This is a genomic window from Ectobacillus ponti, assembly GCF_024294785.1.
Lineage (GTDB): Bacteria > Bacillota > Bacilli > Bacillales > Bacillaceae_G > Ectobacillus > Ectobacillus ponti.
The window spans coordinates 1-57,671 of record NZ_JANCLT010000016.1; the positions used below are offsets into that span (position 1 = coordinate 1).

A 57,671-nucleotide genomic window follows, 5' to 3' on the forward strand; every position below is an offset into this window, starting at 1 on the left:
CGAACACGGAAGTTAAGCTCTTCAGCGCCGATGGTAGTTGGGGGTCTCCCCCTGTGAGAGTAGGACGTCGCTAGGCAACAAAGAGGACCAGCCATCATGGCTGGTCTTTTTTCGTGTGGTCATGTGATGAAACAATACGCGGTGTGGTGGAACAAATCACATTTCAGCAATGGAACAAAAAAGTCAAAAAATGAAACAATCTTTTTCGAAAATGAAACAAAAAAATCGAAAAATGGAACAATCACTTCAAAAAGTGAAACAATTCCTGCCGTGGGGGGACAAGCTCTCGGCATTCCCCCCTAGAAACAAGGAAGAAAGGTGGCATTTTGCCGGGTTCTCCTCCTGTGAAAGCAGGAGGAATTGCTGTGTGATTGTGGAACTCGTCATGTACCGGCTTTTATTAGATGAAACTATAGCCGGAAAAGCTTACTCAGAGGATGTAGTCTATATGAAAGAGCATTATATTGATTCTATTCTTGACGGGTTTCTGCCCACGGGAGGCTGGACTGTAACAGCCGGGGCAACCGGACTCAATAACACGACGCGTTTTATTGAAGCAGGCGGAGAACGTTACGTGCTTCGCATTTATGAGACACATGGGGACGAAGAGAAGGTCCGCTATGAGTATAGTGTGCTGCAGGGCTTGCAGCAGAAGCAGCTTCCATTCCGTACACCGGAGCCTGTCCCAACATTGCAAGGTGGCACGTTGCTTCGCGCAGAGGACGGCAAGCTTGCGGCGCTGTTTCGCTTTATCCCGGGTGGGACTCCAGCCTTGGAGCGGGAGACAGAACTGCATTCCTACGGGCAGGTGGTCGCCAGGTTAACACAGGCACTGGCAGAGGTGAACGTGACGGAGCCTCCCGCCTACAGACCGTACTATGACATCTGGCATGCGCATTCGCGCTGCCGGCAGCCGGATGTGCTGTCATTTTGCATGTCTCCGCCGGCAGCCTTTGCGGACTTGAAGCAGGAGCTGCACAGCTTGGCTCGGGAGCTGCAGCGGTTGGAAGACCATGTGCCACAGCTGAAGCAGCTGCCGCACCAGCTCGTGCACGGCGACCTCAATGCCTCCAACATGTTGGCCTGTCAAGATGGAAGCATCTCTGCCATTTTGGATTTTGAATTTGTTACATACGACATCAGAGTGATGGAGCCGGCGGTGTGCCTGGCGGATTTTATTCGACCCGGCGCGGCGGATGAAGAAATCTGGAGGAGGATTCCTGCGTTTGCAAAAGGGTACAAGAGTGCGCTGCATCTGGCGAAGGAAGAAGCGGAGGTGCTGCCGGTGCTGATCCTGCTGCGCAGTCTGGATGTGTTTCTGCATTTTCTCGGCCGCTATTGGGACGGAAAGAATGAGGCGGAGAGAGTGAGGAACCAAATTGTGCAGGCCGCATGGCGGGCGGAATGGCTGCAGGGGAATGGAAACAGGATTGTAGAAGCGGTGCTGCAGTGAGATACAACTTAACATGCCCCGCACCCCCTTATTCAGATAAGGGGGGTTTTTCATCATTTGTATGTAAAATAAACTTGACATGATGAATGGTTCTTATTACATTTTGTATAGAATATATTACCATTAAAGGGGGGGAACCATGACATATCAAGAGAAAAAAAGCATTGTATCGTTGATGAGTGTCATCCTTATTTTTGTATCCTTTTGCTTTTACATGTACCCGCAGCACCCCACAGGCGGGCTGGAATCGGCTGAAACCTTCCGCTATTGGGGCGCATTTGTCCTCAAGCTGACCTTTGTTTCCATTGCCGCCCACATCATGATCAGCATCCTCTTCAACATCATCTTCCGCATCACAACGAAGGAAAAGGAGCCGGCATTTGCAGATGAACTGGATCAGTTTATCAGCTTAAAAGCAAACCGCAACGCGTTTTTCGTATTTATTCTCGGCTTTGTTGCAGCGATGGGGTCGCTCGTTCTCTACCAGCCGTCACAGATCATGTTCGTGATTCTGATTGCTTCCGGATTCATGTCCGATGTGACCGGCTCCATCACAAAGCTGTATCACTACCGGAAAGGAGTGTAGGATGGGCAAACATCTTGTCGGCAATCACATTCGGAAACTGCGATTCCACCATAATGAAATGACACAGCAGCAGCTGGCTGACAAGGCAGGCGTAACAAGACAAACGATTGTGGCTTTGGAAAAGGGAAACTACTCTCCTTCCCTGGAGCTGGCCTTTCGGATTGCACGGGCCTTCAGCTTGCCGCTTGAGGAAGTGTTTTTTTACGAAGACGACACACTGTAAGAAGGGGGCCTGAACATGAAGGTAAAAACTGCAGAAAAGACAGTGGGCATCCTGTTTATACTGGCAGCGGTTACCGCCATTGCCGGTCTTGCTTTGTATCAGCCGATCCTGGGGCCGGATTACCTGGTGGAAGGCTCGCGGCACGCCGGCCAGGTTGTGCTGGGAGCAGTCATGGAGCTGATCCTTGTGGCATCCGCCATCGGCACCGCAACCACAATGTTTCCGTTTCTAAGAAAATATAACGAAACGATAGCCCTTTGGCATGTATGCTTCAGGTTTCTGGAGGCGGTCCTGATTATCGTGGGTGTCATCAGCGTATTGTCCCTCTTGACGCTGAGCAGGGAACTTGCAGCTGCCGCAGCACCGGCTCCCGCCTCCTTTCAGGCCTCAGGAACGTTGCTGAAAGCCATGCATGACTGGACATTCCTGCTGGGCCCCAACTTTATGCTGGGCCTCAATACGATGATGTACAGCTATATCTTTTACAAGTCTAAGCTTCTCCCAAGGTTCATCCCCATCCTGGGAATGACAGGGGCGGTGCTTGTGTTCCTCTGCGCTTTGCTGGTGATGTTTGGCGTCATCCAGCAGCTGTCCGTTTGGGGAGCCATTTTGGCGCTGCCGGTCGCTGCCAATGAAATGATTTTGGCGGTATGGCTGCTTGTGAAAGGATTTCGTCCATCCGCGCTTGCGTCTTTGTCGGCAAAAAAATAGAGGCATGCAGCTGTGCAGGCTTCATGAAAAAATGATGTGCGTACAGATAAAGGAGCTGACCCAACATGTGAGGTCAGCTCCTTGTTTATAATTGGCTGTAGGCTTCATCATCAACAGGCTCCAGCCATTCCGGCGTGCCTGCAGTGATGGCAATGTGTGCAAACCAGCTGTCCTTGGCAGCTCCGTGCCAGTGCTTGACCCCATCATGGATGACGATGACATCGCCGGCTTTTAACGGCTGGGCGGGCTTGCCTTCCTCCTGGTACCAGCCTTCGCCGCCAGTTACCAATAACAGCTGAAATCCGCCGTGATGAATGTGCCAGTTATTTCGGCAGCCCGGCTCAAAGGTCACGTTCCCGACACCGACATTCACCTCAGGGTCGGCAACGAGTGATTGTAAATAGCTCTGTCCCGTAAAAAATTGTGCAAACGCCTCGTTTTTCTCACCTGCCGGGAAAATCACGCCGTGCTTGACTTCTTCATGCTTTGCCATTTGTCTTCCTCCATTCATGCTTCGTTTTCAGGAATGATTTCATTCACGCAAGCCAAGGCGTTCAGTGTTCTCGGAAAGCCCATATAGGGAAGGCAGTGGGTAATGGCAGCAATCATTGTTTCCTTGTTGTTGCCCACATTCAGGTTCCCCTGCACATGTGCCTTCACTTGGCCCTCAGCACCGCCCAAGCTGCTTACCATGCACAGCGTCAACAGCTCACGGGTTTTTAAATCAAGGCCGGTGCGGGTATAGAAGTCTCCGAAGCAAAAGGCCGAGAGATAATCCTGGATATGCTGCTGATTTGCCGGGGCATGCTTCCGCATGTTTGCAATGATTTCGCCGAATATTTCCATCTGCACGGCAAGTCCCTTATCCAAACGATTTGTCTCATCTACAGTTTGTTGGCTTTCAATCGGTAAGGCAATCCCTCTTGCCTGGAACACTTCGTTGACTTCGTGAAGAGCATTCAGTGTTTTGGGAAAGCCGATATACGGAGCACATTGATACACGGACTCCTTGATTTCCACCGGTGTCAGCCCAACGTTCAGTGCCGCACTGACATGCGCCCGAAGCTGGGGCAATGTCTGGTTGGCTGTAAGCACCACCAGCGTAATCAATTCCCGCTGCTTATCATCCAGGTTGCCTTGATGGAACACTTCCCCGAAAATGAAGCGGGTGAGGATGTCCTGAAAATCAGGATCGGCTGAGGGGACGCTATCACCAAACAGTTGTTTATATGTTTCCGCGCTTATTTCCACACGATTCATTGTAGAACCTCCTGTTTTTCAGGCTTAGTCACTAGCTGCATATTTGAGTATAATATAGGATGAACATAGTAAATCCACAATGATCAAATACATAGGATTCGTGCAATAAGGCACAAATCAGGGGGGATTGTGCCATTATTTCTCAGGAAAGCTTGGGGGCTCGTGCATGTCTATCGTAGATCGAAGAATACAAAAATCGCAAAAGGCAATAAAAGACGCGTTTGTCGAGCTGATGGCCGAGAAAGGATTTGACCAAATCACCATGCAAGACCTTTCGGAGCGGGCAAATGTCGGCCGCAGAACCATCTATCATCACTATATGGATAAATATGATCTGCTGGACAAGCTGATTGGAGAGCATCTGGACGAGCTCAGCACATTATGTGAAGCAACGGCTGAGCTGAATTATGCGGAAGGGACTGTCATTTGGTTCCAATACTTTGAACGGAACTACTCCTTTTTCTCCACGATGCTGGCGAGCAAGGGAGCGCCGGCTTTTCGCAGCCGCTTCCTCGCATTTGTCATCGAAGAGCTGAAGCATGAAATGGATGTGACAGAAGGAAAAAATCAGGGCTTGCATCAGAACATCATTCTCAGGTTTTTTGGGGCTGCCGTTGTCGAAATCGTAGAATCATGGTTTACCAGTGAGATTGCGGAGCCGGCTGCGGTCGTGGCCGAGCAAATGGGGAGGCTGTTGGACCGGAATGTATGAGAGATGGAAGGGACAGGGGATCAAAGAGGGATTTTGCTTCCCCGCGAGGAATACTGTAAAGAAATACAAGAAACAGGGGAGCAGAGAAGGTTATAATTCATAAAGTAGGGCAAATCATGTTATATGCAAATAACCAAGCCCCATGCTTCCCTGCGATGCGTGGGACCAGATTTGTTTGGCAGGGAAACAGGAGGACATTCAGCTTTTGCTTGTGTGCTGTGAATCTCTTTTACTTCAAAAAGAAGTGCTGAAGGCGGAATACATTTTCAGCTTGTTGACACATAAACTTCATGACGTGAACTTGGCAAATAGTGAAGAATTCCGGAAAGCATTAGAAGCTGTGTTGCTGCAAACCCTCCATATGAAGTCTGAACATACAGACGCAGTGGACCTTATATGGGGGCATGTGCTGCAAATTATGGACCAGCTGCAGGTTTCCCCTTACGGCACGTTTATACAAGGATATACGAAACAGAACTTCTCCCAGCTCGCTGATAGTATTTTTGAAACAAACGAACCGAAGTTGATCCTGTTGTTCCTCCATCTTCTGCGGTCATGCCGGCTTGATACGGAAATGAAGGAAGTGCTGGAGTACATGCTGAAAGCGGAGTGGGAGTTTCTTGAAGCAAATCTCTCAGCACAGGAATTCATCTTTTTCTTCTGGTACAGTTACTTGTTCGACTTGGATCAAGTATTGCTTTCCGCCTCGGCTGAGGCTGCAGCATGGCTGGCAAAAGCAACGAAAGAGCTCTCCCTGTATCATGCCATGAAAAGGCCTGTATACGACAAACAGCTGTTACAAGCTGAAGTGGAACAGTTTAGAGCAAGCAGCCCTTTCAGCCAAGCGGATACGGAAGCCATCATTCAAAAGGTCCAAAAGGATGCTGTAGACCGAAAGAACAGGCCAAAGATACAGGAATTTAAAAATGCACTATATGTTATGGATGAGAGTATCTTAAAGAGTTACTGCAATGCATATGGACTTACTCGACAAACAAGGGGCATTGCCCTTTGCGAGCCGGGAGAAAGCGAGCGGATAACGGGCTATGTTGAAGCAGAAAATTTTCTGGCACCCAGCGGAAAGCTGGCTTTTATCATGGAGCAAACGGTTAGAGAATTGGAGGGCATGCACAAACCGCAAGTTATAAAAGCATACAAACCTAAGGAACTTGCTCAGGATAAATCGGCAAAATCAGAAAGGAAAGGTAAGAGTAGAGAGGACGACATACTTTCTTTTAACTGGCCCAGCACTGAGGCTTCAGAAACAACAGGACCTGCACAAAAAGGGCCTGCGCTGAATGAAAACAGCGATTTAAAAAAACTGGGCTATCAAATTACGGGTTTAACCAGGGGGAAGCGCTGGAACATTCTGCAGCAGGCAGTACCGCGGTTGGGCTTAAAGCGGGTGGCTCATCTGATTGCATATAACGTAAGGCTGCGAAAGGGACAGAAGAATAGCATAAGCAAATACCAATATGCCATTACGGAGTGGGAACATGATTTGGAGCGACTGAAGAAAACGTACTATAAGCGCGATTTTACTTGGCCGCAAACATAATGTGCAAGTATCCACAAAAAGTAGGGATGAAAGAAGCATGAGCAAATTAAGCAATTGCCTGCGGATGATTGAACTGCTGCAGGCACGCGGCAAAATGAAAATCAGTGAATTGGCAGGGGAGCTGGAAGTTAAAGAGCGGATGGTGCGGGTGTACCGGGACGAACTGGAGAAAGCCGGCATCTATATCGAGGGAGAGCAAGGGCGAGGCGGCGGCTACTCTTTGTCGCGGGCTTCCTTCTTTCCGACAAAAAATATGGCAGGAGGGGAACTGGAGGCCCTCATTTTTGCAGTAAAGCAGCTGAGCGCAAAAGACACCGTATATTCAGAAGCGGCACAGGTCGCACTGGACAAGCTGCGGGCGGTGCAGCGGACAGAGGAAGAGAAGGACAGATATATCCACTTTGTGCAGCGCTCCCGCCCCAACGACGAACAGTCCGATGACCACAAGAAGTATGTACAGCTGCAAAGCGCCTTGACCGGAAGATACAAGGTGAAGCTTGCCTATACGAGTGCAACCTCCAGCGAGGAACGGACTGTTCGCCCGTATGGCTTCGTCTACTATAACGAATTTTTCTACTGTGCCGCATTCTGTGAGCTCAGACAGCAGCTGCGCACCTTCAAGCTTTCCCGTATAGAGCGGCTGGAGCCCCTGCAAGAACGGTACGAAATTCCCCAATCGTTTGATATCCGCGAGGAATGGTCCGGGCTTGGCATCATGCGGGATGAGCCGATGAGGGTGAAGCTGCTGATTTCTCCGCCTTTTGCCCGCTCCGTGCCGGAGTCGGTTTGGGGAGAAAACCAGAGTATCCAGCATCATAAGGACGGCAGCATTCTGTTTCAGGCCGCGATGAACGGCAAGCAGTCTATTAAGAAATGGATTCTCAGCATGGGGGCAGCCGTGCGTGTGCTGGAGCCGGCCGAGTTGCAAGCGGAGCTTGTGGAGGAATATAAAAATATGCTGGCATCATATTCTTTTTCGTAAAGTGACACGTATAGTGCCACATTATGTTCTACAATAAAAATAAACCAACACACAACAAGATGGAGGCTTATATGGAAACCATTCGCTTGCAGTATATTGTGGAAGGAACGCTCGATGACAAACGGAAAACCGAGTTCGCAAATGGTCTCGAAAGCAGCTATGACTTGGACAAGTTCCGGGAGAACCCAATGGAAACACATCAAGAAGGAACGAAAGAGACATTAAAGTCCATTGCCATGTACTATATGTGCAATATTGCCGAGGTGCAGCGTGTGGTCGTGCGGATGAACGGGGAGCGATACATCGACCTGACACGCCCGATGCTCTCATACATAAAAGAACAAGATTTGTTATCTTTCAATAATCTGCTATAAAAATAGACGCAAAAAGGGACGGGGAAACAATGAAACTACAAACAAGCTTGGACACATTTAACCTGTATGCTTTCCTGAAGCAAGCCATCCAAGACGGCACCGGCATCATGACGCCGCCGGTCTTTGCAGTCGAGCGCCTCGAGGATTGCTGGTCCGACGACGAGACACAATATTTTCCTGAAGTTCTGACTGAATGCCTGCTGCAGGATGGACAGTACGTATATGTAAATTTTTCTGACTGCGGGCTGGAGCGGGATATTCGCTGCATCGATGGGAATGAATACTACCTCATTCACCAGGACGACTATGAAGATGAGCTTGCTGAGCAGGAAGAGGATTGGAGCAAGTTTCCGGATGACGTGAAGCCGGTGCAAGGCTTTGACCTCAATGAAACGCGCTCGGTCGGCTATGTGCTGCAATATGAAAACAGCACTCTGACCATCCAGTCTTCTATCTTCCACGCCATGGGCAAACGACCTGTTGGCCCATGCGGCGCCGGCTACACGCAGGATATTGAGATGCTGGAGGATGCCGAGCTGTTTGAGGAGCCAATGAAGGAGTACGTGCGGCAGTTTGTGCAATAAAAAAATACTATGCAATAATCGACAGGGAAACAAAATTCGACAATTTTCTTATTTTGATTATGTTAATATACAAAAGTAGTTATAATTCATTTGGTTTAAATTTCTGGAGGTGATTGATATCTCTGGCTATGAGCAGATTTTTCAGTCAGCAGTCCGCTGTGAAAACAACAGCCAATGGGAGCAATGTGACAGGTATTACCGGCAGCTTCTGGCATTTGAGCGTCTGCCGCTGCGTGTGCTGCAGCGCATGTGCGGCTATTTCTCCGGCATAGGCGAGTTGGCGGCGGTAAAGGGCTTCATTCGGCAGGCCATTGAAGAGGGCGGGGATTTAGCTGTATTTGGCCCCCTCTTTCTTCAAAGTGTAGAAGACACATGCCGGCCGGATGACATTCATTGGCTCCTGCAGCAGGGGGCGGACAGCCATTTGGAGCTTTCGTTCGCCTGTATGGAATATTTGGAGAGGCACGGAATGGAGATTTACGCAGATTATATCTCCTTGTATGAAAGGATGACAAAGGCATTCATCCAGCATGGCGAAGCTTTGGCCGGGCTGTATGTCAAAGGCACGCTCCTGGCGGTAAGGCTGGAATGGAAGCGTAAGCATATTGCGCAGTCCCGCTTTCATTTGCGCAAGCTGCTGGATTTGAAGCGGGAGCACCTGGCGGAATGGGATGAAATTACTGCATGGGCTCTCGTGCTGGATCTTCTTCCGGAGCTGTTTCAGCGAAGAGATATCCTAAGCTTTCGGGAGCGGCTTGGGAATAGTATGAGCCTATTTCTAACCTATTATGAGGAGGCGGCTGCCCGCAGCTTAACGGTGGAAACATTGGAAGCACTGGATCGGCTGCAGGTGGAGGAGCCGCTGCAAGATCAGCGCATTCTCCTGTTCCTGCTGGGGAAAAAGCTGGAGCAGAAAGACTTTTCTCCGGCGGAGCTGGCGTGGCTGCGGCAGCAGCCGTACAGCTGGTCTGCCGTCCGGCTGTACGTGCTGGATCAGGGGCTGGACGGATTGCCGCATCTGAAGCAGTCCTTTTGCCACCATGCGGATCTTCCGGAGGCCGTTTCCTATTTGCAGCAGCTGACACAGGCGGCAGCTGCGAAGGAGAAGAAGGACCTGTCGCCGGTGCGGATCACGGTAGTCGGCGGAGGAGAAAAAATTGGGGGCACCTCCATTCTTGCTTCCGTGGGAGAGCACCATCTGCTGCTGGACGCCGGCATGCATTTGAACGATCCAAACCGCGTATTCCCGAATTACCAGGTGCTGCATCAGCAGGGAATTGACTTTGCCGATATTGATGCTCTCGTTGTGACACACGCACACTTGGACCATACGGGAGCTGTTCCTTATGTGCATCAGCTGCACAAAGGTCTGCCTATCTATGCGACAGAGGAGACAAGGGAGCTCATGGAGGTTTTGCTGAGGGATGTACAGCGCAACAACCGCACCACACCCGGGTTTTACAGTGAACAGGATTTACAGGCCGCCCTGCATCATATGCAAACGGTTTCTTTGGGGAGCACAATCTCCATTCCCTCAAAGGGGAAGGAATGGAAGGTGACCTTCTATCGGGCCGGCCATATTTTGGGGGCCGCTGCTATCCATCTTGTCATTGACGATTATTCCATTCTGTTCACGGGAGATTACTCTCTCGACCGGCAGCGGACGGTGTCCGGCTTACAGCTGCCGCCGGACTTGTCTGTCGATGTGCTGATTACAGAAAGCACCTATGGCTATTTGCCCTCCAATGCAGCGACGACAAGAGAGTGGCAGGAGAAGCAGCTTGTGCAGCTGCTGCTTGATGTGACGGAAAAGGGCGGATCTATCTTAATTCCAGCCTTTGCGCTCGGCCGGGCCCAGGAGCTGCTGCTTATTGTGAAGGAGCATTTCAAGCAGCAGCGCTTTCTGCCGTTTATCGTCTATTTGGACGGAATGGTGCCGGAGATCTGCCGCATTTATGAACACTATCTCAAAGACGATCCGCTCCGGAAAGAGAATGAAGCTTTATTTTTCGGCGGCGGTGTGCAGGCGGCTTCCCAGATATACCGCAGTTTTTCGTTTGATGAGCACTATGACCAAATCATGGCCGGTGGAAAGCGCGTCATCATTGCCAGCTCCGGCATGCTGCAGGAGGGGAGCGCATCGGCGCGGTACGCGGAACGTATGCTGCCCCGTCCTGAGCATGCGCTCGCCTTTACCGGCTATATAGATGAAGAAAGTCCGGGCTACAGTATCCATGCTTTGCGGGAGCAACAGCAGCGCACGATAGCCCTGCATGGCAAGGATGTGGATGTACGGGCCCGCGTTGCAAGCTTCCGTCTTTCGGCGCACGCGAGCCGGGAACAAATTGTCGAGACTGTCGTATCCCTGCAGCCTCAAATGGTGCTGCTTGTGCACGGGGAGCATGAACAGAGCTACAAGCCGCCCCGGGCGGAGGGGAGAATCGCGGTATATCCGACGGTCCGGCAGCTGTTGGGGCAGCTCCCTATGAAGGTAATTGCGGCCTATAACGGCCAAACATATTCGATGATATCGGAGGAGACACAATGAACAAAGTATTGGAACAGGTGATTAAGCACAACGGTTTTTTCAAAGCAATGAAGGAGGAACTGAAGCTGGGTGAGGACCGGCTGAACGGAATCCTGGAGCAGTACGGCTTGAAGGAAAACACACAGCGGCGTGTATTCTGCTGGAAACTGAAGCTGCTTTTGGAGCAGCTGGTGTATGAAGGGGAAGCTTCCGGAAATGGCGAGCTGCTGGACTTTTTGGTAAAGAAATGGAACAGGGAGAACACAATCCAGCTTCAAAAGGATGCCTTTTCCATTGTTTTGGACCAATCTGTTCTGGAGGATGACCGGCAAAAGCACGCGTTCCAAGCGATTTGCGCAGGCGATTTGAATGCATATACCGTATATTCCGAAACAAGCATTGAGCTGTTCAGCGAGCTGTTTTGCCGCTTTATCGTTTACATGACAAATGATAAATTGCTGCGCGTCCATGCCGTAACAATGGAGGATTTGTTCGGCAAAGAAAAAGCTTACTCTGTGAAGCACACGCTGTCCAAGCTGGATTTCATGAACCGCAGCCGGAGATTTCTGCGCTACAACATTGAAAGCTTGACGCAGCATATTCCGCTGCAGGAGGCTGTGTTTGCCAAGGGGATGGCGGCCATTGTCCTGCCGGTGCTGGAGAAGCGCCAGCATGAAGAGGGCTTCGCGGAGGCGTACCGCAATGTGAAGTCCTGGCTGTCACAGCAGGATGAGAAGCCGGTACAGGAGACAGCTGAAACGGTTGCACCGAAGCAGGAGGAAGCTGAGCCCATTGCGACGGCAACGGAGCAGGAAGCAGCTTCCGGAAATCCTGCGGACCAAATTCAACAATACGCACAGACCATTATCACTTTGTCCAAGCAGCTGGACAAGCAGCAGGAAGAGGCCGGGAAAATGGCGGCGTTGGAGCAGGAAAATGAGCGTCTGCGTTACCATTTAACACGCCTGGAGGAAGAGCGCGAAGAGCTGCAGTACACCAAGCTGCTGGAAGTATTCGAGTATATTGCCGGCCAGCGATCCCGCTATTTGCTTTCCGAGCTGTATAAGGGACAGGATCAGGTGCCGATGGCGAGAAATCTCTTTAACAGTCTGCAGATGGGCGGCATTGAGCCATTTACGAACACCTATGAGGTAGGGGAAGAAATTACGATGAAGCGGGAGAAGGTCAAGCAGCTGTTTGCCCTCCAAGCACCGTTGACTGCAGGGGAAGAGTACGTGACCATCCGGATCATGCAGCATGGCTGGGCAATGAATGGGCGTGTCCTGATTTATCCGTTGGCTGAGGAAGTTGTAAAGGCAGAGCAACAGGCTTAATAAGAGGAGGAAAATGACGATGACAAAGAGCAAACGCTATGTCGGAATTGACTTGGGAACTACGAACTCTACGGTATCCATTGCCGAGTTGACAGCAAGCCAGCAGGTGCAGGCGAAAACCCTGCAGGTGCAGCAATACGATGGACATAATATGACCTTTAACGAAATTTTGCCAAGCACTGTGTATTTCGACAGTGACTCTATCCCATATGTCGGCAGCTATGCCAAGCGGATGCAGTGTGTGGAACCGGAGCAGGTCATGTCGGAAGTAAAGCGCCATATTGGGGATGAGGTCGCATGGCCGATCAACAATGAAAACTATGCGCCGGAGCATATTTCCTCTTTCGTTTTGAAAAAGCTGAAGAAAACGGTGGAAGAGAAGTTCTTTGGCGAAGAAGTGGACGGGGCCGTCATTACAGTCCCGGCCAACTTCAACTTCCAGAAGCAGGCGAAGACAAAAATCGCAGCGGAGCTTGCCGGCTTCAATCCTGATAAAATTCATATGATTCCGGAACCAACGGCAGCTTTGATTGACTTTTTGCATGAGGAGAATGAGAAGGCGCCGGAGCATCGCGCGTTAAATCTGAGCACCGGGCCGAAAACCATCCTTGTATTTGACCTTGGCGGCGGCACATGCGATGTAACCATCCACCGTGTCACGCAGGGACAGGACAAAAGGCTGAGAATTGAAGATTTATCCATCTCTCAATATACAGAGCTCGGCGGCATGAATTTTGATAAGGAAGTGCACAACTACATGCTGCGAAAGCTGCTGAAGCAACAGGGCGTGTCCCCGAAAGACATGATGATTAAATACGGCAGCGAAATCAGCCAGGTGAAGGCGGTGCTGCTGGACTTTGCGGAAACGGCAAAAATGCAATTCTCACGGCAGGTGACTGCCCGCGAAGAAATGCTCGATATCAGCTACTATGACCAGCCGGGAAGCTTTGACCAGCTCAAGTTCAGCCAGACACTGTTTGGTGTGCCGGCCGAGCTGATGTGCGAGCTGTCCATCACCAAGCAGGAGATGGATCAGATTATTCAGCCGCTTTTATACAAGAAGCACGAAAATGACCATGAAAATATTGAGCACCCGATTTTGAATGCCCTATCGACAGCAGTCATGCCGCTGCAGGCAGCAGATATTGACCATGTCTTCCTCGTGGGAGGAATGACGGCCTTCCCTGCAGTGAGAGGCCGCATTTACGAGATTTTCGGCAAAAAACCGACAGTTGCAACAAATCCGATGTACTCTGTGTCACGCGGTGCAGCCATTTACCATTACTATCAGGACCAAGAGGGCATTCAGCTTGCACAGGTATCCGAAGAACGCATTTACCCGCAAAATGTGTATATTCGCGTATTGAAGGGCACGCCTGTCGCGCTGATCAAAAAAGGAGACAGCATTCCGTACGATAAGACATTCGAGCAAGGCTTTTTTGTAACAGGAAACGAGGAATATGTCAGCCGGATGGAGCTGAGCCTGTTTGCGGGCGAGAGCCCTGATGATTTGGCGCAGCAGCCTTTGAAGAATGCGGTGCTGGAATTCGAAAACCCGGTCCGCGTCGGTTCTCCGCTTGTGCTGCGCGTGGAGGTGGATAAGGAACGGAATTTGAGCGTAAAGGCATGGCTGAAGCATGATGAGTCTGAAATGATCCACGTGAATGTCGGAGTCCGCAAGTACACAGAGGAAGAGAAGGAACGCATTAATGGCAAGCACATGGCTATGACGAAATAAGGGAGAAGGGGGAGATTCACATGGTACAAATGAGTGATCTATTAAACTTGAAAATTAAAGAACAGCTTCAAGCGAAGGGAAGCGGTGCGGCCGAGCCGCCAGTCTTCCCGGAGCTGGAGCAGATGGAAATTCCGTCAGAGGAAGTGGTAAGGGCGGAGCTGGAAAAGCAGAAGCGGACACAGCAGGCGTTGTTTGAGGATGAAGCGGAGGTGGACGAGTGGGCTGAGCTGCTGGCGGATAAACAGCCGATTTACCAGGAGGAGTCCCCGAAGGTAAAGGTGGAGATTGGGCTTGCGGGAGGCTACGTCGGCTATGTGGATTTGACTTTTTCCGAGCTTGACAAGGCCTTGACGAATGACGCCTATCAGCAAGTTTCCAAAAACCTTGAGCTGATGAGCAGCAGCCAAAAGCGGACAGAGGTGCTCCGCGCCGCGCAGGAAATCGAGAAGATCGGTGACAAGGCGGTAGGAGCGATTTTTCGGAAAATCTACCTCTTCGATTTCAGCAGCAAAGAGGAGCGCTATAAGCTCGAAGCGCTGGTGCAAATGTGCACCCGTCTCATGGTGCTCAGCCTGAACGGCCGGATGATCCTGAAAGGGGTGCTGCAGGGCGCAAAAAATGAACAGCATCTTGAACTGGCGATCCGCGTTGCGGGACAAATCAACGACCGGGAAGTCGTTCCGGAGATTTTGGAGCATGCCAAGAAGCCGGCGCTGTTCATTCCTGCCATGGAGGCCTTGCTGCGCATGCGCAACACAGAGGCGGTGCGCGAGCTGCTGCCGGTCATTGATGCTTTGGATGCCGGCCGCAAGGATATTATCGGCGAAGCCATTTCCTTGGCGTACAGCTTCCGCGTGCTGCAGCCGTCCATTGTGAAGAGCCTGTTCTACACCTACATGGACACGGCTGTCAGAGCGCTGCGCCCGATCTATTCCGTGGCCATCAAGTCATTTGGCGATCTCATTGTGCCGGTACTCTATGACATTTTGGAGACTGAGGGCGATATTGTCAGAGCGCGTGAGGCAGCGAAAATGATTGGGGGCCTCCGCACAGCCACGGCCAGCGAGAAGCTGCAGGAAGCATACCGCCGTCTGCCGGCGAAGCGCACGGTTGTCATGGAAGGCATTGCGCATACACTTGACGCAAAGCTTGCGCCGTTTGTGGCAGAAGAGCTGCAAAAGGCGGATAACCAACGCCTGAAGGAAGCATGCATGAAGGCACTTGCAACGCTGGGGGATGAATCCTACATTCCGCAGGTGAAGCCTTACGCGCAGCAGCAGACAACGAAGCTGAGCGCTTTATATGCTCTTGTGCGCCTGGGCGATGCGGGAGCGTTCCGGGATTACCTGCACCTGCTGGTTGCCGGGACGAGCGAAGAGCAGCAGCAGCTGCGCAGCTACACATCGCTGCTGAGCTTCAAGCACCTTACAAAAATTGCGGAGCGCCTGCGCGACCTGCCGGATTCCCAGGCTGTGCAAATTCTGCTGACCCTGCAGCGCCCGAATGTGCTGCCAAAGGAAATCGGCCCGATTCTGCGCGATGTGCTGCATAAGCGTCCGAGCGCGCCGGTGCGCCTGGAGACATACCGGCTGATCGCCAAGTTCGCCCATACAAAGAACGAGCTGCTGCCGGCAAGTGTGTTCTATGAAGCACGCAAGACGGAGCAGGACCCGCTCATGAAGCGCCAGATGGAGCAGATCTATAAGGGCATGAGCAAGTCCGGCAAAGGCGCCTTTATCGGCTATGACGGTGAACGCGCATGAAGCTGAAAAAGAAGTATAAGTACGTCACTGTGGAAGGCATTGACAATATGTATTTGGACGCCTGCCTGCTGCTGCAAGTCGGGAAGGAGCAGTTGGTGAAGGCACTGGTGGATGAAAAGATGGTTTTGCTGAAGGCGAAGCTGACTCCATCGAAAATGAAGAAGCTGAGAAAGGAAGACATGATTCGGGAGGTCAGCCGCTTCGCCGCTGACTCCCATTCCTTGCACAGCTGGCTTACTGCCTTTGCCGAAAAAGCCTTCGAGTATATACAGGACACACACATGGACGGAGAAGCTGCCGGCTCCGATGAGTTCTTCGTGCGGGTGGAGGAATTGCTGGAAAGCGGGGAGCTTCCCTATTTCACGTACGTCGCTTGGCTGCGCATGCACGAAGAGCATCATGAGCGGATCAAGCCGGTGCTCGAGCAGTTCGGGCAGGAGTACGAGGCGGACACGGGCCTTCGTCTGCCTGAGGATTTCGGGACAGTGTATGAAAAAGAGGCGGATGAGCTGGAGGAACAGATTGCCGATGCAATCCTCATGCTGTCGAAGCTGAAAGAGCAGGTAAAGAAAAAAAGCTACAAGGCGCAGTATGAGGAGGAACAGCAGAAGCGCGTGCAGCTGGAGACTCAGCTTGCGAACTTGGAGCGTGAGCAAAAAAATCTGTCGGAGTCCTTGAAAACGAAGGAACAGGCAGCGGCGAAGAAGGACAAGGAAATCAATCAGCTGAAAAAAAGTCTGGAGACTGGAGCAAAACAGCTCGATCGGAGCAACAAGGAGGCGGGCCAGCTCAGCAAAGAGGTTGGCGCGATGCGGCCGAAGCTCGAAGCGCTGGAGCAGCAAAACCAGCAATACGAAAAGGAGCTGGCACGCGCCAAGGCTGCCAAAGAACAGGCGCTCCGCTCTCAGGAGGAGCGGTTGCTTAACCAATTCCGTTCTGAAAAGAGCCAGGCTCTCGAGGCTCGCGGGCAGCAGCTGGAGGAGCTCCAGCTGGAAAATGAAAAGCTTCATAAGCTGCTGGAGGAGCACCAATCCCTGCAGCGGAAGCTTGCCGAGACGGAGGACGAAAACGCGGCGCTGCAAAAGCAGCTTGCTTATTACACGGAAAGCCTGAAAAAGCAGGAGGAGTCCCCTAAGGCGGCTGAGGCAGAGAATCCGGCAGCGGTACAGCCGCCTGTCCAGCCGGCCGTATCCATGCCGGATTCGCATGAGGATGACTTTGACGAGCTGGAGCTTTTCATCAGCCGAATTGGCCGCAACGATCCGAAGCAGGTGTAGCCGGCGCGGCTGCGATACAGCTGAGCAGGAAAGTCTCTATGAAAAAAATCCCGGGCCTCGGGATTTTTTTCATAGGGCTCTTTTAGTTTGTCTTTTTTGCTTTCTTAGGCTGGAACAAATAGAAGAGTGGAAAGAATTTGCAGAGTTTCAGCATTTCGATGTCAACAGGAAATAAAAGATATAGGAACAAAAGCTTGTCCCAATATTTTCTTCGCCTCCATACCTCATAGGGATAAAGCAAAACAAGCCTTCTAAATCGAAATAATTCAGCCTTATCCTTGTTTATTTTTTGGGAATATTCTGTATAATTGTTATAACTTAAGAGAAAATGGAGTGTGTTGCTTTTGCAAAAGAAGTGGATATGGTTGGACGGCACAATTACGAAGAAGTACATTCTCCTATTCTTTTTTACCCTCATCATCCCCATCGTTGTGTTCTATCAATTAATTGTCAATTATGCCGAGAGTGTAGTGGAAAAGGAAATTTTAACAAATACGACTGCCCAGTCCGCAGCGCTCACAAAGCGGCTGAACCGGGAAGTGCAGGATGCTGTGCTGCAGCTGAGGCTGATCGTGGGATATGCCGAAAGTCCGGATATGAACGGTACAACATTGCAGGAAATGCTGAAGCAAGTTGTATCCGAGAGCGCATTCATTGTCTCCGCTTATACCGTAAGCCCCTCAGGTGTTGTTATGTCACAGGCGCCGTTTTCCGTATCAGGACAGCCGGTTTTCATGCATCCAGATTTAGAAAAGGTAAAGTGGAGCAAGAAATACAGTGTTTCGCCTGTTTACACTAACAGAATGGATCAGCCGGAAGTAAGTATTGCCGTTCCGATTTTGAATAAGGAGAAGGTATTCGTCGGCATGGTTGTTGCGGTGCTGAGTACAGACTATCTTGCTGATGTGCTGAGAAGCAACCGTCTCAGCGAAAAGTATTTTGGTGTCCTGCTGGACCAGAAGGGAACGATTATTTCCTCTACAAATGGAACGGCCTTAGGGGCTTCTTTTTCCGTACCGGAAATTCAGAACCAATTGCTGTACGAGTATGCCGGACATCTGGAAGCGAAGTATCAGGGCGAGCTTTCGCTTATGACTTACCGTTCGCTGCAGGATGGCTGGCGGATGGTATATGGTGTATCAAAGGACATTGCCTTTGCACCCATTACGAATTTATCCAGGGCACTTACTTTCATCTTCAGTTTGCTGATGATACTGGCGCTCATTCTAACAGCGGTCGGATTGAGAAAGATGCTGTATCCTATTTTACATGTCACCTCCTACGCAAAAAATTTTCCTCAGCAAACCTCTTTGTTTCAGCTGCAGTCTTTAGGAAGCTACACAGCCAAGGATGAAATAGGCATTCTTTTGAGAGCGGTTACAAGGATGGGGGAAAGCAATTTAAGGAAGCAGCGGGATATTGAACGGCATAAGCTGTACCTTCATGACGTCATCGAGGGAATTCCCTATGCGTTGATTACTCTCGATACAGAGGGCCGAATTGTTCATGTCAATGAGCGCTTTGAGCAAATGCTTTCTTTGTCCAGGAGCCACTTAATCGGTGCTTATGTAACAGACACTCCTATTTTTGATGTCTCTTTACAGCCGTTGCTGGAGCTGTTGTATTCTCCACAAACCTATCAGGATAAGGAAATGCAGCTGGCTGATACAACGGGAAAGACAAGGATTGTCAAGGTATATACCTCTAAGCTGTATACGGAACGATATGAGAACATCGGGGTACTGGCAGTATTACAGGATGTGACAGAAATGAAGCTTCTGGAAGCCCGGGTGAAGCAAAATGAAAAGCTGGCTCTAGCGGGACAGATTACGGCTGGATTGGCCCATGAAATCAAAAATCCGTTGGCTATTCTATCAAGTGCGGCTCAACTATTGCGGGAGGAGACGGAGGAAAGCACAGGAGACATAAGGGAGCTGGTAGATGATGTTTCCTCTGTCATTGCGCGGATGAATGGCATTGTAAATAACTTTCTCAGCTTTGCACGGGCGAATCCTGCTGTCAGGGAGCCAGTGGTCATTACTCAGGTAGTGAAGGAAGTCCTTCATTTGCTGCGGATTAAGGCAAATGAGCAGGGTGTTAAGCTTGAAAATAACATGTGCCATACACAATTTATGATTATGGGGCGCAAGGATCAGCTGATTCAGGCGCTTCTCAATATTATGTTGAATAGCTTGGATGCTATGCCGCATGGCGGGACGTTGTATGTTGGGCTGCAGGAGCTTGCGAACGGTGAAATTGTCTTAACTGTGCGGGATACAGGAAAGGGAATCTCGAAGGAGGAATATGAATGGCTCTTTGAACCATTCTTCACCACAAAAGCTGCAGGGACGGGGCTTGGTCTGACCATTGCACGCGATATCATCCAGGAGCATCAAGGGGAAATGAGGATTTACAGCCGGGAACAAGAAGGGACTACAGTCATTTGTACATTTTATGTTAAGGAGGCAATGGCATGATGTATCGTGTATTGCTGGTGGATGACGAGGCTATGCTTTGCAAATATATAGAGAAAAAATTGAAAAAGTCCAATCTGGCAGTGGAGATTGCCCATACAGTGCAGCAGGCTTTGGCTATTTTGCAGCGCACCCCGATTGATGCGGCTGTGATTGACTATATGCTTCCGGATGGTACAGGCATGGAGCTGCTAAAAGAGATGCAAGCGCGGCATATGCCAATAAAGGCTATCATGCTGACTGCCTTTGGCAACGTGGAAACAGCGGTGCAGGCTATGAAACTGGGAGCCTTCGATTATATGACAAAGCCCGCTGATTTAGATGTGCTGCGCGATATGGTTGTCAATGCTTGCAGCCATGGCAAAGCTGCAAGAATGAGAGATCCTGAAGCGGAAGAGTCAGGCTTTGTGTTTCAAAGCCCGGCAATGAAGCAGTTACAGGATATGATGCTGCAGATCAAGGATACAGCAGCCAATGTCCTGATTCTGGGCGAAAGCGGTTCAGGGAAAACTGCGTTGGCAAAATGGATCCATGAAACGAGCAATCGGAAAAAGCGGGAGTTTGTTGCGGTAAACTGTGCGGCTATTCCAGAAGCATTGCTGGAAAGCGAGCTGTTTGGACATCAAAAGGGAGCATTTACCGGTGCAACGGACTCGCGTGCAGGCAAGTTTGAAAAAGCAAATGGCGGTACGATTTTTTTGGATGAGATTGGGGAAATGCCAGTAGCGATGCAAGCGAAGCTGCTGCATGTGATTGAAGAAAAGTGCTTTGCCCGTTTGGGGAGCAATCAACTGCAAACAGTTGATGTGCGCATTCTGGCGGCCACGAATAAAAACTTGGCAGAAAGTGTGCGGCAGGGCCTGTTTCGGGAGGACTTGTATTATCGTTTAAATGTAGTGGAAGTGACCATTCCGCCGCTTCGTGAGCGCAGAGAGGACATCCCGTTTTTAGTTGCCAAGCAGCTGCGGACACTTAATGAAAAATATGGGAGAACCATCGGCATGCAGCAGGAAGCGCTGGTATTGCTGATGGAACAGCGCTGGAAGGGCAACGTGCGCGAGCTCTTGAATGTCTTGGAGCGCGTGCACATCTTAAAGCGCGAGGGGCTCATTTCAAGCCATGATGTTCTCGCCCATCTTCCGGCAGCGGGGCATCAGCCCATTCCGTCAGGGTCTTCTGTTTCTCTGGATGGAAAGCTTTCTTACATCTTGGAGGATGTAGAGAAGAAGATGATTGAACGGGCGCTGCTCCAGGCAAACGGCAACCAAACAAAGGCTGCCGAACTGCTTGGGATTTCCAGGCATACACTCATTTATAAAATGAAAAAATTTGCTTCCGCAGAGTGAGGAGAGAGACTGTGCGAAAAGCCATTCCAATGTGCTCGTTGTTTGTTGTTGCTGTGCTGTTGCTGAGCTCCTGCATGCTGCAAACAAAGCAGGCAAGCCGTATAAGCAAGCGTGAGGAGCCTCTTATAACCCTGGGGGCCAAATCTATTACGGAGCAATATATCCTGATGAAGATGACTGCTATTTTGCTCCGGGAGCAAGGGTTTCAAACACGGGAAATTGTCTTTCTGGACAGCCCGGCCATTCGGAGTGCAATGGAGAATGGGAAGGTGGACTTATATTGGGAATACACAGGAACAGCCCATATGTTTTACCATCAAGAGCCGGCATTGTATGATGGCGATGCCATGTTTGCAGCGGTTGCGAAGAAGGATAAAGAGAAGCAAATTGAATGGATTGGAAAAAGCAGCTTTAACAGCACCTGGGTTGTGCTGATGAAGCAAAGCATTGCTGACGCGCAGCACATCCGCACGCTTACCGATCTTTCTTCTTATGCAAAGCAACATTCTATTAAGGTCGCGGCAAATGAGGAATTTTTAAATCGGGCAGATGGCATTCAGCATATTCAAGCGGTATACAATCTGCCGATTCAGCCCGGCAACCTGGTTGTATTCGATTCTGAACTGCTGTATCAGGCGGTGAACGAGCAAACGGCGGACGTGGCAATCGGCATGGCCGGCGACAGCCGGTTAAAGGAGTACGGCCTGCAGGTGCTGGAGGATGACAAACAGGCATTTCCACCCTATCATGCAGCGCCTGTTGTGCGGAAGGAAGTGAAGGAGGCCCACCCACAGTTGGCTTCAGTGATGCAAAACATCATTCCTTATATTACAAACGAAACGATCATTGATTTGACCTACCAGGTTGATATCCTGCATCGGGATGTAATGGATGTGGCGAAGCAATTCCTGGAGAAACACAATTTAATCCGGACCAGGGACGCATCGTAGGGATGCGTCTTTTTTTGCGTGATTTTACTACAGCTGTAGAAAAATTCTACAGTATATGGAGAAAGATTCCTACAGCCCTCCTTCAAAAAGTAAGCGTTTTCTTTTGCTGGGGAATTGGCACGGCACTTGCAAGTATACAAAGCAAGAAAACAATTTTCGAAGGGGGCAAGTAATCGTGCGGATCACATCCATTGAAGTAAAGCATGCAGCCTTACCGCTGAACCCACCGTTCAAGGCATCCTGGGACCCCAACCCGCGAACCAGCTTTGCTGCGACCGTTGTATATGTACATACGGATGAGGGCATTACGGGCATTGGCTCCGGGGACCTCATGACGGGCTTTGCCGGCCATGAGCACCTGTTTATCGGGCAGGATCCGTTTGCGGTGGAGCGCCATGCACAAATCATTGAAAACATTGATTTTCATTACGGCAGATGCTGGCCGCTGGATTTGGCGTTGTGGGATCTCATGGGAAAAGCCACAGGACAGCCTGTGTATAAGCTGCTGGGAGCACGCGAGGACAAGATTCTTGCATACGCCTCTACAGGGGAGCTGGTGTCGCCGGAGGAGCGTGCAGAACGTGCGCTTATGCTGCGCGAGCAAGGCTTTCGGGCTATGAAAATACGCTTCCACCATGAAAATCCACGGGACGATATTCGCGTCGTTGAGGCTGTCCGCAAAGCGGTTGGAGACACGATGGATATTATGGTGGACGCCAATCAAGGCTGGAAAATGCCGTGGGATGTAGCGCGCACATGGGATGTCAAGGCTGCTTATCAGGTGGCGCGTGAACTGGAGAAGCTGGATGTATTTTGGTTGGAAGAGCCTTTGCCCCACGATGATTTCCAAGGCATGGAACAGCTTCGTGCCATGACAGGGATTCGGATTGCCGGCGGGGAAATGAACCGCCGTCTGCACGATTTCCGGGAGCTGTCAGCCAGAGGGGCTTTGGACGTCTATCAGCCGGATGCGGCATTGTCAGGCGGCATTACGAAAGGAAAGAAAATTGCAGACCTTGTACAAGGCAGCGGAGCATGGTTCAGCCCGCACACATGGACAAATGGGGTGGGCCTGTTGGCAAATCTGCATCTCGCTGCAGCTGTCAGTCTTTGTCCATATCTGGAGTTTCCATACGACCCGCCTGCTTGGTCGCTTGAGCGCCGTGACTTCCTGATGAAGCAGCCTGTCCGTGTGGATGCTGATGGATATTTGCGCCTGTCTGAACGTCCGGGGCTTGGGTTTGAACTGGACCAGGAGAAGCTGGCGCATTATACCTTCAGCCAGGAAGCAGCGGGGCAGCAAGCATGAACTACTTGATAGAGAATCCGCAAAAGGTACTGGAGCTGTTTTTGCAGCATGTGAACATGCTGGGCATCACGCTTGCCATCTCCCTGGCGATAGCCTTGCCGGTCGGCATGCTGATCAGTCGTGTCTCTTTTCTATATGTGCCCGTCACAGGGCTGCTGGGTATTCTATATACCATTCCGAGTCTTGCCTTGTATGCATTCTTTATTCCCATCACAGGCCTTGGGCCAAAGACAGCCATTATTGGCCTGGTTGTGTACGCGCAGATGATTCTCGTCCGAAATGTTGTGGCGGCCATTCAGGGAATTGATCCGCTTGTCATAGAGGCTGCCAAGGCAATGGGGATGACGAAATGGCAAATTATCCTGAAAATCGAGGTGCCGCTCGCGATTCCCGTCATTGTTGCAGGCATTCGCATCGCAACGGTATCAACCATCAGCATCGCGACTGTTGCAGCATGGATCAATGCCGGCGGGCTCGGCCGCATCATCTACGATGGGCTTCACCACAATGATTTCGGGAAAATCATGCTGGGCACCTTGCTGATTGGGTTGCTGGCAATTCTGGCGGATGCTTTGTTCCGTTTGATTGAAAGGCGGACGACGCCAAAATCAGCATAAGAAGGGAGGAGAACCGGATGCTCCAGCAAGTGATAGATTACTTGGATATGAACCAGGAAACCTTTGTGCAGTATTTAAATCAGCATTTGCTGCTTTGTCTTGTCACAGTGATTTTGGCCATTCTGCTTTGTGTGCCGCTCGGAGTCTATATTTCTCGCAAAGCAGCCATTGCAGAAGGAATCATCAACGTCATCAATATGTTTCGCGTCATTCCGAGCATTGCCATATTGGCATTGGCGATGCCCGTTCTCGGCGTCGGGTTTTTGCCGGCATTGGTGGCACTCTTCATCTTGGCTTGTCCGCCTATTATTATCAACACGTATACAGCGTTTCGAAAAATTGACCCATCGATTCGTGAAGCTGCCTACGGCATGGGAATGAGCCCCATGCAAAGCATCTTCAGGGTGGAATTCCCATTGGCGATGCCTGTAATTCTGACCGGCATTCGCACAGCCACTGTTGAGATTATTGCGAGCGCCACCTTGGCAGTCCTCATTGGGGGAGGTGGATTAGGCTATTACATTATGAATGGGATTGCCATGCTGAATAACGTATTCCTCTTGCTCGGTGCAATACCTGTTGCGCTGTTGGCAATCATCGGCGAAATCGGCTTTGGCATTATGCAAAAGCGGACATCATCATTTTAATGAAAAAGGGAGAGGTTGAAATGAAAAAGAAAGCATCTGTTTTGGCGACAGCCGTACTGGGAGTTTCCTTATTGCTGGGGGCCTGCAGTTCCAATAGTACATCAGGAACTGCTGAGAAAAAGGATGATAAGGCAAAATCAGCCGTTGTCATTGGCTCCAAGGACTTTACAGAAAATGCGCTGCTTGGGGAAATGTATGCGCAAGTGCTGGAGGCAAATGATATTCCGGTGCAGCGTAAAATCAACCTGGGCGGTACCATGGTTGCATTTGAGGCTATTAAAAATGGGGATATCGATTTGTATCCTGAGTATACGGGAACAGGCTTGCTTGCGATTTTGAAAAAGCCGGTGGAAAAGGACCAGAAAAAGGTTCTGCAAATCAACCAAGAGGGCTTTAAGCAATGGGGCATTGAATGGCTGGAGCCATCTCCGCTGAATAACACCTTTGCGTTCGTCACGACGAAGGAAGTGGCAAGCAAGCATAAGGTGGATACCATCACAGACTTGGCATCCAGCGCGAAGGACTTGGTGCTGGCGTTCCCGCAGGAATTTGACGTGCGTGATGACGGGCTGCCGGGCCTGCAGAAGATGTTTAAGGATAAGGGCGGTTTTAAATTCAGCAAGCAATTCCAGATTGATGCGAGCATCCGCTTTGAGCCGATCCAACAGAAAAAAGCAGATGTGAGCGTCGTGTACGGCACAGATGGGCAAATTGCCGGCTATGACTTGCAGCTCATCAAGGACGATGTCGGCTTCTTCCCTGTTTATAACGTCGCGCCAATTATACGCAGCGAGAAGCTGAAGCAATATCCAAAGGCGAAGGAAGCACTCGACAAGCTGTCTCCTTTGCTGACAGATGACGTCATGTCAAAGCTGAACTGGAAGATTGATGGCCCTGACAAGAAAGACTATGCCACAGTAGCAAAGGAATTCTTGAAGGAGAAGGGTCTCGTAAAATAAGCAGCCAGGAGGAAATGACATGGTACAGGTACAGACAAAGATGTTTATGGATGGAGCTTGGACTGATGCAGCAGGTTTGCGTCAGTCCCCTGTTTTCAATCCGGCCAATGGCGAAGAGATTGCGAGAGTTTCATATGGGGCGTATGAGGATGCGGTGCTGGCTGTTGAAGCGGCAAGCCGTGCTTTTTCTGTATGGTCCAAGGTGAGCGCTGAGGAACGGGCGCATTATCTGCGAAAGGTGTATCAGCTGATCTATGAGGATGCGGACCGGCTTGCAGAAATTATGACGCTTGAACAGGGCAAGCCATTTGCGGAAGCGAAGGGCGAGGTGCTTTGGGGTGCCGATTTTATGCTTTGGTATGCTGAAGAAGCACGCCGTGTGTATGGGGAAATTGTTCCCCCTTATAAGACAACACAAAAGATTCTTGTGCAGCGCCATCCCATTGGCGTAGTAGGGGCGATCACGCCTTGGAATTTTCCCTCTTCCATGATTACACGCAAGCTGGCGCCTGCTCTTGCTGCAGGATGTACGGCAGTGGTAAAGCCTGCGCCTGAAACCCCGTTGTCCGCCATTGCATTATTTGAGATTTTTGAAAAGGCCGGGCTGCCAAAGGGAACAGTCAATCTGGTGCTTGGCGATGCGGCAGGCATCGGGCGGGCCATGCTGGAGCACCCGGCAGTCAGAAAGCTGAGCTTTACCGGCTCCACTGAGGTAGGCAAAAGGCTTTTGGAGCAATCAGCGCAGCAGGTCAAGAAGATGTCGCTGGAGTTGGGCGGGCATGCGCCTTATATCGTATTTGAGGATGCTGATATGGAAGCGGCAGTTGACGGGCTGGTCATGAACAAATTTCAAAACAATGGGCAAACCTGCATCTGCGCAAACCGCATCTTCGTACAGGACACCATTGCGGAAGCTTTCATAGAGCGGTTCACTCAGAAGATGGCTGAGATCAGAATTGGTTCTGGGTTCACAGAAGGTGTGCATGCAGGGCCGCTGATTCATGAAAAAGCACTTCTGAAGGTGCAAGAGCATGTAGAGGATGCTGTATCGAAGGGAGCGCGGCTTGTTGCCGGGGGAGCGCGGCTGCAAGGAGGAGAATACGAATCCGGCTTTTACTTTGCCCCGACGGTTTTGTGCCATGTCACGCCGGATATGAAGATATTCCAGGAGGAAACGTTTGGTCCTGTGGCACCCATCATGACCTTCCGCACAGAGGAGGAAGCAGTGGAGCTTGCCAACAACACCCCTTACGGCCTGGCTGCTTATTTCTATACAAAGGATATGGGCAGAACGATGCGGGTGGCGGATGCATTGGCATACGGCATGATTGGAATTAATGAAGCAGTTCTTGGCTATGTCCAGGCACCGTTTGGCGGGATTAAGCAGAGCGGCTTTGGCCGGGAAGGCGGCAGGCAAGGGATTGATGATTATCTGGAATATAAGTATTTGAATCTAAATTTCTAGGAGAGGGGGAAGGCCCATGAGCATCACATTTACAGGTGTGACAAAGTCTTATCCGGGATCGGAGATAAAAGCTGTAGATCATGTAGACCTTTCCATTGAGGATGGGGAATTTATTGTCATTCTCGGTCCATCCGGCTGCGGGAAGACGACGCTGTTGAAAATGGTGAACCGTCTGTTTGAGCCGACAGCAGGAACGATTGCAATTGACGGGACAGACATCACTTCTTTAAAGGTGGAAACGCTGCGAAGACGCATCGGGTATGTCATTCAGCAAAATGGATTATTCCCGCATATGTCCATTGAGGAGAATATCGCAGTCGTTCCTAAATTGCTCGGCTGGGATAAGGAGCGTATCCGTGCCCGTGTAGAGGAACTCTTGGATCTTGTCCATTTGGATCAGCAGGTGTTTCGGAAGCGGTATCCCCGCCAGCTTTCCGGCGGCCAGCAGCAGCGTGTCGGCATTGCGAGGGCCATGGCGGCCGATCCGGCCATTCTGCTGATGGATGAGCCGTTTGGCGCAATTGATGCGATTACAAGAATTAGCCTGCAGGATGAGCTGCTGCGTATCCATAAGCAGCTGCACAAAACGATTATGTTTGTCACACATGATGTGGAAGAGGCTTTTAAGCTGGCAGACCGCATTATTATTATGCAGAGCGGCAAGGTTGTCCAATTCGCTTCACCAGGGCAGATTATGGCACAGCCTGCCAATGATTTTGTCAAGCAGCTGGTGGGAGTGGACGATATGCAGCGCCGCATCAACGTCTTGAAAATGCGCGACCTGCTGCCGGTGCAAGAAGGAAGCGGGGGTCCGTTGCACATGGGTCCGGATACAGTATCTGTTCTGCATGCGGCAAAGGATGTGCTGGCCCGGTTTATTGAAACAAAAGCGGAATCTCTTAAAGTGCTGGACAGCAAGCAGCGTCTGATTACTACCATGACTCTAATGGAGTTTATGAGAAAGCTGGGGAGCATGGGGGCGGCTCACGCAGATGATGAGGCGCCAAAGAGAACAAATCATGTTATCTAGCACACTGTATGGGGAACAGACAAAGCGTACAGTGAACAATATGAGCTATACAGGAAGGACTCTTTCGCAATACCCGCTGTATATCCAGGCTCTGGCAGAAGTGAAGCAGGCAGCTGCCATGGCAAACTGTGAGGCAGGAGCGATTTCACAGGAGATTTGCTCCGCTATCGTCGCTGCTTGCCGCTCCATCATGGCCGGACAGCATCACGACCAATTTCCCGTTGATGTATATCACGGCGGTGGAAGCATCGGCACCAATATGAACATGAATGAGGTGTTGGCAGCACTCACTGCCGTTCCTGCCGCCCAAATTAACTTGTCCCAGTCCACAGCGGACGTGTGCTTTACAGCCTTGCGAATTGCATTAATTCGCCGGGCACAGCCATTGCTTGCCGTGCTGCGGCGATGCATAGAGGCGCTTAGGCAAAAAGGTGAGGAATTCACAGGAATGGAGACGATTTCCCGCACATGCCTGCAAGATGCCATGCGTACTTCGCACGGTGTCCTTTTTCAAGCATGTGCTGCGAATCTGGAAAAGCACGTGGTTCAACTGGAGGAACGGATACAAGACTTGCATCAAGTGAATCTGGGGGGCACTGTCATCGGGTCTGGAACAGGCGCGAGCCAGGCCTACCGGGACCATATTCTTTCCTGCCTGCAGAAGGTGACGGATATGCCGCTCCGCCATCGTTCCAATCTATACGAGGCGGCACAGTATCCGGACGATTTGGCGGCTTGCTCGGGTGCACTCCGCATGATGAGCGCGAACCTGCTGAAGTTTGCGAAGGACTTGCGTCTGCTGTCCTCTGGACCGGAGGCAGGCTTTGCCGAGCTGAAGCTTCCGGCTGTGCAGGCGGGCTCTTCCTTTTTTCCAGGCAAGGTGAACCCTGTCATTCCGGAGATGCTCGTGCAATGCAGCTTGCTGGTAAGCGGCCGCGATCATACCATTCAGGCGGCACTGGAGCATGGGGAGCTGCAGCTCAACATCTGGGACGGCATGATGGGGATGCTTCTCTATGAAAATATGGAAATGCTTACACATGCACTGCAAAATTTCTATGACTATTGCCTCGTCGGCATTGAAGTGAATCAGGAAAGAAGCTCGTTATACGCTGCCAGTTCTATCCCATTGGTGGTGGAGCTGACAGAGCAATATGGATATGAACAAGTATCCGGCTGGCTGCAGACAGAGTCTGTCCAGCAGGTGCAGAGAAAGCTGAAGGAGGAGAGGAAGCATGACGAACGCAACACATGAAATGGCCGGTCCGAAGCTCGCATGGGCAAAGGAATGGCTGCAGACAACAAAGCGGCTGTACATAGGGGGCGAATGGTGTGAGGGGGCGGGACAGCTCATTCAGTCTACAAATCCTGCCAATGGGAATGTGCTCGGATCATTCACCGGTGCCGAAAAGGAAGATGTAGACCGGGCTGTCGCTGCAGCCAGACAGGCATTTGAGGCCGGTGCTTGGGCGGACATGAGCAGAAAAGAACGCGGGCGCGCGCTCATGCGGATTGCCGCTGCCATACGTGAGTACCATGCAGAGCTGGCCACACTGGAAGCTTTGGACAATGGCAAGCTCTACAAGGAAGCCTATATAGATGATGTAACGGAAGCAGCCGACTTATTCGAGTATTACGCGGGTTGGGTGGATAAGTATTACAGCGAAGTCAATCCGGTGGAAGGAAACTTCCTCAGCTTTACAACAAGAGATCCGATCGGTGTATGCGGCCAGATTGTACCGTGGAATTTCCCTATTGTGATGGGTGTATGGAAGCTGGCGCCGGCGCTGGCCATGGGCAACACAGTTGTGTTCAAGCCTTCCAGTGTGACCTCCTATTCCGCTATCCGTCTGTTTGAAATCATTGATGAGGCTGCTATTCTTCCGCCGGGCGTCATCAACTTAATTCTGGGCGAGGGACGAATTGGCTCATATATTACCCAGCACATGGATGTCAATAAGGTTTCCTTTACCGGCAGCACCCAGGTCGGCCGCAAGCTTGTGCACGATTCAGCAGATTCCAACCTGAAGCCTGTGACCTTGGAGCTGGGCGGGAAATCCCCGAATATCCTGTTTGCCGACGCCCCCAACCTGGAGGCAGCTATTGAGCGCTCATTTTACGGACTATTTACCCATAAAGGCGAGAAATGCTCCGCGCCAACCCGCTTATTTGTCGAGCAAAGCATCTATGAGCAGGTGGTGGAGCGGTTAGCCGACAAGGCAAACGGCTATCGGCTGGGCGACCCGTTTGATCCAAACAGTGATCAGGGGCCTCAGGTTTCCAAGGCGCATATGGAGAGCATTCTGCGTTATATCGAAATTGGGGTAAAGGAAGGGGCCCGGCTTGCTGCGGGAGGCATGCGGGATGTATCGGGAGAAAATGCCAATGGCTATTATGTACGTCCTACCATCTTTGCGGATGTAAGCAATGACATGACCATTGCACAGGAGGAAATTTTTGGGCCGGTTCTTGTTGTGATTCCTTTCGCCGGGGAAGAAGAGGTCATCCGGATGGCCAACGATACGATTTACGGTCTTGCTGCCGGCCTTTGGACCAATGATGTCAGCAGGGCACACCGCGTCGCCAAAAGGCTGGATGCGGGGCAGGTATTTGTGAACCGGTATGGCTGCTATGACTTTGCGAGCCCCTTCGGAGGCGTGAAGCAAAGCGGCTGGGGAAAAGAGTATGCCGTGCATTCCCTGCAGTCCTATACAAAAACAAGAGCGATTTGGATCAGCTATTAAGAGGGGGAAGCAAACATGAATATGACCGCAGCAGTCATGACGGAAGCGGGGAAGCCGCTGGAAATCCGCACGGTGCAGCTGGCGTCGCCGAAGTCAAAGGAAGTATTGGTGAAGGTGGCGGCCACAGCCGTTTGCCATAGCGATTACAATGCACTGCAGGATGAAACAACGCCTGCTCCGAGTGTTCTTGGGCACGAAGGCGCCGGCATTGTGGTGGAGGTGGGTGCGGAGGTGCAGACAGTAAAGCCCGGCGACCGGGTTGTGCTGAGCTGGGTTCCTTTTTGCGGCACCTGTGAATTTTGCCAAACGGGGCAGGTGAATTTGTGCGAGTCTGCATTTGGCCCAATGTTTGAAGGGACGCTCTTAGATGGTACAACACGTTTGTCACAGGACGGAGAGAACATGTATCATTACTCCCTGCTGTCCACCTTTGCCGAGTATACAGTTGTGCCGGAGATGAGCTGTATTAAAATACCGGATGACATGCCCCTTACACAGGCTGCTTTGATCGGCTGCGGCGTTGCAACCGGCTATGGCGCAGCTGTTCGCGCTGCAGAGGTCAAGCCGGGCTCCACCGTTGCAGTATTCGGCATCGGCGGCGTAGGCATTAATGCGGTACAGGGCGCGCGCATTGCAGGCGCATCCCGGATCATTGCGGTCGATGTAAAGGAAAAGAACCTGGAGCTGGCCAAAGCATATGGCGCCACCCATACGGTAAACGCAGCGGAAGAGGATGTTGTGGAAGCGATCCGGCAGCTGTCCGGCGGCTATGGCGCGCATTACGCCATAGATTGCTCGGGAAATACCATTTCCGCAGAGGGTGCGTGGAAGGCAACGAGAAAGGGAGGAACTGTCGTCTTTGTCGGCGCCTTTCATCCGGAAAAGCAGCTGAACCTGCCGGCTGGGGGCTTTCACCGGGTTGGAAAGGTGCTGAAGGGCAGCTTTTACGGAGATATCCACCCGTTTCGGGATTTCCCGATCCTGGCGCAGCTCTACCTGGATGGCAAGCTGAATTTGGATGATTTGGTCATCGAGAAGATCCAGCTTGCGGACATTAACCGTGCGTTTGACAGCTTTCACGACCGCAATGCCGTCAATGTCGGCCGAGTGGTGGTAGAATTTACGGGAGGAGAAGGAGCATGAGACCGTTCCAATTCTCTTCCCGCACAGAGGTTGCCTATGGCATTCAGCGTGTTTCTTCCATTGGAGAAGACATTGCCAGACTTGGCGGCGGAAGCAAGGTTGTGCTTGTCACAGATCCCGGACTTGTGGCACTGGGGGTTGCGGAGCAGGTGTCCGAGCATATCCGCCAGGCAGGAATCGAAGTCCTTCTCTTCTCCAACGTCGCCAGTGATCCAAGTGCTGCATCCATTGATGAAGCAGCCGCCATCATTCGCGAGAGCAATGTAACGTGCGTCATCGGTCTTGGCGGCGGCTCTGCCATGGACGTTGCCAAGATGGCGGCGCTCACTGCGGGAGATCAGCAGCCGGCAGAGCATTATGCCCTGATGGCAAATCCGTTTCAGCCAAAAAAGATTGCTTCCATTATGATCCCGACAACGTCCGGAACAGGGGCCGAGGTAACAAGCACGGTTGTGTTCTCCACGAAGGAAAAGCGCAAAGTGTGGGGCTGGGATGCAAGCATGGCTCCAGAGCTGGCCGTGCTGGATCCGTCTCTGACAGTCGCACTCCCGCCGCATCTTACAGCCGCCACGGGCTTGGATGCACTGGTGCACGCCATGGAAGCGATGACGGGAAAGCGGCAGAATGCCATGATTGAAGCGCTGAGCTTGCAAGCGATCCAGCTTATTTCAGCAAACCTGCCGCGTGTGCTGCTGCAGCCTGATGACCTGGATGCGCGCGGTGCCTTGAGCATCGGCGCGATGCTGGCAGGCATGGCGATTGAGCAGGGCGGTACGGGGATTGCACATTGCATAGGCCATGCATTAGGGACGCTGGGACGGATTCATCACGGCAGAGCCGTTGCAATTGCACTGTACACCGCCTATGAGTGGAATGTGGCCGGCGATGTGGCCGCACATGCGAAAATCGCGCGTGCTCTTGGTGCACAGGGGGAATCGGCAGAGGAGCTGGCATATGCGGGAGGGCAGCGCTTCCGGCAGCTGGTAGAGGAATCCGGCATTAAGCTTTCCCTGCAGGAAGACGGACTGTCCAAGCTGGACGAAGACCGATTTGTGGAAACGATGCAGGCGGAAGAAAATGCACCGATGCGCCGCAATAACTGCCGGGAGACGACCGAAGAAGATTTACGCCGTTTTGCCAGAGCCATCCTGGCGTATTAAGATGACGACGCTTCTCCTCATCTTTTGTATCCAAGTCGTGTATGTAGCCATGCTGACGCTCCGCTTGATTCTCATTGTCAAAGGAGTGCGGTACCTGGCGGCATGTATGGGAGCGGTGGAGATTGGCATCTATGTCATCGGCTTTAAGCTCGTGCTGGATCACCTCGATACGCCTGTTCATTTTATCATCTACTGCATTGGCTACGGAGCGGGCATCCTGGCAGGGCTGAAGCTCGAGGAAAAGCTGGCCTTAGGCTATGTAACCATTCAGATTAATACAGCAGTAACGACCGGAGCACTTCACGAAGGCTTGCGGGAAAACGGCTATGGCGTCACCAGCTGGCCGGCAGAGGGGCGGGAAGGACTGCGCACCATTGTAACGGTTGTGGTGAAACGAAAGTATGAGCAGCGTGTATATGAACTTGTGCGCAGCATTGACCCGGAATCTGTCATTGTTTCCTATGAGCCCAAATTTTTGCTGGGCGGTTTTTTTGTAAAGTGAGAGAAATGCCAAGAGGAATGATATACAGCTGAAGCACAGCCGCTGATCCTTTTATGGGACAGCGGCTTGTTTATTAGCAGATAGTCCTATGGAACCTGGTGCTGCAAATGGCAAGGGTGCCGCGCAATGCAGGTCGAAAGGAGAATACCATGTCCTCTTGGAATATAAGAGCCTCCAACGAAAAAACAAGTAGCTCCCACCTTTTCAGCCGGCTATAGGGCTGGGGGAAGAACCGGAAGGACAGTGAGTGGGTGCTTCATTTGAAATAATTTACCTTTTATTACCTGTTTTGTTTGTAAATAGTTTGCCGAGAAAACATTATGAAAATATGGAAAATGTTATATAATTCTCTTTGTTGCCAATATATACTTCGGTGGGAGTAATGGTGAAATTGGAAGCTGCCATTTCACTTGAAGAGCCCGAGACGAAGAAAAAACAAGGGGGGAAACAATAGGACTATGACAAAACCGGGATTCCTACGCATCTCACTATTATTGCTCAATCTTGTTCTGTATTTTGGATTTCATATGGAGGGATCAGCATGGTTCTTTTGGCTGACCATTCCTTATTTTATTTTGGGAAACTGGTTCCTGTTGGCCATTGCGATGTACATGTACTGGAAGGATATGCAGTATGCGGGCTGGATTGGAGGCGCAGCTGTCCTGCTCATCCTTTATGACATCGGCAAGAAGGGGCAGAAGCAGCCTGCCCCAAGCAAGCCAAAAGCAGGGCGCAAAAAGTCTGCCCCTGCGCGCGGCCAAACCTTCGAACGCGTTGTCTCGGATGCAAAGGACTCCTATCGGCAGGCAGCCGCGGCTGAATGGGAGCGCGAACAGCAGGAGACGCGCTGGGCGCAGGAGCGTGAGGAAGAGCGCCGCGAAGAACAGCAAAGGGAACGAACACGCGCTGCCAAAGAGGAGGAATATTGGGAGCGCAAGAAGGCGGAGGATGATGCCTATTTCTACCGCAGACACGGCGGGCCGCAGTGGAAAATTGATGAGGCGGACGATGCTCTTGACCGCAATCAAGCGGACCGCGACTACGAGGATGAAAAATGGGGCCATGTCTGCAGCGGCTGCGGGGAGCCTGAGCGCTACTGCAAATGCTGCCGGGACTGCGACTCTTACCCATGCCGCTGCTGCCGTGAGTGTGGATATGCGGATTGCCGCTGCTGCAGCAGTTGCAACTCGTACCCATGTGAATGCTGCCGCGAGTGCGGATACGCAAGCTGCCGCTGCTGCAATGACTGTAATTCGTATCCGTGCCGTTGCTGCCGCGAATGTGGATACGCGGATTGCCGCTGCTGCTGGAGATGCAAGAATTATCCTTGTACGTGTGACTGAGTGTAATAGGTTAAGAGGAGTCTGGGCTGCCAGGCTCCTTTTTTGGTGAGTTGGGAATCCATGCCTCGTTCTGGCCTTCCATAATATGTTATAATTTCTTGTAACAAAGCTGCAACAGGGGAGTGGGAAATGATTATCTACAACGAAACAGCCGCAAAATTTCTGGATCACATATATGAAAATAAGATTGGTTATGTCCTTCAGCAAAACGTACATCAAAAGATGAACAAAGCCGTATCCCCAAGCGAGCTGCGCTCCTGGGAAAACTCCCTGCCGCAGATGGCAAGGGTGCTGCGCGATGCCGACCTGAAGGAGGATACGCATGTCCTGCTGGAATATAAGCTCCCATCCACCGAAAAGCGGATTGACTTCCTCATTGCCGGACAGGACGAGCAGGGCACGAAGAACGCTGTCATTATCGAGCTGAAGCAATGGCAAAAAGCAAAAGCTGCCGAGGGCGACGGGATTGTTAAAACCTTTCTGGGCGGCCGGGAGCGCGAGACCGTGCATCCCTCCTATCAGGCGGATACCTACAAGCGCTACCTGCAGAACTTTAATGAATCCCTATATAGCGACTCCACCATCCGGCTGCATTCCTGCGCCTTTCTCCATAACTACATCATGGCCCGAAACGGCGAGCCGCTTCTGGACACGCGCTATGGCAGCTACCTGCAGCAGGCACCCATCTATTTTCAATTTGACGACCGCAAATTGGCAGGCGACATCCGCAAGCTCGTAGCAAAGGGGCAGGGTGCCGAAATTGCGGAAGCCATTGAGCACGGTAAAATCCGCCCGTCCAAGAAGCTCGTGGAAACCGTCAGCTCGCTCATCGCCGGCAACGAAGAATTCATCCTGCTGGACGAGCAGAAGGTTGCCTATGAGAAGGTCGTGACCAAGTATGACCAGCTGAAGCTGCAAAGGGACGGGAAGCACGTCATCCTGATCAAAGGCGGCCCGGGCACCGGCAAGTCGGTCATTGGGCTGAACCTCATGAGCTACATGCTGCGGGGTGATGCATATGTACAGTACATCACCCCAAACCAGGCTTTCCGGGAAATTTTACGCAAAAAGCTCGTCGGCCGCTCGCAATCTGTTGAGGTGCGTGACCTGTTCCGTGGCTCGGCTGCCTATGTGGACGTGCCGGAAAACTATTTCGATGTGCTCATCTGCGACGAGGCGCACCGCCTGAAGGAGCACGGCCACATGAAGAAGAAAATTGAGGGTGAAAACCAGGCCACCCAAATCATGCGCTCCTCCCGCATCAGTGTCTTCTTCATCGACGACCAGCAGCAGGTCTCCAAAAAGGACATCGGCTCCGTGGCCCTGCTGGAGGCGGAAGCAGCCAAGCTGGGTGCAGAAGTCCATACCGTAGAACTGGAATCGCAGTACCGCTGCTCCGGCTCGGGCAACTACATTGCCTGGCTCGACAGCCTGCTTGGATACAGCGAAGAGGACATCCAGCTCGAAGGCGACTTCGACTTCCGCGTTGTCTCCACCCCGCAACAACTTGTCGAGGAAATTGTCGACAAACGCGGCGGCCGCCTGCTCGCCGGCTACGCCTGGGATTGGACAAAAAACCCAAAGGACGGCAAACTGGCCGATGACGTGGTCATCGAAGAGCACGGCTTTGCCCTGCCGTGGAACGACCCGAACCGCATCGATTGGGCCATCCACCCGGAGTGCGCGAGGCAGATTGGCTGCATCCACACCGTGCAGGGGCTTGAGATGGACTATGTCGGAGTCATTATCGGACGTGATTTGGGATATGATCCGCACACAGGTTCACTTGTGGTACGGCGGGAGGAGTTTCGCGACAAGGGCGCGAAGCCGGCTAAGCCGAAGAAGGGGCAGCCGGACCCGCTGGTTGATTTGGTGCGCAATACGTATAAGACGCTGATGACACGGGGGATTAAGGGGTGTTATGTGTATTGCTGTGATGGAGAGCTGGCAGCATATATCCATTCAAAGGTTTAAAAGATGAATGCAAAAGTTCACTCTTATGTGAGCCGATATGAATTTATTAAAGGGAGTGTATAGTAATGAGAATAATAAAAAGGTGCAGAAATAAAACTTAAGAAATCATAATGTTGCAAATATTAGAATAATAAATAATAAGGGGATGAAAAAAGTTCACAAATAAGCGTAAGTTTTTGATTGCCGGACGATAGGTGGTATGGTACGATATTTTCATAGTAATTGAAGGAGTGATTAGAGTGCCTGAAGTAATTGCTCATAAAATAGAGTTTAATGAACTGTTCAATTCAACAACGATGTTCTATGTGGATGAGGAATATGAGCAATCCATTGAACGGGAAGTACAAAACAAAGTTGATGTGTTGTACAATGAATTGCAGTCCATAGACACAAAAGAAGGCTTGAGAAAGTATATCGTAGAGCACAAGGATTCCTTGGATAATCTAACGAGCCTCATGGAGATTTCTACAGAAAGATTCAAGCGTATGGTTTCTATGATAAGAAAGGAACGTGGATTTGTCTTTTCTACTGAATGGGGACTCGGTAAGATTCGTACCGCAATGATGGAAAGTCCGGCAATGATGGAGAGTATACTAAACCTCATTTGGGCTGGCCGTGATGATGAAAAACTTAAGACCAAGATACCATATTTCTATTTGGATAACATGGCAATAGATAAGACAACGCTTAAAAAGCTGACAGATAAAAACTCTATCCGACTTTTTGTTAAAAGAGGGTTAGAGGGAAAGTACAGTAATAATATTGGTGATCTTATTTTAAAACAGATTGAAGAGAATATAAGAGTTGTTTGTGCGAAGCATGGGCTTGGGTATCAGAAGGATGTTAGAATTCCAATACTTGACAGAGCAGCTAGCTTTGTATTAGAAAGTCCACAGGACCCAAAGATTATTATTGATGTTTCCTATAATGTGACAACATCAAGTAGTCAGGGAAGCAAGAAGGAAGCAGTACGTAAAACTGTAGAAGTGCTCAATGATCAGTATAAGTTAGGAAACAAGATTATTTACGTAAACTTCCTAGATGGTGCTGGATGGATTGGAAGACAGGCAGATATGAGAGAGATTCATAGATGTTCTGACTATGTTTTAAATTTTAATAATTTAAACCTGTTAGAAGACATTGTTGACAGCTATGTCACTAGATTTTAAGAATTAGGGGGTAACGTAAATGAATGCTGCGGAGAGAAAAGTGAAGTTACAGGAACTGATAGCCACCAAGAAGCCGTGCCGTACGGGCATCCCAATTATGTATCATGGAGTAAGAAGAGAGTTTGATGCTTATGAGATACCTTTAGAGTATCTTGTTTATAATCCCTATAATGGTCGTATTGGTAGCATGGTTAAGTCCTATGAAAGACAGCATCACACAATTAACCCAGAAGATCCACAGGACAAGAAGCTTATTGAAAAGTTTCTTTGGGAATCCAAGATTGATGCCAATAAGAAGACGAAGGAACGACTACTTCGTGAACATCAGGAAAAGCACGGTATTGTAACTGCAGATGGTTCTATTATTGATGGAAATAGAAGATCAATGTTGTTAAATAATATAATGGCGGATCATAACATCCCTTTTAATGAGAAGAGTCACTGCCAGTTTTTCATTGCAATAATTCTGCCAGATGATGCTAATAAAAAAGAAATTCTGGCACTTGAGACCACGTACCAGATGGGGGAAGATGTCAAGGTTGACTACAACCCAATTGAAAAATATCTCAAGTGTAAGGACTTACAAGACGCGGGCTTTACGCCTGATGATATTGCCCAAATGATGGATATAAAGCCGGGAGAAGTCCGAACTATGCTTTCGGCATTGCAGCTTATGGATGACTATTTGGATGAGTATGACTACTCTGGTATGTACACACAGTTAGATAAGAATGAAGATTCGTTCTTAAAGCTGGACTCCGCACTGAAAAAATATAGGGCTGGGGTTCCATCAATGTGGGCATATGATCCAGATGCAGATGTTTCTGATTTGAAGTTGATAGCATTTGACTATATACGTGAAGGTTTTGAACAGACACTTTTCCGTAACATTATCTCAGCTCCAAGCGCAAAGAAGCCTGCGAGCAGTTTTTTTGCAAAAGAAGAGGTATGGGGAGATTTTAGGGACAGACATTTTGCTATTACTGATGCTGTTGAGGAATACTCCGTTGCTGAGATTATGGCTTCAAATCAAACTGATCTTAGCCGTGCTCTAAAAGCAAGGGATCAGCAATGGAAACTTAAAGTCGGAGATGATTTGGAAGAAAATTTCACCCTGAGTTTGGATAAACTAAATAACCATGCTGATGCAGCAAAGCCTCTTCAGCTTCTTATAAAGGCTTGTCAGGCATTAGAGGTTGTTGACGTAACACAGGAAAGTTTTCAGAGAGATAGAAATATTAGAGGGTGCGTAGAGTCACTAGAGGAATTTGTGACAAAGTTTAAGGGCATCCTTGGAATGTAAGGAAAGGAATATCCTATGAAAAAACTGTGTCTTGAATCAAATGAGGATACATCTAATTTAATTATTACTGGAGATATAGCAGCTATTTTTGGCAATAGACGGGCATCAAGGTATCTGAAGGATACCCTGAAATACATTCTCCTAGAGGATAAAATTGTAGTTGAAGTTGAAAGGGACATCACCAAGACAATTGATAGAGTTAAGAAAATTTGCGAGCATATCTCAGCCGAAATGATATTTTCGGAAAAAGTTTCAGAAGCAGTAAGCAACTATGCACTGGAAGAAGAAAAATTTATAGAGTTTTCGGAAAAGGCAAGGCTAATCAGGGATAATCAATGTGAGAAGAGTGATTTTGCGGCTTTTGTTAGTTCAGTAAGTAAGAACCTTTCTAACCGAAGCCTGTATCAGCTACAGTTATTGTCTGCATACCATCTCGCATTTTCTCAGAATGGATGCAACTTCTCTGTACCTGGAGCAGGCAAGACCAGTGTGGTTTATGGAGCCTTTGCTTATTTGTCAAACTTGGATAGCTTTGATAAAAAGTTTGTAGATAAGCTTTTAATTATCTCCCCCTTAAGTGCTTTTGGACCATGGGAACTAGAATATGAGGAATGCTTCGGTGTGAAACCATCTACAAAAAGGTTAAGTGGAAAGATTCCGGTTGAGGAAAAGAAACAGTATATGTATTCTTTGAATCCCGCAAAGATTACATTATTGTCCTATGCATCCGTTCCTGCACTGCGTGAAGAATTAATATATTTTTTAAAGAACAATAAGGTAATGGTTGTTCTTGATGAAGCGCATAAGATTAAGAATACTTCTGGCGGAATTACAGCTACTGGTGTTCTTGATATTGCCGCATACTGCTCATCAAGAATAGTCTTGACAGGTACACCGGCACCGAACGGATATGAGGATTTATATAACCTTTATAAGTTTATTTGGCCAACCAAAAAAGTTATACCATACGAAGTGTATCAGCTTAAAGATATGAGTAAGTCTGATTCTGATGTACGGGTAAATTCTTTGCTTCATGCGATTGAGCCCTTTTTCATCCGTGTGAAAAAGAGCGATTTGGGCATACCTCCTGCTACAGAAAATGCTCCAATTATTGTTCCAATGAGTGAGGCACAAAGAAAGATATACAATATAATTGAAAAAAAATATATGAGTGACATCGTGTCAACAAGGAACAGCAGTTTTCAACAGGACTTAATTAAGGCGAGATTAATCCGTATGATGCAAGTTGCAACAAACCCAGATCTGTTAAGTGTTCCGCTACGCAACTTTGCTTCTTCAGAAGGATTTGATGCTAATGCAGTAACAGAAGATACTTCGTTAATTAAAGAAATACTGCAGTATGCCGCAAGTGAGACTCCTGCAAAATTTGTGAGGGCAAAAGAGCTGATTGAGCAGATCGTTTCCAAAGGTGGTAAAGTAGTTGTTTGGTGTATCTACGTTAAGAATATTCAGGATTTTAGGGATTATCTGCTGTCCAACGGTATAGCGTGCAAGACACTATATGGGGCGACCCCGGTTGCAACCGGGAATGAAGATGACAGCGAAGAGGAAACACGTGAAAAAATAATTGCTGATTTCCATCGTCCAGATGCTGACTTCAGCGTAATTATTGCTAACCCATTTGCTGTATCTGAGTCAATCTCACTTCATAAAGTTTGTCACAACGCTATTTATATGGAGCGGAGTTTTAATGCAGCGCACTTTATTCAATCCAAGGATCGCATTCATAGATATGGTCTGAAACCAGGAATAGAGACCAACTATTACTATTTACTTTCAGAAGATTCAATAGACAGTGTAATTCATGAAAGACTTATTGTAAAGGAAACAAGATTACGAGAAATTATTGAAAGTATGCCAATACCCCTGTTTACGAATGCGGAATTAGAAACCGGGGATAATGATATCAAGGCGCTAATTGCTGAGTATGTTAACCGAACTAAAGCGCTGTAACTCCATAGGAAATATTGCTGGATTGCTTTTCCTGGTTTCAATGCTGTCCAGCAAGAGTTTCATCAGTAGAAAAGAGGTTATAAACCGTTCTGCCCTAGAAAATGGAATAGTTATAAATTGCAACGGTGCCCTAGCATTCCTTGAATATTTAGAATATGTCAAACTGTCCGGAGATAATGTTGTTCTAACAGAGCGTTTTAAGGAATTGGAGTTGTTAGAAAAGAGTTGCATCATAGACGTTTTAGTCAAATCCTGCATTACAAAACTCATTGATGAAGGAATATTTGACCGAGATGAGACGGGCTTCAATGTAGATAAGGGACATATAAGCATAAAACAGTCGGCATTCCCGTTGGCATATGCTGCTATTAGAAACTTTTTAATAACTGCTGGAGCATTTAATAAAGACAATGATGAAATGTGTATATCTGGATCATATGAATCTGACTTTGCTTCAAGAATTCGCATCCGAAAAGGTAAATTTACGTTAGAGCAGTTGCTCAAACAACAAGAGGAGCAGAACAGGCGTGGCTTTGAGGCAGAAGAGTTCGTTCTGGCAATTGAGAAAAAAAGGCTTTCGGAGAAAGCTTATAGGGTTAAAAGAATTTCAGATTTTGATGTTTCTGCCGGATACGATATAGTATCTTTTCAAAGCGACAGCAGCACAGCTTGTGATCGATTTATAGAGGTTAAGTCATATTTAGGAAATCCACATTTTTACTGGTCAGAGAACGAATCTGACACAGCTAGAATAAAGGGCGATAAATATGTTCTCTGCTTAGTTGATTATGCACGAATTACAGAGCCTGAATATGAACCGGAATTTATTCAAGACCCATATAAAGTAATCTTTGAAAATGATAGCTGGCTTGTGAATATTGCATCATATAAGATACAAAAAATATAGGGCATGTTATTTGTACATGCCCTATAGAATTAAGCTCCGTACATATCGGCTAAACGTTCAGAAATATCCTTAATCACTGGAACGCAGACCGTGTTACCTAAGAGGTCAAATGCTTCCCTCTCCTTCAGAAAAGATAAATCATAGTCTTCTGGGAAACCAAACAAGCGTTGACCTTCTCGAATGGATAACCTTCGTAATCCACCATTGTCGGCAATTCCAAGACGTGATACATCCATGGCCACCAGTGTGGGTGCTAAATCGTTAGGGTCAAGAATTTTAGTGAATTCAAATGAAAGTTTTCCCGTTACAATATTGTATCCCTTTGGTTTAGTTTCATCTGGAACTCGTCGATTATTTTCCTTCTTACGAGGATATTCTAAAGTAAGATATCCCATATCAACCAACTCATCGAGGAATTCACGAAGGTTCTCCCTCTTGTAAAATGTTTCTATTTGTTTTTCAGTGAGAGGCATACCGTCCATCCAGTCAATACCAATTTCAGCTGCCCATTTTTTCTTCCTTCTTTCAAGGAGAAGAAGGTTGAGAAATTCAGTCTGTTCGGGGGTGGTTTCACCTTTTAAACCAATTTCCCAACTATGAATATTACCAGAACCACCTCGCTTATCTCTAATTGCTTTCCCAACAACTTCTTCCAACGTGAAGTGTTCAAATAATTTTTTTGTGAAAGTTGAGTCTACAGTTGGGAGATTGTGGTCTAAAATGTCACCAAGTACAGTCGTACGTTCTTCAAAATTATCCAAAGAAATGTGTGCATCCCTTGTGCCTACAATATAAACTCGCTTTCTTGATTGTGCCAGTCCGAAGTATTTGCTATCAATTAACTTGTAGGATACAAAGTAATCAAGTTGCTTCAGATTGTTTACTATAGTTGATAGCGTTCTACCTCCATCATGATTAACCAAGCCCTCAACATTTTCAAGCAAGAAGCCATATGGCCTCTTCTCTTTTAGAATACGTTCAATTTCAAAGAACAATGTTCCGCGAGTATCTTTAAAACCAAGCTGCAATCCAGCGGATGAAAATGGCTGACATGGAAAACCTGCTAGAAGAAAGTCAAAATCCTCAATATCTTCAGTGGAAATTTGGGATATGTCTCCAGATACTTCGGTATCCTTAAAATACTTTTTGTACGCCTTAGCAGCATAATCTTTAATTTCACTACTAAGTACACATTTAGGTTCAAATCCTTTTTCACGAAATGCATTTTCAAATCCAAGTCTGATACCGCCCATTCCAGCAAACAGGTCAATAAACTTAACTTCTCTGTTTTCAAGACGCTTTTTACGCTCAATTTGCGCACTAATTAAGTCAATACATTTCTCAGAAAAACTGCTGCCCCTTGCAAACCTATCAATATCGTTTTGTTGCTCAGGAGTTATATAGATAGTTTTAGCAATTCTTTTTTGGTCTTCTGGCAATGGAGTACGGCCAGAACCCTTACGTTTTCCACCATGCCGCATAATATAAATTCTCCTTTAGTATTCTACAAAGATATTGTAGCACAGACAACTTGATTTTTCAATGCTCAAAATCAAGTTTAGGGATTTGCTCAATGAGCTACTTGACATTGCAGTGACGCATACTTATAATCCTAATACGCACATTAGCGTAATTGCGTAGGGAGAGATGTTATGGCTGGAGAGTTTGGAGCATATATTGCTCAGAAGAGAATTGAAAAGGATGTTAAATTAAAGCCGATAGCTGAAAAAATAGGTGTTTCTACAACTTATTTGTCAGACATAATTAAGGGAAGAAGAAATCCACCTGATATTAATGGACTAGATGCTTTAGCTGAAGTTCTTAGATTATCTGATGAAGAAAAGGATGTAATGCTTGATTTGGCAGGACGTGAACGTAACCAAGTTTCCCCTGATCTATCTGAATATATTATGGATGAGAAGCTCCCTAATGCTAGAGTTGCACTAAGAAGAGCACGTAACGCAGAATTAGGAGATGATTTCTGGAAAGAAGTTAACAGAATTATTGATAAAGAGGGAGGTGGGGAGCAATAAGTTATAATATACACAACCGTGTTCCTGTAATTCCAGCATTGGAATATGATAAAGTAGCAAGGGGATTTTTAGAAGGATTTTTTCCAAAGGTTTTAGCGAAGCCAAGACCCGTTTCAATACTAGGTATTGCAAGAAATGAAATGGTTTTAGATGTCCAGTTTATTTGCTTGTCAGAGGAATTAGATATTTACGGAATGACAGTGTTCTTCGATGGATTGGTTGAGATATATGATTGTGAAGAAGGTCTGTATAACAGTAAGTTCTTTAAAAGTGAAACGATGTTAATTGATCCGGAAGCATATAAAAGGACAAACGCTGGGTGTGTAAACAATACTATCTTTTTAGCCCCCAAATGAACTTGTACACTCTAAAGTGGGATTCCTTATACTTAGAGTAACGAGTTACAGGGGGATTTTTTATGAGAAGGAGCAAATATTTCAAAGAGTTTAAAATACAAGTTGTACAGGAAGCAAAAGAAGTTGGCAATAAGGCTGCCGTAGCTGGAAGATATGAGGTTCATGAGAACCTCGTGAAAAAATGGGTTAAAGAGTTTGACGAGCATTCAGAACTGGCAGTGCAATGGTACGTTCTCAAGGAGCTGGAACAAGAGAATGACCAGCTGAAAAGGCTCTTGGGAGAAAAGGACTTAGAGATTGCAATCCTGCGAGATCTCTTAAAAAAGAAGAACCCTCATTTGCGGAGAAGCTGGAAGTAGCGCGGAATTCAATTTAACAAGAATATCCAAAGCAACAGGTATTGCGTGTCTTGGGAGTTTCTCGCTCTAAGTATTACTATTGGGAACTATAGGTACCCCAAGTTTTCATACACATATCCATGCTCTGCAAACTTTTTTTCATACATCAACAGCTTGAACCTAGCGAAGTTAGTCCAGGACACGGAGGCCTTCTCTATGACGAAAATCCTTCTTAAAAGGCTTTTTCCTGAAAACCTATTTCCGATTGGATGCCCTGAGGAAACTAGTTTGATATCTACGAGAGTTTCCGTATTTCCAACACTTCTGCGGCTTCAATAGCCGACCACATCTTGCTATATTTGCCTGTGTGGCTATGTGGTTTCGGGAAGAAAGTTATGAAGAAATTCGTGCCGAAACCTTGCAGCGCATGGGGCTTCAGCCGGGACTCCTAGATGTCATTGACAGCACAGTTCTACGAGGCAGTCTCTATGACTCACAGGGGGTCTACGGGCTTACAAACTTCATCTCTATGCCTCCGTTAGTGGTGTTGTGCTGACATGATAGTATCATTGCCCCCGCGTTGCTTCGTGTATTTGAAGACCTCGATTTGGACATCGCCTGTGCACTTGAAGATGCCACCTATAACAGCCGTGAAGTCCATGAAACCGGAGAATTTCTTGGTGTTGAAATGCCCCCGTATGTTTGGGTACAACCGCTACCATTTTCACATTCAGCTGGTCTTGTTCATGCGAAATATTGGATATTTATTGTAGTTTTGCGACACGCTCAGAAAGTGTCTAATTTCGGGGAGACCGGTTATAGGGAATTTGGGACTAATAAAATTTTTTTACGGTCACAGGTTTATTAAGCTTGCTTCTGCTCCGTTGTTTACTTCTCTTTCTGAACTAGCATGAAATTATAGGCTTTTATCTTGGGCAAGTACATAACCTGATAGTGCAACCACGTTTTGGGAGGGAGGGGGGATGTATTTCGGTAGATTTAGCAAGACATTGAGTTGTATGTACAAGAAATAAATGAGTGTGTCTGTTTTAATTTTAATAAACCTTATATGCGAAAATAAAAAGTATGCAATTATTATAAATTTCCAAAAAATAGAATAGTATCTGAACATGAAAAATAAACTTCCATCTACAATTGCATGTGAAATGGCAGTATAATTATCCTGATATTATATACTTAAAATGAGAATTTCTAGCAGCCTCCCACTTGAAAGGGGACTTTCTATGTTTATACCAACTGCACTGCAAGAAATGCCAGGGCTGAATGCGGAGCTTCATGTCTGGGACGCAGTCACACGCGCTTTCAACGAGCAGTCAACCCTGGCCATCCACCACTATCCCATGTTCTTTGCAAACGGTTCCGGCCGCCGCGAGATTGATATATTAATTGTAGACAAACGTTTGGGTGTGTGCGTGATTGAAGTAAAGGGAATTACAATTGACCAGGTTGATAGCATCCAGGGGCATCAGTGGTCTTATCGTAATTTTTATGAAGAGAAGGGCAGCCCGTTTCAGCAGGCGGAGAAGCAGCTGCATATGCTGAGCAACCATCTGGAAACCAATCCGCTGTTGTACCGCCGTTTCAGCAAGCGGGTCTGGATTGCGCTGCCGTACATTACGGAGCGGGAATGGCGGGAGCGCGGTTTCCATGAGCAGATTCATGTGCCGCTGCCGCTGTTTCAAGAAGACCTGGCAGATGCACAGCGCCTGCGGGAGAAGCTGCAAACTTTTGCGTTGTTTGAGACGAATAGGGAGTTGAGCGGGACGGAGCTGGCAAAGATATCTGGAATGCTGGGAATTCAGCCAAGGGAGGCAGAGCCGCCGGCCATTGAGCCACAGCTTCCGTTTTCCAACCTTTACATTGTGCCGGCAGCAGCAGATTTCAAGCGTTATCAAAAGGATATTGCGAATGACCTGCAGCGGGGCACCAAGGTGTACATGCTGGCTTACACGGATGTGGCGTTGTCAGAAATCGCCGGCCATGAGCAGCAGATGAAATCATTCCAGCTCAATGTGTACCGGGCAAAGAATGGAATTCGTGAGCCGCTCGCGGCAGGCTGCTTTACAGACGGCAAAGGAGTCAACGCGCCGCTGCTGAAGCAGATGGCAGAGCATTTCCCAGATTTCAACAGCGGGCAGTTTAAGGCCATCCACCAGTCTGTTGATGCCCATCAGATGATTACCGCAGGAGCCGGCACAGGAAAGACACATGTGATGATTGACCGCATTCTGTTTCTGTTAATGAACGGCGGTATATCGCTGAAGCATATTATCATGATTACATTCACAAATGCTTCGACTAATGAGATGAAGAAGCGTTTGGAAGATAAGTTTCTTGCACTGTTTAAGCTGACGCAGAACCGGCAGTTTTTAGCATTTGCTGAGGAAGTAAAGGACATGCAGATCAGCACCATCCACTCGTTTGCCCGTTCTATTCTGAAGCAGTTGGCCCATGAGATTGGCTATGGGCAAAATGTCCAGCTGCGAAGCTTCACCTTTGAGAAGAAGCGGATTATCTATGAGCTTCTGGATGAGTTCTTTGCAAAGCACCCGATTGATCACTTTTTAGCAATAGAGCTCAAGGACTATGAGTTTGTGGATGCTGTGTACGGCATGTGGGAAGAGATGGAGAAGAAGAGCCTGACTTCCGGGGAAATGAAGCAGTTGGACTGGGGCGGTGTTTCCGGGGAGAATGCTGCTGTGATTCAAAGTGTGCTGCAATATATCTTTGCCAACTGCGAGGACCGGCTGGATCAGTTGAAGCAGGCGGAGAACGCTATCACCATGGGCGATTTAATCCGCAAACTCAAGCTCTTTACGGGGAGCGCCCGGAAAATGGGGCAGTTGCCGAAGGATCAATTTATGTTTGTGGACGAGTTCCAGGACAGCGATGCCACCCAAATCGAGCTGTTGGCGAGTCTGCTGCAGTATCTACAATACCGGCTGTTTGTCGTCGGCGACATTAAGCAGGCAATCTACCGCTTCCGAGGCGCAGATTACAAGTCGTTTGAGGAGCTGCAGGAAAAAACAAAAGAGACAGCATACGTGCAGACAGAATTGCAGCTGAACTACCGCAGTTCATCTTCACTGCTGGATCGGATGCATACGCTGTTCGCGCACTGGAATGAGAAGAAATGGCTGGCGTATGAGGAAGGCGACCGGCTGCGGAGCAACGAAGCATCACAGTTTCCAAAGGCTGACTGGCATGTGTCCTCCAGCTATGAGGAGGATTTTACAAAAGCGTTGGAGACGCTACCGGGCAAAGGCGACAAGATTGCTTTTATTGTCCGGACAAACCGCCATGCCAAGAAGATTAAAGAGTACTGTGCGGCCAAAGGCATCCCGACGACAGAAAACCTGGACGGGACGTTTTTCACAAGTGCGCCGGTGCTGGATTTCCGGGCGCTGGTGGAGGGATTGCTGTATCCGCATGAGCCTAAGTTTGTGCTGAACGCGCTGCAGACGCCGTATTTCGGCTGCCGGATTCCGTATCAGGCATTGCTGCCGTTTGGGGGCCACAGAGAACGGCTCATATCTTTCCTGCACGAACGCACAAGGGGTGAGTTCAAAGGATATGTGTCTTCTCTTCGGACGCTGGCGCCGCTGACAGTCATCCAAAAAATTATTTTTGATAAGCAGCTGTTTGCCCGGCTGCCACAGTATATGGAGCAGCAGCTTCAGCAGGAACATGGCGGGGAGGAGCCTTCGCAGGAAGCGGTGGAGCTGGCTGCCCTGCGCTATAAAAAGAATCTGCAGCATCTGATGGTGCTGCTTGAACGGACGTTCTCGGCCAAACACGTGACGATGCAGATGCTGCGGGATTGGCTGCAGCTGCAAATCAGCACCAACCGGACCGAAAATGAGCCTGTGCTGGAGCAGGATACAGCGCAGGTGGAAATTACGACAGTCCATCGCTCCAAGGGGCTTGAATATCACACGGTATTTCTGCCGATTACGAACAGCCCATTTAATGCAGTGGAGCAACAGTATTTCGTGGAAGAAGCATCCGTGCAGGCGAACCAGGCAGACCGGCGGAAGTTCGGCTGGAAACTGAAGTCATATGCAAACAATCACTTCCCGGTGCTGAAGAAATATGAGGACATTGAGCAGTTCAAAGAAGAAACACGCCTGTTGTATGTGGCATTGACGCGTGCGGAGCAGCGTGTGTATATTACCATGCCGAAGAAAATCTACAACACCAATTGCTGGGCATACATCTTGGAGCAGGGCGGCTTAAGAGGATAGGGGGCGGTTGAATGAACGTGCAAGTGCACACGTATTCGCAGCCGAAGGAGTGGAAGCGGCATCCGGTGTATGCTTCCTTTCCCGGGGCAATTCATATTTGCGCTACAAATAATCAGGAGAGCGGCATCCGGTCGTGCTACGGGGGGGAACTGCAGCACGTATATTCTTTCCGGAAATTTATTAAAGCGCTGTATGCATCATGGTACAGCCCGGAAACAACCTTTCAGCAGTTTCTGCGTTTGTCCAGAATCATCGCCGGGTTCGGGCAATTGCAGCCTGAGCTCCGGCGGTCCTTCCGAGCCAACGCCATGGAGGTGCTGGATACGATCCGTTTCTTCACGCAGGCAAATGTATGGCCGCATCATTTGCGGGACAGCTGGCTGAAGACTGAGAAGGAACGCGCTTTTCAGGCTGTATGGGCCAAGTTTGCGGAAGAAGATGAAGCGGTCAGAGAGCACTATGAGAAGCTGGAAAAGGCGATTTCAAGGGATGATTTGCAGCAGGCAATCCGTGCGCTGCGCGGGGGAAATGTTTCACTTGATGAGGATATTCATCTTGTGCTTCATGGCTTCTACTTTGTGACGCCGGAGCAGCAGATCGTCCTGGAGATTTTGCGCAAGCAGGGCCTGCGTATTACGTTTTTCCAGTACTATGACGGCCGCTATGCCGAAACGTTCGATTTCATCAAGGCATTTGTGACAGACCGCTTTGGCTGGCCGTCTCCCGAACAGTGGGTGTACGACGCAGTGGCAAACCAAGCAGGAACCGGCATAGCTGATACATTCTTGTCAGCATACGAAAAACGTCCGGTGCAGCCGCTGGCAGCAAAGAAGGAAGTGACTGCATATCCATCTTTCTTTGACTTCCTGCATGATGTGATTCTGCCACACTTCCCGATTGGCGGAGGAGAGCAGAGACCGGTGAACATTATTGCGCCGAATGAGAAGCAGTTGAATGAACTGCTGTTATCGTACTATCCGGAACTGAACCATAAAAAGCGGAATTTCCTATCGTATCCGATTGGACGTTTCTTGGTCGGTCTGCACGAAATTTATAACAACGGACAGCTGCATATGACCGAAGAGAACCTGTCGGAACTGTTCTCTTCCGGCTGGCTGTACGATGAATTCACCCGTGAACATGCACAGGACTACACCTACGACCTGCAGCAGCTGTTTCCTTACCTGCAAGGCTGCGGTGAGCTGTCCACTTGGGTTTCCCGGTTGGAGCAGCTGATTGTGCAAGGGCTTGGCATGGAAAAGGCATTCCCGGCCGGCAGGGAGAACCGGATTGTCCGCAGCATGCGCAGCCCATTTGCGAAAATCGGGCATTTTGCAGTACCGCTTGACCGTGTAAAGCAGGTGAAAAGGTTTATGGAGATGATTCACTCCATGGCACATTCACTGTTTGAGAAGTCGGATTCAAGCAACATTCATCTGCACTTCAAACGGCTGCAGGGCATTCTGCGAAAGCATGGCAAGGGTGTGGCGCTCATTGCCAATGAGAATGAAAAGCTGTTGATTCAAGAGCTGGGGCAAAAGCTGCAATATATTCAGGATGACTCAGAGTTCTTATATACAGATTTGCAAACAGCGCTTCATTTTTACTTGAGCGGCAAGCTGGATGACCGGGACGAAGAGCATATCACCAGCTTTATTGAGATTGACGGCGAGATGTTCAAACCGCAGGACCATACGATTTACCTGACCGGGCTGGATGAGCAGTCACTGCCGCTTGGGGCGCAAGGCGTTCCTTGGCCGTTGCAGGCTGAGACGTTTGAGAAGTTGAGCGAAGAACATGTTGCGTTGGAATTGCACACGATCCGCAGCAGGGCAAACAAACTCATTTCCCGCTACTTGTTCTTTATCGCCCTGAATCTTCCGCAGGAGCAGCTCCGGCTGTCATGGATCAAAAATATGGTTAATCAGGAGAATTTGCAGCCGGCCCTCTATATCAAGCAGCTAGGTCTGGAAGTGAAGAGCGAGCCGGACAGCTCCCGACATACAGAGGCTGCGTATATGCCGTACGACTTCTCCGAGGAAGAGAGCAGCAAGGAAGATAAGGTGGAAGCAATGAAGACACTTGCATTTGAAGATTTCCTTGCTGAGTATGTGCAATGCCCGCGACGTTTTTACTACAGCTATCTGACTGAAGAGTATCCGGTATTTTCAAGTGATTTCATGCATCAGTTTTTATTCTCGGAGATTGTAAAAGTAGCCGGCCAGGGTTCCGGGGCACGTTTTGAGAAGGTGCTGAAGGAAATGGGCCAGCTTTTTCCGCAGTGGCTTCCGTTTAAGCGGTATGTGGCTGCCAAAACATCTTTTACCTATGTGCCGCGGCAGTTAGGAAAAAAGACGGAAGTAGATGACGCGCATGCCTACACAGAGACGCGGAAAAACTTCCAGTTTCCGGGCATGAAGAAAGTGGCGCGCGATAAGCTGTTTGGGGACACAAAGGCTGCTTTCCCGGATGTTGTCAGGGAAATTTTACTGGGTGAACAAACGGAAATGCGGGCAAATCCCGGCTATGAGTGCCGCTTCTGCCCGCATGTCAGCTACTGCAGCGAAGCGGTGCAAGCCGTGGATTTAGGCAAGGAGGACAATTAAATGGACGTATCCTTTTGGACAAGTGTGAGCTCCAGCTGGCAGTCCGTGCAATGGAATGCCATGGAGGCTGCAGTGGATTTAGATGCAGTGCTCAGTGCTTTGGGGAGCGATATTGAACAGGTGCGTGAGAGCGAAGAAGAGTACGTAGTATCGGAACTGTCACTGGATGATGATTTTTGGGGAGGCCTTTAAATGAAGAAAAATGTTACGTATTCCGAGCAGCAGGCGGAAATTATTAAATACAGCGGTTCCCAGCTGCTCATCCGCGGCATCGCGGGAAGCGGCAAAACCTTGATTTTGCTGGAGAAAGCCCGTGATGTGGCGCAGAAAAACCCAAAGGAAACGGTAGCGGTGTTTTCCTATGGAAATCCGCTGACGGTTTCCGCCCAGAGGCAGCTGGAGGCATATAACCTGCCGAACTTGACGGTAATTACATTCCATTCCTGGGCTATGAAAAACTACTTTAAGACTTTCAAGAAGAAGTTTTATTTGGAAAACCGCCCGCAAACCAAGCTTCAGGATGCTCTTAAAGAGATCGGCAGAGAGCATCCCGGGCACCGCTTTATAAAAAATAAGGACCTGGTTAGTTTTATTGAAGAGGAAATCGGCTGGATCAAGGGCTCGGATTTGTGTGAATTCAGTGCGTACAACAAGGCGCCGCGAAAAGGCCGCGGCGGCAAGATCCGCCTTTCTGCCGAGGACCGCAAAGTGATGTTTAAGATTTTTGAAGCATACCAGAAGCAGATGGAGTACCGCATGGATTTTCATGACTTTGGTCTGAGCATGTCCCGTAATCTGAATAAAATTCCGGATGAGTCTAAATTCGACCATGTCTTCATTGATGAAGCGCAGGATTTAACAAAAGTAAACCTGATGGTGCTGTGCCACATTGCCCGCAAATCATGTATCGTCGGCGCTGATAAGGGACAGAAAATCTTTACCACTTCCTTCACTTGGGACGAGGTGGGATTAAGCATCCGCGGCGGCCGGACAAAGGTGCTTCGCAACTCCTACCGTTCCACGAAGCAAATTATGGAGCTGGCCTACAGCATCCAGGAGAAGGACGAAATCTCCAAGGATGAAGAATTTACCCGCCCGGATTTGCCTAAAAAAGAAGGCCCGAAGCCAAGAGTATTCTTTGCGAAGGGAGTGGAAGAGCAAAACAAGGCGGTGCTGGCAGCGGTTAAGCTGATTTGCCAGGAAGACCTGCAAGCGGCAGTCGGCATCCTCTCGCGCAGTATAGAGTCAATGAAGCGGATGGAGAAACAGCTGAGCCTGGCGGGCATGCCATACCAGCTGATTAAATCAGCATCTAAGACCGATGATCCGGACAAAATCGGCACGCACCATGATCCCGGCATCAAGTTGACCACGCTTCATACAGCCAAGGGATTGGAGTTCAAGTATGTCCTGATTGTGGACGTCGTGGATCCGCCGATGGAAGAGCGGCTGGGTGAGGATTTTGATTGGGATATGGAGCGCCGTCTGCTGTACGTGGGCATGTCGCGCGCGATGCAGGTGTTGCACCTGTTCACCTATGGTGACCGCCATCGGTTGGTGGATGAACTGGATAAGAAGCACTATGAAAAAACAAGTGTATAACTGAAAAATAACTAGTTCCCGTTAGCAGGTTTCTCACATCCATGCAGTTGATTAAAGTTACTGAACCATTACGCCAAAGAGGTTAGATTAGAAGCGAACTGACCTCTTTGGTTCATAATGGTAATTTTCTGTGAACAGCAATTTGGCTTGGAATATCCCACAAGGAGCAGGAAGAGGTTAATCCAACTTTTAATAAGAATAGGAATTTCCAAGAAATGCATGATTTCGGGCTTGTCTTCATAGCACAGACTAGAGAAATTAACGACTAAGGGAAGATTCTAGCTGTAGGGAATTCAGTTTACCAAGAATTTGCTGAACAATTTCTTCAACAGTTGCAGCTCCTGTATCCAATGTAAGGAAATGGGTTGATTCTTCCTCAAGCAGTCGTATCATCCTTGCTTGTACTTGCTCCTGATAATCTATGTCCAACTCAAAGGAATGTGCCGAAGAGCGTTGTATTAATCGTTCATGCCTAATTACTCTATCAGCTCTTAGTAAAACTGTAAGGTCTGGCTTTAACAGATCAAGATGAGAAATAGAGGTATGTAATGACTGTTGCAAAGAAATTTCGTGATAGGCTTGGGTAGAAAATGAATAGCGATCGCAGATGACATCGCTGTTTGACAAAAGTGTTTGGATTTCTCTGGCTGCCACTGCCAGTGTGGAGAGATAAAAATAGAAGTTCCCCCAAGCGTTATCCATATTACGAAAGACAGATCGAACTTCTTTAAACATAGCAGGTGGAGTTTGGTAGTAGACCGCTCCTAATTTTGCCGCCAACAAATGAGCAGTTGTACTCTTGCCGGTCCCATCTACACCTTCAATTACAATAAAATGTCCCATTTGAATTCTTTTCCTCCCCGTAATTTTCAAATAATTTCTAAAATAATACAATTGAGTAAATTTATTATATATGAGTGTCTTATTAAACTACAATAAGTATTCCATATTATGTACAGGCAAGTTAGACAACAGGTAATAGAAGATGCACTAAATGTATAAGCATGCAGGACTTTATTAGTGTCAAGTTAGTTTTGAGACATACGAGTTTTCCTGTTTTTGCTGGTCTATAAAATCAGGAAATGCCCCTCTTGTACCCTATAGCTCTTATACAGCTTATATGTCAACTGTTTCTTTTTGTAATGAAAGTGCAGAAAGGTTCCTGTATATAGATAAAAAGTTTGAAAAAGGTATAAAAGTATATAAATTGAAGAAAATGTTAACTTTTGTATGAAATTGGTGTTATAATATTTCTGAACATAGGGGTATTAAGATGAATGGACAGGGGGGAATTCATGTTAGCTCAAAGTCAGTATCTGCGCATATCAGTTAATAACACTTGCAATCTATCTTGCTTTTTTTGCCATAATGAAGGAGCTCCTATTACTGGTGAAAGCTTGTCGATAGATGCACTTGAGTTCGCATGCAGAATTGCAAAAAAGAAAGGGTTTACAAAGTTTAAGCTCACTGGTGGAGAACCAACAATTCGCAGAGATATCTGCCAATTGGTAGAGCGGTTAGCAGCTGTGGGACTAGAGGATTTCTCTATGATCACCAACGGTGCTCTCTTGGAGAGCTTGGCTGAGCCTTTAAAAAAGGCTGGTCTGCAGCGCATAAACGTTAGTTTACACACACTGGATCCTGAAAAATTTGATGCGATGCAAATTAAAAATAAGGTTAGCATGAACAGGATTCTGCGAGGCATAGATAAAGCAATTGAAGTGGGATTCCGTGATATGAAAATCAATTTTGTTTACACTGGTTCCGCAAGTGATGCGGACCTTATTGATCTGTTGGAGTATATTGCAGTCCGCAATTTGACACTCGTTGTTTTACCCGTTATCGCAGGAAGTGCAGATGATTCCCAAGCTAACATTACACTTGATGAGTTATACGCAAAGTTTGTAAACATGGGTATTCGCAGCGAAAGAACCATTCTAGACAACGAGGGGATTCAAAAGCGTCTCATTGTGTTGGATTCAGGGGCAACAATTTTGTTGCGCAAAGATGAACTCTCTTCCCGTAAGCCTTACACGTTTTGCGAGAGCTGTACTGTCAAAAAGCAGTGCAGGGAGGGGATTTTTCCATTAAGGCTTTCTGCAGCCGGGGAGTTAATTCCGTGTTTAGCAAGCATCAAAAATAGAATCTCAATAAGGGAAGCTTTGGAGAACCAAGATGAAGCGGCTGTTGTAGAAGCATTCCATAACGTTCAAGGGTGGCGAGCTGCAGTTGCACAAGCATAATGGAAAAAGTACATATATTTGTTTGGAAGGGCTCAAGGGTGCTGGAAAGACAACAATTTTTAAATATCTTCTTGAAAAGTTTGAAGAGCATGGAATTGAGTTTTCAACAGTGTCTCCGACAAAGCCGGCATACTCCGGTCATTTCATTGAGAAGGTGTTTCAATATTTTCCAACCCTTAAAAATAATCGGATTGCGCGTGTGTTTCTATACGCCCACCGTTCCAACTTTGCAGCGAGGTCTGCCGCATGGGACAAAAAGCTTGTGTTGGGGGATCGCAGTGTTGTTACCAGCTATGCAACAAAATGGTCAGCTTCATCATGGCGTACGTGGTTCCATATTTGGGTCATTAACCATCTTGAAAACAAAATTAAGGCTCCTGATTATATTATTTACATAGATGTACCGCAAGAAGTGCGACGTGAGAGAATTGACCAACGGGACAAAGAAAGAGATATGGATGAGAGCGAGGATCGAGCCCGCCAAATGGAAGAGGCCTACTTCCATATGATGAATGGAAGCGGAATTTCGCGCATTCAACATGTGCAATGGCTGAAGGTTTCTGGAGAGGGTAAACGTGAGCAGGTCTGTGAAGAAGTGTTCCAGCTTATTTGGGACAGGTGTCAGCAACAATGAAAAGAGGATAGGAGGATTTCCATGGAGGTAAAGGTTACACCAACAGGAGTAAGGCTGATTCAACAAAACATTGAAAGCTTAAAGAGTGACTTAAAGTATATTCGGGAAGAAAAAAACATTGCCTACACCCTTTGTGGGGATACATGGCATGATAACCCCCATTTTAATAAACTTGAGCAGGATGAAAAGCTTCTGAATAAACGTATTCAGGAAGTTGAGAAAATTTTGGCATCAGCTGTACAGGTAGAATTGGACAAGCGTGATACTGAAACTGTTCAATTGGGCTCTATTGTAAGATGTTTTTGCGAGTACCCGGATTTTGAGGAGGAAGAAATCTACGAAATTGTGGGATACGGGGAGTCCAATTTGGAGGAAAACAAACTCTTCTATGATTCTCCTGTCGCAAAAAATCTAATTGGGCTATCAGTCGGCCAAGAGGCATCATTTGAAACACCGGGTGGGAGAACTGTTTACCGCATTATTGAAATGTATAGCGACTGGGAGGAAGCTAAGAGTAAACAAGTGTAATTCTTGAACCACATAGGCAAAACCAATGAACTTCTTTAGGAGGATTGACAGATGCCTAAGCTTTTCTTCATTTGTGGACCACATTGCAGTGGGAAGACCTCAATTCTGAAAGCGCTGCATCAGCGCGGGGATATCAGCATGAGAGGATCTGAAATTGGCAAAGATCTATATTATGCCAGGAAATTTCAAACAGCTGCACAAGGGCATACCTTTGAAATGGAAGTTGCAAACTGCGAACTGCGGCGGGATATAGCTTATGTGAGTACAGAAGGAGTTGTCGGGGTGGAGACATGGCATCCAGGCAATATTGCCTATGCTGCTGTTCGAAACCCAGATTCGGTTTCCCAACTGGTAGAAGTAGCGAGGAAATCTCCCTTCTTACAACAAGCCCAAGGTATCTGGCTTAGAATTCCAAAAGGCATTATTGAGGAGCGGACGCAAACTTTCAAGGATGATAGAGAGTGGGCAGGTGACTTCTATAGTAGAATTGATGCTGCATTAGAGGGAGTTCTGGAAAGTTTGGGGATGCTGTCCCGGACAGTTTGCATTGATACAAGTAAACCTCTGAATGAAGTCCTTGAAGAGGTGAGCAAACTTATTAAAGCTTAGCACCCTATTAAGAAGTTTAGAATTAGTAATGTAATTTTGGATTTTAAAAGGTTCTCTCCTGAACTGCACTCAAATCATTAGAAACAGCTAATGACCGGAGTGCAGTTTTTTAAAATATATTGCATAAAAACAGGGAAGGTTTTAATTATTTGGGTAAAAGGGATTTCAAGCATAGTGCTTTGGTATAGAAAGGAGCAATCTGACGATTCGTAGTGTTTAAGTAACGACCATTCGAGGCAAGTTACAGATTATATTTGTTGTTCAATTGAATTAGTATAGTTTGAATTGGAACAGTGCTCCTCTTTTTTCAAAAACGGGGCTGGCTTCCCGAAGTCGAAAGTTTTAGATTGGATGAAGAT

At 48.4% G+C, this 57,671-nt stretch carries 50 protein-coding genes and 1 rRNA gene; 47 read left to right on the forward strand and 4 right to left on the reverse strand.

The window, feature by feature from the left end:
• The 6 genes from rrf to NK662_RS20475 form a co-directional block, all read left to right on the forward strand.
• Positions 1 to 76 (forward strand): 5S ribosomal RNA (gene rrf, locus NK662_RS24390); the annotation flags it as partial.
• A 20-nt stretch (positions 77 to 96) separates the two neighbouring features.
• Complete coding sequence (locus tag NK662_RS20455) at positions 97 to 303, forward strand: hypothetical protein (RefSeq protein WP_254760822.1); 207 nt, start codon at positions 97 to 99, stop codon at positions 301 to 303.
• A 64-nt stretch (positions 304 to 367) separates the two neighbouring features.
• On the forward strand, positions 368 to 1,453 hold the full coding sequence (locus NK662_RS20460; protein ID WP_254760823.1) for a phosphotransferase: 1,086 nt from the start codon (positions 368 to 370) through the stop codon (positions 1,451 to 1,453).
• 139 nt (positions 1,454 to 1,592) lie between these two features.
• On the forward strand, positions 1,593 to 2,039 hold the full coding sequence (locus tag NK662_RS20465; protein WP_254760824.1) for a hypothetical protein: 447 nt from the start codon (positions 1,593 to 1,595) through the stop codon (positions 2,037 to 2,039).
• 1 nt (position 2,040) lies between these two features.
• Complete coding sequence (locus tag NK662_RS20470) at positions 2,041 to 2,262, forward strand: helix-turn-helix transcriptional regulator (RefSeq protein WP_254760825.1); 222 nt, start codon at positions 2,041 to 2,043, stop codon at positions 2,260 to 2,262.
• Positions 2,263 to 2,277: 15 nt separating this feature from the next.
• The gene (locus NK662_RS20475; RefSeq protein WP_254760826.1) at positions 2,278 to 2,973 is read left to right on the forward strand and encodes a DUF4386 domain-containing protein; all 696 of its coding nucleotides are present in this window, start codon (positions 2,278 to 2,280) and stop codon (positions 2,971 to 2,973) included.
• Between the two features lie 85 nt (positions 2,974 to 3,058).
• On the opposite strand, the gene NK662_RS20480 is transcribed toward NK662_RS20475, so the two are convergent.
• Positions 3,059 to 3,466, reverse strand: a complete 408-nt coding sequence (locus NK662_RS20480) for a cupin domain-containing protein (protein ID WP_254760827.1) — start codon at positions 3,464 to 3,466, stop codon at positions 3,059 to 3,061.
• A gap of 14 nt (positions 3,467 to 3,480) precedes the next feature.
• Positions 3,481 to 4,233 carry a carboxymuconolactone decarboxylase family protein gene (locus NK662_RS20485; RefSeq protein WP_254760828.1) on the reverse strand — a complete coding sequence of 251 codons (753 nt, stop codon included), beginning with the start codon at positions 4,231 to 4,233 and terminating at the stop codon, positions 3,481 to 3,483.
• A gap of 166 nt (positions 4,234 to 4,399) precedes the next feature.
• On the opposite strand from NK662_RS20485, the gene NK662_RS20490 reads away from it, so the two are divergent.
• The 30 genes from NK662_RS20490 to NK662_RS20635 all read left to right on the forward strand — a co-directional run bounded on the left by NK662_RS20490 (position 4,400) and on the right by NK662_RS20635 (position 42,098).
• Entirely contained in the window at positions 4,400 to 4,945 is a 546-nt protein-coding gene (locus NK662_RS20490) for a TetR/AcrR family transcriptional regulator (RefSeq protein WP_254760829.1), read from the forward strand.
• 418 nt (positions 4,946 to 5,363) lie between these two features.
• Positions 5,364 to 6,503 carry a hypothetical protein gene (locus tag NK662_RS20495; protein ID WP_254760830.1) on the forward strand — a complete coding sequence of 380 codons (1,140 nt, stop codon included), beginning with the start codon at positions 5,364 to 5,366 and terminating at the stop codon, positions 6,501 to 6,503.
• 37 nt (positions 6,504 to 6,540) lie between these two features.
• On the forward strand, positions 6,541 to 7,485 hold the full coding sequence (locus NK662_RS20500) for a helix-turn-helix transcriptional regulator (protein ID WP_254760831.1): 945 nt from the start codon (positions 6,541 to 6,543) through the stop codon (positions 7,483 to 7,485).
• Between the two features lie 71 nt (positions 7,486 to 7,556).
• On the forward strand, positions 7,557 to 7,859 hold the full coding sequence (locus NK662_RS20505) for a hypothetical protein (protein ID WP_254760832.1): 303 nt from the start codon (positions 7,557 to 7,559) through the stop codon (positions 7,857 to 7,859).
• Positions 7,860 to 7,888: 29 nt separating this feature from the next.
• On the forward strand, positions 7,889 to 8,443 hold the full coding sequence (locus NK662_RS20510; RefSeq protein ID WP_254760833.1) for a hypothetical protein: 555 nt from the start codon (positions 7,889 to 7,891) through the stop codon (positions 8,441 to 8,443).
• A 109-nt stretch (positions 8,444 to 8,552) separates the two neighbouring features.
• Positions 8,553 to 10,991, forward strand: coding sequence for an MBL fold metallo-hydrolase (locus NK662_RS20515; protein WP_254760834.1), 2,439 nt, complete (start codon positions 8,553 to 8,555; stop codon positions 10,989 to 10,991).
• On the forward strand, positions 10,988 to 12,304 hold the full coding sequence (locus tag NK662_RS20520; RefSeq protein ID WP_254760835.1) for a hypothetical protein: 1,317 nt from the start codon (positions 10,988 to 10,990) through the stop codon (positions 12,302 to 12,304). The genes NK662_RS20515 and NK662_RS20520 overlap by 4 nt, the downstream gene beginning before the upstream one ends.
• A 19-nt stretch (positions 12,305 to 12,323) precedes the next feature.
• Positions 12,324 to 14,042 carry an Hsp70 family protein gene (locus tag NK662_RS20525; protein ID WP_254760836.1) on the forward strand — a complete coding sequence of 573 codons (1,719 nt, stop codon included), beginning with the start codon at positions 12,324 to 12,326 and terminating at the stop codon, positions 14,040 to 14,042.
• 20 nt (positions 14,043 to 14,062) lie between these two features.
• Positions 14,063 to 15,805 carry a hypothetical protein gene (locus NK662_RS20530; RefSeq protein ID WP_254760837.1) on the forward strand — a complete coding sequence of 581 codons (1,743 nt, stop codon included), beginning with the start codon at positions 14,063 to 14,065 and terminating at the stop codon, positions 15,803 to 15,805.
• A complete protein-coding gene (locus NK662_RS20535) occupies positions 15,802 to 17,082 on the forward strand; it encodes a coiled-coil domain-containing protein (RefSeq protein WP_254760838.1) in 1,281 nt (426 codons plus the stop codon). Before NK662_RS20530 ends, NK662_RS20535 begins: the two co-directional genes overlap by 4 nt.
• Before the next feature lie 344 nt (positions 17,083 to 17,426).
• Positions 17,427 to 19,559, forward strand: coding sequence for a PAS domain-containing sensor histidine kinase (locus NK662_RS20540; protein ID WP_254760839.1), 2,133 nt, complete (start codon positions 17,427 to 17,429; stop codon positions 19,557 to 19,559).
• Positions 19,556 to 20,902 carry a sigma-54-dependent transcriptional regulator gene (locus tag NK662_RS20545; RefSeq protein ID WP_254760840.1) on the forward strand — a complete coding sequence of 449 codons (1,347 nt, stop codon included), beginning with the start codon at positions 19,556 to 19,558 and terminating at the stop codon, positions 20,900 to 20,902. Before NK662_RS20540 ends, NK662_RS20545 begins: the two co-directional genes overlap by 4 nt.
• An 11-nt stretch (positions 20,903 to 20,913) precedes the next feature.
• On the forward strand, positions 20,914 to 21,852 hold the full coding sequence (locus tag NK662_RS20550) for an ABC transporter substrate-binding protein (protein WP_254760841.1): 939 nt from the start codon (positions 20,914 to 20,916) through the stop codon (positions 21,850 to 21,852).
• Between the two features lie 175 nt (positions 21,853 to 22,027).
• The gene (locus NK662_RS20555) at positions 22,028 to 23,161 is read left to right on the forward strand and encodes a mandelate racemase/muconate lactonizing enzyme family protein (RefSeq protein WP_254760842.1); all 1,134 of its coding nucleotides are present in this window, start codon (positions 22,028 to 22,030) and stop codon (positions 23,159 to 23,161) included.
• A complete protein-coding gene (locus tag NK662_RS20560; protein WP_254760843.1) occupies positions 23,158 to 23,778 on the forward strand; it encodes an ABC transporter permease in 621 nt (206 codons plus the stop codon). Before NK662_RS20555 ends, NK662_RS20560 begins: the two co-directional genes overlap by 4 nt.
• A 17-nt stretch (positions 23,779 to 23,795) precedes the next feature.
• Entirely contained in the window at positions 23,796 to 24,425 is a 630-nt protein-coding gene (locus NK662_RS20565; RefSeq protein WP_254760844.1) for an ABC transporter permease, read from the forward strand.
• Positions 24,426 to 24,445: 20 nt separating this feature from the next.
• Positions 24,446 to 25,384 carry an ABC transporter substrate-binding protein gene (locus NK662_RS20570; protein WP_254760845.1) on the forward strand — a complete coding sequence of 313 codons (939 nt, stop codon included), beginning with the start codon at positions 24,446 to 24,448 and terminating at the stop codon, positions 25,382 to 25,384.
• 19 nt (positions 25,385 to 25,403) lie between these two features.
• A complete protein-coding gene (locus NK662_RS20575) occupies positions 25,404 to 26,849 on the forward strand; it encodes an NAD-dependent succinate-semialdehyde dehydrogenase (RefSeq protein WP_279665408.1) in 1,446 nt (481 codons plus the stop codon).
• Positions 26,850 to 26,865: 16 nt separating this feature from the next.
• Positions 26,866 to 27,879, forward strand: a complete 1,014-nt coding sequence (locus tag NK662_RS20580) for an ABC transporter ATP-binding protein (RefSeq protein ID WP_254760846.1) — start codon at positions 26,866 to 26,868, stop codon at positions 27,877 to 27,879.
• Positions 27,869 to 29,134: a lyase family protein gene (locus NK662_RS20585; protein WP_254760847.1), complete on the forward strand. Its 1,266-nt coding sequence runs from the start codon at positions 27,869 to 27,871 to the stop codon at positions 29,132 to 29,134. Before NK662_RS20580 ends, NK662_RS20585 begins: the two co-directional genes overlap by 11 nt.
• A complete protein-coding gene (locus NK662_RS20590; RefSeq protein ID WP_254760848.1) occupies positions 29,115 to 30,623 on the forward strand; it encodes an aldehyde dehydrogenase family protein in 1,509 nt (502 codons plus the stop codon). Before NK662_RS20585 ends, NK662_RS20590 begins: the two co-directional genes overlap by 20 nt.
• 15 nt (positions 30,624 to 30,638) lie before the next feature.
• Entirely contained in the window at positions 30,639 to 31,766 is a 1,128-nt protein-coding gene (locus tag NK662_RS20595; protein ID WP_254760849.1) for a Zn-dependent alcohol dehydrogenase, read from the forward strand.
• A complete protein-coding gene (locus tag NK662_RS20600; protein WP_254760850.1) occupies positions 31,763 to 32,926 on the forward strand; it encodes an iron-containing alcohol dehydrogenase in 1,164 nt (387 codons plus the stop codon). The genes NK662_RS20595 and NK662_RS20600 overlap by 4 nt, the downstream gene beginning before the upstream one ends.
• A 1-nt stretch (position 32,927) precedes the next feature.
• Complete coding sequence (locus NK662_RS20605) at positions 32,928 to 33,428, forward strand: DUF2179 domain-containing protein (protein WP_254760851.1); 501 nt, start codon at positions 32,928 to 32,930, stop codon at positions 33,426 to 33,428.
• A gap of 458 nt (positions 33,429 to 33,886) precedes the next feature.
• Entirely contained in the window at positions 33,887 to 34,771 is an 885-nt protein-coding gene (locus NK662_RS20610; protein WP_254760852.1) for a hypothetical protein, read from the forward strand.
• A gap of 129 nt (positions 34,772 to 34,900) precedes the next feature.
• A complete protein-coding gene (locus NK662_RS20615; protein WP_254760853.1) occupies positions 34,901 to 36,745 on the forward strand; it encodes a DUF2075 domain-containing protein in 1,845 nt (614 codons plus the stop codon).
• Between the two features lie 239 nt (positions 36,746 to 36,984).
• Positions 36,985 to 37,914, forward strand: a complete 930-nt coding sequence (locus tag NK662_RS23810; RefSeq protein WP_254760854.1) for a DpnII family type II restriction endonuclease — start codon at positions 36,985 to 36,987, stop codon at positions 37,912 to 37,914.
• Between the two features lie 19 nt (positions 37,915 to 37,933).
• Entirely contained in the window at positions 37,934 to 39,217 is a 1,284-nt protein-coding gene (locus tag NK662_RS20625) for a hypothetical protein (protein ID WP_254760855.1), read from the forward strand.
• 15 nt (positions 39,218 to 39,232) lie between these two features.
• Positions 39,233 to 41,191 (forward strand): DEAD/DEAH box helicase, encoded by a 1,959-nt coding sequence (locus tag NK662_RS20630; RefSeq protein ID WP_254760856.1) that lies wholly within the window; start codon positions 39,233 to 39,235, stop codon positions 41,189 to 41,191.
• Entirely contained in the window at positions 41,166 to 42,098 is a 933-nt protein-coding gene (locus NK662_RS20635) for a protein NO VEIN domain-containing protein (RefSeq protein ID WP_254760857.1), read from the forward strand. The genes NK662_RS20630 and NK662_RS20635 overlap by 26 nt, the downstream gene beginning before the upstream one ends.
• Before the next feature lie 29 nt (positions 42,099 to 42,127).
• On the opposite strand, the gene dcm is transcribed toward NK662_RS20635, so the two are convergent.
• The gene (gene dcm / locus NK662_RS20640; protein WP_254760858.1) at positions 42,128 to 43,579 is read right to left on the reverse strand and encodes a DNA (cytosine-5-)-methyltransferase; all 1,452 of its coding nucleotides are present in this window, start codon (positions 43,577 to 43,579) and stop codon (positions 42,128 to 42,130) included.
• Positions 43,580 to 43,750: 171 nt separating this feature from the next.
• Here dcm and NK662_RS20645 point away from each other — a divergent pair, with 171 nt between their 5' ends.
• The 7 genes from NK662_RS20645 (at position 43,751) to NK662_RS20675 (ending at position 53,298) form a co-directional block, all read left to right on the forward strand.
• Complete coding sequence (locus NK662_RS20645; RefSeq protein ID WP_254760859.1) at positions 43,751 to 44,131, forward strand: helix-turn-helix domain-containing protein; 381 nt, start codon at positions 43,751 to 43,753, stop codon at positions 44,129 to 44,131.
• A 38-nt stretch (positions 44,132 to 44,169) separates the two neighbouring features.
• Positions 44,170 to 44,487: a hypothetical protein gene (locus tag NK662_RS20650; RefSeq protein ID WP_254760860.1), complete on the forward strand. Its 318-nt coding sequence runs from the start codon at positions 44,170 to 44,172 to the stop codon at positions 44,485 to 44,487.
• 62 nt (positions 44,488 to 44,549) lie between these two features.
• Positions 44,550 to 44,846 carry a transposase gene (locus NK662_RS20655; protein ID WP_254760861.1) on the forward strand — a complete coding sequence of 99 codons (297 nt, stop codon included), beginning with the start codon at positions 44,550 to 44,552 and terminating at the stop codon, positions 44,844 to 44,846.
• A 1,223-nt stretch (positions 44,847 to 46,069) separates the two neighbouring features.
• On the forward strand, positions 46,070 to 49,090 hold the full coding sequence (locus NK662_RS20660; protein WP_254760862.1) for a UvrD-helicase domain-containing protein: 3,021 nt from the start codon (positions 46,070 to 46,072) through the stop codon (positions 49,088 to 49,090).
• 11 nt (positions 49,091 to 49,101) lie between these two features.
• On the forward strand, positions 49,102 to 51,696 hold the full coding sequence (locus NK662_RS20665; protein ID WP_254760863.1) for a PD-(D/E)XK nuclease family protein: 2,595 nt from the start codon (positions 49,102 to 49,104) through the stop codon (positions 51,694 to 51,696).
• Positions 51,697 to 51,888 carry a hypothetical protein gene (locus NK662_RS20670; protein WP_254760864.1) on the forward strand — a complete coding sequence of 64 codons (192 nt, stop codon included), beginning with the start codon at positions 51,697 to 51,699 and terminating at the stop codon, positions 51,886 to 51,888. It abuts the gene before it with no gap.
• On the forward strand, positions 51,889 to 53,298 hold the full coding sequence (locus tag NK662_RS20675; RefSeq protein ID WP_254760865.1) for a 3'-5' exonuclease: 1,410 nt from the start codon (positions 51,889 to 51,891) through the stop codon (positions 53,296 to 53,298).
• 258 nt (positions 53,299 to 53,556) lie between these two features.
• Here the strand turns inward: NK662_RS20675 and NK662_RS20680 are convergent, their stop codons facing one another.
• Positions 53,557 to 54,141: a dTMP kinase gene (locus tag NK662_RS20680; RefSeq protein ID WP_254760866.1), complete on the reverse strand. Its 585-nt coding sequence runs from the start codon at positions 54,139 to 54,141 to the stop codon at positions 53,557 to 53,559.
• Positions 54,142 to 54,593: 452 nt separating this feature from the next.
• Between NK662_RS20680 and NK662_RS20685 the strand changes: the two genes are divergently transcribed.
• Genes NK662_RS20685 through NK662_RS20700 form a run of 4 tightly spaced genes read left to right on the forward strand, consistent with a single transcriptional unit; the run spans position 54,594 to position 57,312 of the window.
• Positions 54,594 to 55,541: a radical SAM protein gene (locus tag NK662_RS20685; protein WP_254760867.1), complete on the forward strand. Its 948-nt coding sequence runs from the start codon at positions 54,594 to 54,596 to the stop codon at positions 55,539 to 55,541.
• Positions 55,528 to 56,175, forward strand: coding sequence for a dTMP kinase (locus tag NK662_RS20690; RefSeq protein ID WP_254760868.1), 648 nt, complete (start codon positions 55,528 to 55,530; stop codon positions 56,173 to 56,175). The genes NK662_RS20685 and NK662_RS20690 overlap by 14 nt, the downstream gene beginning before the upstream one ends.
• Before the next feature lie 21 nt (positions 56,176 to 56,196).
• Positions 56,197 to 56,703 (forward strand): GreA/GreB family elongation factor, encoded by a 507-nt coding sequence (locus NK662_RS20695; RefSeq protein WP_254760869.1) that lies wholly within the window; start codon positions 56,197 to 56,199, stop codon positions 56,701 to 56,703.
• A gap of 51 nt (positions 56,704 to 56,754) precedes the next feature.
• Entirely contained in the window at positions 56,755 to 57,312 is a 558-nt protein-coding gene (locus NK662_RS20700) for a hypothetical protein (protein WP_254760870.1), read from the forward strand.
• The last annotated feature ends 359 nt before the right edge of the window (positions 57,313 to 57,671 follow it).

What these genes read in the sequence shown, in the direction of transcription:
- NK662_RS20655 (WP_254760861.1), top strand. Translation starts at nt 44,550, where the DNA reads ATGAGAAGGAGCAAATATTTCAAAGAGTTTAAAATACAAGTTGTACAG.
- NK662_RS20675 (WP_254760865.1), top strand. Translation starts at nt 51,889, where the DNA reads ATGAAGAAAAATGTTACGTATTCCGAGCAGCAGGCGGAAATTATTAAA.
- NK662_RS20475 (WP_254760826.1), top strand. Translation starts at nt 2,278, where the DNA reads ATGAAGGTAAAAACTGCAGAAAAGACAGTGGGCATCCTGTTTATACTG.
- NK662_RS20605 (WP_254760851.1), top strand. Translation starts at nt 32,928, where the DNA reads ATGACGACGCTTCTCCTCATCTTTTGTATCCAAGTCGTGTATGTAGCC.
- NK662_RS20565 (WP_254760844.1), top strand. Translation starts at nt 23,796, where the DNA reads ATGCTCCAGCAAGTGATAGATTACTTGGATATGAACCAGGAAACCTTT.
- NK662_RS20645 (WP_254760859.1), top strand. Translation starts at nt 43,751, where the DNA reads ATGGCTGGAGAGTTTGGAGCATATATTGCTCAGAAGAGAATTGAAAAG.
- NK662_RS20520 (WP_254760835.1), top strand. Translation starts at nt 10,988, where the DNA reads ATGAACAAAGTATTGGAACAGGTGATTAAGCACAACGGTTTTTTCAAA.
- NK662_RS20580 (WP_254760846.1), top strand. Translation starts at nt 26,866, where the DNA reads ATGAGCATCACATTTACAGGTGTGACAAAGTCTTATCCGGGATCGGAG.
- NK662_RS20470 (WP_254760825.1), top strand. Translation starts at nt 2,041, where the DNA reads ATGGGCAAACATCTTGTCGGCAATCACATTCGGAAACTGCGATTCCAC.
- NK662_RS20660 (WP_254760862.1), top strand. Translation starts at nt 46,070, where the DNA reads ATGTTTATACCAACTGCACTGCAAGAAATGCCAGGGCTGAATGCGGAG.
- NK662_RS20595 (WP_254760849.1), top strand. Translation starts at nt 30,639, where the DNA reads ATGAATATGACCGCAGCAGTCATGACGGAAGCGGGGAAGCCGCTGGAA.
- NK662_RS20465 (WP_254760824.1), top strand. Translation starts at nt 1,593, where the DNA reads ATGACATATCAAGAGAAAAAAAGCATTGTATCGTTGATGAGTGTCATC.
- dcm (WP_254760858.1), bottom strand. Translation starts at nt 43,579, where the DNA reads ATGCGGCATGGTGGAAAACGTAAGGGTTCTGGCCGTACTCCATTGCCA.
- NK662_RS20455 (WP_254760822.1), top strand. Translation starts at nt 97, where the DNA reads ATGGCTGGTCTTTTTTCGTGTGGTCATGTGATGAAACAATACGCGGTG.
- NK662_RS20535 (WP_254760838.1), top strand. Translation starts at nt 15,802, where the DNA reads ATGAAGCTGAAAAAGAAGTATAAGTACGTCACTGTGGAAGGCATTGAC.
- NK662_RS20485 (WP_254760828.1), bottom strand. Translation starts at nt 4,233, where the DNA reads ATGAATCGTGTGGAAATAAGCGCGGAAACATATAAACAACTGTTTGGT.
- NK662_RS20700 (WP_254760870.1), top strand. Translation starts at nt 56,755, where the DNA reads ATGCCTAAGCTTTTCTTCATTTGTGGACCACATTGCAGTGGGAAGACC.
- NK662_RS20495 (WP_254760830.1), top strand. Translation starts at nt 5,364, where the DNA reads ATGGACCAGCTGCAGGTTTCCCCTTACGGCACGTTTATACAAGGATAT.
- NK662_RS20545 (WP_254760840.1), top strand. Translation starts at nt 19,556, where the DNA reads ATGATGTATCGTGTATTGCTGGTGGATGACGAGGCTATGCTTTGCAAA.
- NK662_RS20695 (WP_254760869.1), top strand. Translation starts at nt 56,197, where the DNA reads ATGGAGGTAAAGGTTACACCAACAGGAGTAAGGCTGATTCAACAAAAC.
- NK662_RS20600 (WP_254760850.1), top strand. Translation starts at nt 31,763, where the DNA reads ATGAGACCGTTCCAATTCTCTTCCCGCACAGAGGTTGCCTATGGCATT.
- NK662_RS20685 (WP_254760867.1), top strand. Translation starts at nt 54,594, where the DNA reads ATGTTAGCTCAAAGTCAGTATCTGCGCATATCAGTTAATAACACTTGC.
- NK662_RS20480 (WP_254760827.1), bottom strand. Translation starts at nt 3,466, where the DNA reads ATGGCAAAGCATGAAGAAGTCAAGCACGGCGTGATTTTCCCGGCAGGT.
- NK662_RS20505 (WP_254760832.1), top strand. Translation starts at nt 7,557, where the DNA reads ATGGAAACCATTCGCTTGCAGTATATTGTGGAAGGAACGCTCGATGAC.
- NK662_RS20635 (WP_254760857.1), top strand. Translation starts at nt 41,166, where the DNA reads ATGTTAACCGAACTAAAGCGCTGTAACTCCATAGGAAATATTGCTGGA.
- NK662_RS20590 (WP_254760848.1), top strand. Translation starts at nt 29,115, where the DNA reads ATGACGAACGCAACACATGAAATGGCCGGTCCGAAGCTCGCATGGGCA.
- NK662_RS20610 (WP_254760852.1), top strand. Translation starts at nt 33,887, where the DNA reads ATGACAAAACCGGGATTCCTACGCATCTCACTATTATTGCTCAATCTT.
- NK662_RS20670 (WP_254760864.1), top strand. Translation starts at nt 51,697, where the DNA reads ATGGACGTATCCTTTTGGACAAGTGTGAGCTCCAGCTGGCAGTCCGTG.
- NK662_RS20630 (WP_254760856.1), top strand. Translation starts at nt 39,233, where the DNA reads ATGAAAAAACTGTGTCTTGAATCAAATGAGGATACATCTAATTTAATT.
- NK662_RS20585 (WP_254760847.1), top strand. Translation starts at nt 27,869, where the DNA reads ATGTTATCTAGCACACTGTATGGGGAACAGACAAAGCGTACAGTGAAC.
- NK662_RS20615 (WP_254760853.1), top strand. Translation starts at nt 34,901, where the DNA reads ATGATTATCTACAACGAAACAGCCGCAAAATTTCTGGATCACATATAT.
- NK662_RS20490 (WP_254760829.1), top strand. Translation starts at nt 4,400, where the DNA reads ATGTCTATCGTAGATCGAAGAATACAAAAATCGCAAAAGGCAATAAAA.
- NK662_RS20500 (WP_254760831.1), top strand. Translation starts at nt 6,541, where the DNA reads ATGAGCAAATTAAGCAATTGCCTGCGGATGATTGAACTGCTGCAGGCA.
- NK662_RS20680 (WP_254760866.1), bottom strand. Translation starts at nt 54,141, where the DNA reads ATGGGACATTTTATTGTAATTGAAGGTGTAGATGGGACCGGCAAGAGT.
- NK662_RS20510 (WP_254760833.1), top strand. Translation starts at nt 7,889, where the DNA reads ATGAAACTACAAACAAGCTTGGACACATTTAACCTGTATGCTTTCCTG.
- NK662_RS20570 (WP_254760845.1), top strand. Translation starts at nt 24,446, where the DNA reads ATGAAAAAGAAAGCATCTGTTTTGGCGACAGCCGTACTGGGAGTTTCC.
- NK662_RS20530 (WP_254760837.1), top strand. Translation starts at nt 14,063, where the DNA reads ATGGTACAAATGAGTGATCTATTAAACTTGAAAATTAAAGAACAGCTT.
- NK662_RS20625 (WP_254760855.1), top strand. Translation starts at nt 37,934, where the DNA reads ATGAATGCTGCGGAGAGAAAAGTGAAGTTACAGGAACTGATAGCCACC.
- NK662_RS20525 (WP_254760836.1), top strand. Translation starts at nt 12,324, where the DNA reads ATGACAAAGAGCAAACGCTATGTCGGAATTGACTTGGGAACTACGAAC.
- NK662_RS20665 (WP_254760863.1), top strand. Translation starts at nt 49,102, where the DNA reads ATGAACGTGCAAGTGCACACGTATTCGCAGCCGAAGGAGTGGAAGCGG.
- NK662_RS20560 (WP_254760843.1), top strand. Translation starts at nt 23,158, where the DNA reads ATGAACTACTTGATAGAGAATCCGCAAAAGGTACTGGAGCTGTTTTTG.
- NK662_RS20575 (WP_279665408.1), top strand. Translation starts at nt 25,404, where the DNA reads ATGGTACAGGTACAGACAAAGATGTTTATGGATGGAGCTTGGACTGAT.